We start from the raw sequence: 57,671 nt of genomic DNA on the forward strand, positions 1-57,671 counted from the left end.
GGAATTGAGCTATCATTTGCGCGCCTAAATGACACAAAAGATTACAACTAGATGGACTCTTGCTCCGAATTTGTTTAATTATAACGTGTTTTATTATAACAGTGACTCACGGATTTCGTTCATGGTTTCATCTTAGAACCATGAAAAATAAGATAGAGTACGATTATCGACTGAGCCGAGATTTGGATTTTCGAGCTTATCGGTCAATTTATTCAGCCTCACTTTTAAGTGAGCTTGTCAGAACTATAGGGAAATTTCATGCCTACTGAAAAACCAACAATCATCTATACCATTACAGACGAAGCTCCAGCGCTTGCAACCTACTCATTGCTGCCAATCATTCAATCTTTTACCGCTTCGTCAGGTATTAACGTTGAAACTCGTGATATTTCATTAGCAGGGCGTATTATCTCTAGCTTCCCTGAACATTTGAAAGAAGAACAACGTATCGGTGATGCACTGGCCGAGCTAGGTGAACTAGCGAAAACTCCAGAAGCTAACATCATCAAATTACCAAACATTTCTGCTTCTGTACCTCAGTTGAATGCAGCAATCAAAGAACTTCAAGCGAAAGGCTACGACCTACCTAACTACCCTGAAGAAGCAAATACGTACGAAGAAAAAGCGATCAAAGCGACTTACGACAAAATTAAAGGTAGTGCGGTAAACCCAGTATTACGTGAAGGTAACTCAGACCGTCGTGCGCCACTGTCTGTTAAGAACTACGCGAAGAAAAATCCACATTCAATGGGTGCTTGGGCTGCAGACTCTAAGTCTCACGTCTCTAGCATGGAAGACAAAGACTTTTTTGGTAGCGAGAAGTCTCTAACTATTGAAGGCGCAACAGAAGTTAGTATCGAGTTTACTGCTGCCAATGGTAACACTAAAACATTGAAGTCAGCATTCCCACTACTAGACAAAGAAATTGTTGATACTTCAGTAATGAACAAGGCTGCGTTAGTTGCTTTCTTCGAGAAAGAAATCGCGTCAGCTAAAGAGCAAGATGTTCTGCTTTCTCTACATATGAAAGCAACAATGATGAAAGTATCTGATCCGGTAATATTTGGTCATGCTGTTAAGGTTTACTACAAAGACGTGTTCGCTAAGTACGGAGAGCTTTTCGAAAAGCTTGGCGTTGATGTGAATAACGGTATCGGTGATGTTTACGCGAAGATCGCTTCTTTACCTCAAGCTCAGAAAGAAGAAATCGAAGCTGCACTTCAAGCTGTGTACGAGACTCAACCAGCACTTGCGATGGTAGATTCAGACCGAGGTATTACTAACCTGCACGTACCAAGTGATATCATTGTAGATGCGTCTATGCCTGCAATGTTACGCTCTTCTGGCCAAATGTGGGGCCCAGATGGTAAGCAAAAAGATACTAAAGCGATGATTCCTGACCGCAGCTATGCAAGCATTTACCAAGCTGTGATTGATTTCTGTAAAGAGAATGGCGCATTTGATCCAACTACAATGGGCAGTGTTCCAAACGTTGGTTTGATGGCTCAAAAAGCTGAAGAATACGGTTCACACGATAAAACTTTCATTCTAGATTCTGCAGGTAAAGTGCAAGTCGTTGACGCTTCTGGTGCAGTGTTACTAGAACAAGAAGTCGGCGAAGGCGATATCTTCCGTATGTGTCAGGTGAAGGACGCGCCAATCCAAGATTGGGTTAAATTAGCGGTAACTCGCGCACGCGCTTCTAATACACCTGCTGTGTTCTGGCTAGATAGCTCACGTGCACACGATGCCGAGCTGATTAAGAAAGTAGAAGCTTACCTTCCTGAGCACAATACAGACGGCCTAGAGCTTAAAATTCTTGCACCGTTAGAAGCAACTAAGTTCTCGCTTGCGCGAATCAAAGAAGGTAAAGATACTATCTCAGTAACCGGTAACGTATTGCGTGATTACCTAACTGACTTATTCCCAATTCTAGAGCTTGGTACTTCAGCGAAAATGCTTTCAATCGTACCTCTTATGAACGGTGGCGGTTTATTTGAAACTGGCGCTGGCGGTTCAGCTCCTAAACATGTTCAGCAAGTTGAAAAAGAAAACCACTTACGTTGGGATTCTTTAGGTGAGTTTTTGGCATTAGCAGCATCTCTAGAGCATCTAAGTGTTGTATCTGGTAATGCGAAGGCTAAAGTACTTGCGGATGCGCTAGATAAAGCAACGGGCGAATTCCTAGACAACAACAAGTCGCCATCACGTAAAGTCGGTGAGCTTGATAACCGTGGCAGCCACTTCTACCTAGCTGCCTACTGGGCAAAAGCACTTGCCGAGCAATCAGTTGACGCTGAATTAGCTGGTGAGTTTGCAGATATTGCTGCGAAACTGGCTGAAAATGAAGAAGCGATTGTTTCTGAATTGAATAATGCTCAAGGTGTAGCAGGTGAATTGGGTGGTTACTACGCTCCAGTAGATTCGTTAGCATCTGCACTGATGCGCCCTAGTGCGACACTTAACGCATTCATTGATGCGTAAGTAAACAAACGATAATAAAAAACCCGCCATCTGGCGGGTTTTTTTGTGTTCTTACTGAAACAAAATCAATTAACTTCGTTTCTTATTTAGCTGCAACGGCTTCTATGGGTACAACTGAGCTTGCATGAGAGCCTTTCGGGCCTTTTTCTACTTCATAGTCGACTTGCTGCCCGGCTTTTAAAGTTCGGTATCCATCCATTTGAATCGTTGAATAGTGCGCAAAGATGTCGCCGTCTTCCCCTTCTGGACAAATAAAGCCGAACCCTTTAGCGTTGTTAAACCATTTTACTGTACCTGTAGCCATGCTATACATCCCTCATGCATTTGTTTACTGATGTTGTGTTATTACGTGTTTAGTCGGTATTCAATGACCTACTTAAACTTCCTACCAATTGTGCGAATCTGCGAGATATTGCATAAATATCCACTAAGGAATCCCATACGTATTACTCATCCGTAAGTACGTAAAAATTGGCGAATAAAAAACCACTAAGCTCCAATGTAGCTAATGATTCAGTACAGTCAATAGGAAATAGGTATAAATTCCTACAAATTTGATAACAAATCACCTTTGAGAATGATAACTTCTGATTAACCTAATGATAACTTCGGCATTGTTTCATTATTCGAGCTAATAGTAATGCTGTCTTTTTAATCAAACACATATGTTAATCTTGTTAATAGAGATCTTTTATTTGCAGCTAGTCAAATGGTGCATTAGGCTCAATGTATAGGAATGTTTTTTAGTGTGTGTTTCGTAGTACACCATGTCGCTGCGATGTGATAGATTTAAGTGATAGAAACTCGATATTTTCCTTGAAAGCAACCTTAGCAAACTCACAATGAGCAATAATTTTGAATGGGCAGCTCCAGGCTCAGATTTACTGGAGAAAGAGAAGACGAAAGTCAAACCGCCGGCCATGTATAACGTCGTACTTAATAATGATGACTACACACCGATGGACTTTGTTATTGAAATCCTTGAGCGTTTTTTCTCTCTTGATATTGATAAGGCAACCCAAGTTATGCTCAAGGTGCATTATGAAGGAAAGGCAATTTGTGGCACATATAGTGCAGAGATTGCGGAAACAAAAGTAGCGCAGGTGACGATGTACTCAAAAGAAAACGAGCATCCGCTACTATGTACAATGGAGCAAGCTTAACGATTTGCTCGAACAACCATGTTGTTCCCTTAGGAGGTACTTATGCTAAATAAAGAATTAGAGTCGAGTTTAAATGGCGCATTTGCTCGTGCGAGAGATAAGCGACATGAGTTTATGACTGTCGAACACCTCCTACTCGCATTATTAGAAAATGATGCCGCGAAGGAAACCCTTCAAGCCTGTCAGGCCGATCTAGAAGCTCTGCGCCATGAGTTAGATATTTTTATCGACCAAACGACTCCTCTTATCCCAGAAAACGATGACACTCGTGAAACTCAGCCAACGCTAAGCTTCCAACGTGTTTTACAGCGTGCAGTGTTTCATGTGCAATCTTCCGGTCGCAGCGAAGTAACTGGTGCTAACGTTCTGGTCGCTATCTTTAGTGAGCAAGAATCACATGCTGCTTATCTTCTGAAAAAGAATGATATTAGCCGTTTAGACATTGTTAACTTTATTTCCCACGGAATTACGAAAGCGAGTAGCGATAGTGACGATTCGTCTTCTTCGGACTCGTTTGGTACTGAAAGTTCGGAAGAAATCAATTCAGAAGAACGTCTAGAGAGTTTTGCAACCAACCTTAATGATGTAGCGAAACAAGGTAATATTGACCCTCTAATCGGCCGTGATAAAGAACTTGAGCGCACTATTCAAGTGCTATGTCGCCGCCGTAAAAATAACCCATTATTAGTGGGTGAAGCTGGGGTTGGTAAAACCGCTATCGCGGAAGGTTTAGCTTGGAGAATTGTTGAGGGTCAAGTACCTGATGTAATTCAAGATAGCGTAATTTATTCGCTTGATATTGGTTCGCTGCTCGCGGGCACTAAGTACCGAGGCGATTTTGAAAAACGCTTCAAAGCGATCTTAAAGCAGCTTGAAAAAGAAGACGATGCAATTCTATTTATCGATGAGATTCATACCATCATCGGTGCGGGTGCAGCGTCCGGTGGTCAAGTGGATGCTGCTAATTTAATCAAGCCGCTATTGAGCAGTGGTAAACTACGTTGTATCGGTTCTACAACTTACCAAGAGTACAGCAGCATTTTTGAAAAAGAACGTGCGCTGTCTCGTCGTTTCCAAAAGATTGATATCGTAGAACCTTCATTAGATGACACGACCAAAATTCTTATTGGTTTGAAGCCAAAATATGAAGCGCACCATGAAGTTCGTTACACCAATAAAGCACTTCGTGCCGCAGTTGAGCTTTCTGCTAAGTACATCAATGAACGTCACTTACCAGACAAAGCTATTGATGTTATCGACGAGGCGGGGGCACGTAGCCGTTTAGCTCCTGCAAGTCGCCGTAAGAAAACTGTAGGTGTCGCTGATATTGAATCTATGGTTGCCAAAATGGCTCGTATTCCAGAGAAATCTGTATCTTCGTCTGATAAAGACATTCTTCAGAATCTTGACGATAAGATGAAGATGCTTGTATTTGGACAAGATCCTGCCATTGATGTATTAAGCGAAGCGATTAAGTTAACTCGTGCGGGGTTGGGTGCGGATAACAAGCCAGTAGGTTCGTTCTTATTTGCTGGCCCAACTGGGGTTGGTAAAACAGAAGTGACGGTTCAACTTTCTAAGTTACTTGGCATTGAACTGTTAAGGTTTGATATGTCTGAGTATGGTGAGAGACACTCAGTTAGCCGCCTAATCGGGGCACCTCCTGGTTACGTTGGATACGATCAAGGTGGTCTTCTAACCGATGCGGTGATTAAACACCCACATTCTGTTGTTCTCCTCGATGAGATTGAAAAAGCGCACCCAGATATCTTCAATCTGCTTCTACAAGTTATGGATAATGGTACGCTAACTGATAATAACGGTCGTAAAGCTGACTTCCGTAATGTGATTTTGGTAATGACTACCAACGCTGGTGTCGCGGAAACAGAGAAGAAATCGATCGGCCTGATCCAGCAAGATCATGCTCCAGATGCAATGGCTGAAATTAAGAAAGTATTCACGCCTGAATTTAGAAACCGCTTGGATAATATTATTTGGTTCAACAGCCTAGACCAAACAGTGATCCATCAAGTGGTTGATAAATTCATTGTCGAGTTGCAAGTACAGCTGGATGCTCGCGGTGTCTCCTTAGAAGTCTCAGAGGACGCTCGTCATTGGTTAGCAGACAAAGGTTACGATAAAGCGATGGGAGCTCGTCCAATGGGGCGTGTTATCCAAGACCAGCTTAAGAAACCTCTGGCTAATGAGCTGCTGTTTGGTAGCTTAGTTGATGGCGGTACGGTGAAAGTGACGTTGAAAAAAGAACAGCTTCAATTTGAGTACTTAGGCGCCAAAGAAGAAGTACTACATTAATTCAGTAAGTATGAATTAGACAAAAGCGAGCATCTCTGTGCTCGCTTTTTTGTATATAGAGTTTGGTCGTAATGAGATATTGAAGACAATAAAAAACGGAGCCATAAGCTCCGTTTTTTATTGCAATCGATAATTAGAAATTAACGAGCGCGGAAGACGATGCGACCTTTAGAAAGATCGTACGGTGTCATCTCAACAGTTACTTTGTCACCAGTAAGAATACGGATGTAGTTCTTACGCATTTTACCAGAGATGTGAGCTGTCACAACGTGACCATTTTCAAGCTCAACACGGAACATTGTGTTTGGTAGAGTATCAAGGACAGTGCCTTGCATCTCAATTACGTCTTCTTTAGCCATTTAATCCTCTTTCGAAACTTGGCGGTTTTTAACGGGCTGATTGTGCCGTTAAAAGCTAAATATGTAAAGTTGTCGCGTATTCTACCCTTGCCACCGCTGATTTACTAGCCTTTGATGACGTTGAAATCGCACTTTATAGTTCATAGCTGGGCATTCATCGATCTGATAGCCCAAATATAGCCAGTGTTTGTTGGTATTTTGGCTATATTGGATCTGAAGGAGCACAGCGAGTGTACCTAGTGATAAATCAATGTCTGGGGCAAAGAAGGTATAGAATGCGCTAGTACTGTGTTCCATAATATCTGTGACGGCGATAGCTATCAGCCTAGTATCTTCATATATATGTAGAAATTGAGTCGACAACCAATCGTTTGTTGAGAACTGTTCAAATTCTTTTTTCTTTGGCGGGTACATAGTCCCGTTACGATGGCGTTCTGAAATATACTCGCTATATAAATCGAACCAATTAGAGTCCATCTCACTTTTCATTTCCCACCGGAACGATTTCGCTTTGTTTAAGACTCGTTTCTGGCTTTTTGAGAGTTTAAAGTCAGCTATTGATACTCTAATAGCATGGCAGGCTCGGCATTGGTCACAGTGAGGTTTGTAAATTGTTTCACCACTTCGACGAAATCCATTAGCAAGAAGTACTTCGTAGTTATCTGGTGTGTGCATACTTGTATCCAAAGCAACAGCAACACGCTCCTGACGTTCAGGCAAATAGCTACATGAGTGGTTATCAGTTAGTCCGATTTTGATTTGGTGTAAATCTTGATTCATTTAGATCAAACCTTTAGCCATTGTGGTTCAAAACAACCTTCAGTGAGTGCTTTTTCTTTAAAGGATAGCAACGAATCGAAAAACTCTTCGCGTTCAAGCTCATGAGCACCCAAAGATTCAAGGTGTGGGTTCATTACCTGACAGTCGATGAGTTGACCTTGGTGGGAAGTGAAGTGCTCGCAAAAGTACCACAGAGCGATTTTAGAAGCGTTTGTCTGTAAGCTAAACATCGACTCACCACAAAAAATTTGCCCGCGTTTTATGCCATAGAGTCCGCCAACAAGCTCTTGATTTTGCCAAACTTCTACAGAGTGGCAATGGCCTTGTCCCGCTAATTCAATATAGGCTTGCTGCATTTCATCATTAAGCCACGTTTCTTCTGCTGGTCGTAGTGAAGAGCATAATTGGATAACCTTGGATGTAGCTTTATTGATACTAACTGAATAACCTGTCTTTCTTTGAAACTTTTTGAGACTTTTTGATGGTTTAAAGGTCTTAGGATCAAAGACAGCCCTTGGTGATGGACTCCACCAAAGGATAGGCTCGCCTGGGCCATACCAAGGGAAAATACCATGACTGTATGCGTTGAGTATTCGCTCTGAAGACAAATCCCCACCAAATGCGAGTAAACCATTAGGGTCGTCTAATGCGTCGAAAGGGGAGGGGAATTCGATACTGTTAGCGTCTAGCTCTGTAAGGTATATAGTCATAGTAAACCAGCCTAAAAAGGCATTTGGAGAATCATTATGAAGAAATTGTTGTGGATTTTACTTGTTTTGCCTTTGTTCGCAAATGCAGCTTACAACAGAAACCAAGCAAGGCAAGTGAATGAAGTCGTCTACGGGAAAGTGGACTCTGTCAGATACATTACTCAGCAAGAAATCGTTCAATCTCAGGCAAGTGGCTGGGAAACATTACTTGGCGCAGCGGTTGGTGGCTTAATTGGCAATCAATTCGGTGGCGGTACAGGTAAAGAAGTCGCGACCGCTGTTGGTGCGGTTGCTGGCGCAGGTGTTGCGAGGAACAGAGCCAATACCCAATATAAAGTTGAGTATAAACTGGTAGAAATTCTCATCGCGACCGATAACGGTAAGCTTATCGATGTTATTCAGGACGCCGATAAACACATGCTTTTTAATCGTGGGGATGAAGTAAGAATCCTATATTTTAATGATGGCGTACGCGTTGATTTGGCTTATTAGAATAATCGCCAGTTTAGTTGCTTAAATATTCACCTTTTATCGTCGTATTAGCTCTGGAGTTCGAGTTTGATTTTAGATAGTCTGCTAGTACGAAGAATTATTCATCGCTTTATCACTTAGTCTAAATAAACAGTAAAACTGAGCTAGCGATGCAAGGACTATTACATTTAATGGAAAGCCTAACGTTACAACCAATTCAAAAAGTGAGTGGGGAAGTTAACCTTCCTGGCTCTAAGAGTGTTTCAAACCGTGCATTACTACTGGCTGCGTTGTCTAAAGGCACTACGCGATTAACCAATCTGCTGGATAGTGATGATATCCGCCATATGCTAAATGCGTTAACTAAGCTGGGTGTAAACTACAAACTGTCTGACAATAAAACGGTTTGTGAAGTTGAAGGTTTAGGTGGAGCATTTAAATCTGATGAAGCGCTAGAACTCTTTTTAGGTAACGCAGGTACCGCGATGCGCCCATTAGCTGCTGCATTGTGCCTTGGCAAAGGTGAGTACGTACTTACTGGTGAACCAAGAATGAAGGAGCGCCCTATTGGGCACCTAGTTGATGCATTACGTACCGCAGGCGCAGACGTCGAATACTTAGAAAACGAAAACTACCCACCGTTAAAGATTAAAGGCACTGGGTTAAAGAGTGGTTCGGTTTCTATTGATGGTTCTATTTCAAGCCAATTTTTAACCGCGTTTTTAATGTCGGCTCCTCTTGCTGAAGGCGAAGTGAGTATTAAGATAGAAGGTGAGTTAGTTTCAAAACCTTATATCGATATTACACTGCACATCATGAAGCAGTTTGGTGTGGAAGTTGTTAACAAGGACTACCAAGAGTTTGTTATCCCGGCAGGGCAAAGCTACGTAGCGCCAGGTGACTTTTTGGTGGAAGGTGACGCCTCATCTGCTTCTTACTTTTTGGCTGCTGCTGCAATCAAAGGTGGCGAGATAAAGGTAACGGGTATCGGCAAAAATAGTATCCAAGGTGACATTCAATTTGCAGATGCTTTAGAAAAAATGGGCGCTGAAATTGAGTGGGGTGATGATTATGTGATTTCTCGTTGTGGTGAGCTGCAAGGTATTGATATGGATTACAATCATATCCCAGACGCTGCGATGACAATTGCGACCACTGCTCTGTTTGCTAAAGGCACGACGGCTATTCGTAACGTATATAACTGGCGTGTAAAAGAAACCGATCGCTTAGCTGCAATGGCGACCGAACTTCGCAAGGTTGGTGCTGATGTAGAAGAAGGTGAGGACTACATCATTGTAAATCCGGTTGAGAAATTAACGCATGCGAAGATTGATACATATGATGACCATCGTATGGCAATGTGTTTCTCATTGGTTGCGTTGAGTGATACGCCAGTAACGATCAATGATCCAGGGTGTACCTCTAAAACGTTCCCTGATTACTTTGATAAGCTAAAGATGCTGAGTCAATAATAGAAAAGCTTGCCTTCTGGCAAGCTTTTTACTTTAGCTGGGCACTACTTTGTGAGCGTAAACTCTTTTGAAAGATGGTGTGCTAAGTACTTGAACATGTTGAATACAGCTGTGGTGTTAGCCGTTGGAAGGCCGTTTGCGTCTAGGAAATATTCCCCTTTAAATACGAGCACCTCATCTTTTTCTGAAACGCTGTCTGCACGCATACCTTCAATGTAATCGTCGTGCTCTTGAATTATCTGATTTGCGATTAATAGCAGATCGAATTCAGTTATCGCCTTCTTAGCAGTCATTTGTTTTTCTCACTGAGGAACAATTGCCTGATAGTGTATGAATTCAAGCGTAAGTTTCAATGATATGACAACACATAGCGTTGTCATTTTTGAATATACAGAAATTATTTTGTGATTTATGGCAAAAATCATTGAATGAAGTTCGCGTTTGAATCTATGACACGCATAGTATAGGCGCAACTTAATTGGGTGTTGCTGGGTTTTCAGTTCTACACTTCAATAATTATTGGGCGGTGAGCTACTGCCTTTTACCATGTTCCTTGCATTGGTAAGTCGTCGATTTGTCGAGCAATCAGATCCAATTTTGAAAAAAGCGGTTGATCTTCTTGTAATCTCGCACAATAGTAAAAAAAGAAGCAATAAATTAGAACATCGTGCGCAAAAACCCAAATGATATTCAGTTGGAGTTTAAGCGTCGTGATTAAGGACGTTAGAGTCAATTATGGGTAAATCGCTCGTTATAGTGGAGTCGCCAGCCAAGGCCAAAACTATTAATAAATATCTTGGTAAAGACTTTGTCGTTAAGTCGAGTGTAGGTCACGTCCGTGACTTACCAACGGCAGGTCAAAGCACTGGTAAGAAAGCCGCAGCAGTTTCAACAAAAGGTATGAGCCCAGAAGAGAAGGCTCGTATCAAGAAAGAAAAAGACCGCAAAGCGCTTATTAAAAAGATGGGCATTAACCCATATCAGGATTGGGATGCAAATTATCAAATCCTTCCGGGTAAAGAAAAAGTAGTAGCGGAACTACAAAAACTGGCCAAAGACGCTGACCATGTTTATCTCGCAACCGATTTGGACCGCGAAGGAGAAGCTATCGCATGGCACCTTCGTGAGATCATCGGTGGCGATGAAGCGCGATACAAACGAGTTGTTTTTAACGAAATTACAAAAAACGCTATCCAGCAAGCATTTGAAACTCCAGGTGAGTTGAATATGGATGGGGTTAACGCTCAACAAGCACGCCGCTTCATGGACCGTGTTGTGGGTTTCATGGTGTCTCCATTACTTTGGAAAAAAGTAGCTCGTGGCTTGTCTGCTGGCCGTGTTCAGTCGGTGGCAGTAAAGCTGCTAGTTGAACGTGAGCGCGAAATCAATGCGTTTATCCCAGAAGAGTTTTGGGATATTCATGCCGATACTAAAACGACGGATAAGTCTGACTTTAGGTTACAAGTCGCTCAGAAAGACGGAGTCGCTTTCAAGCCAGAAAATGAAGCGCAAACTAATTCGGCTCTTTCTGTACTAGAGAAAGCTAAGTATGAAGTGTGTAAACGTGAAGACCGCCCAACGAAAAGTAAGCCGTCTGCACCGTATATTACTTCGACGCTTCAACAGGCTGCGAGTACTCGTTTAGGCTACGGCGTAAAGAAAACAATGATGTTAGCTCAGCGTCTTTATGAAGCAGGTTACATCACATATATGCGTACTGATTCGACGAACTTAAGTTCAGAAGCAGTCGACGCGGCTCGTGAATACATTAACAGTGAATTCGGAGGTAAATATTTACCTGAGAAACCACTGGTTTATGGCAGTAAAGAAGGCGCACAAGAGGCTCACGAAGCGATTCGTCCATCAAGTGTAGACGTACTATCTGATGACCTTAAAGGCGTAGATGCAGACGCACACAAGCTTTATTCGCTTATTTGGAATCAGTTTGTTGCTTGTCAGATGACTCCAGCGCAATACGATTCAACAACAATTAGTGTGAAAGCTGAAGAGTACACTCTAAAAGCTAAAGGTCGAATTCTGAAATTTGACGGTTGGACTCGCGTTCAACGTCCAATGGGCAAGAATGAAGATACTATTCTTCCTTCAGTGCAAATTGGCGACAAGTTAGATTTGGTTACACTCGATCCTAAGCAGCACTTCACTAAGCCGCCAGCACGTTTCACGGAAGCGGCGCTGGTTAAAGAATTAGAAAAGCGTGGTATTGGACGCCCATCTACTTACGCATCGATCATTTCAACGATTCAAGATCGTGGTTATGTGAAAGTGGAACAGCGTCGCTTCTATGCTGAGAAAATGGGTGAGATTGTTACTGACCGTCTAGATGGCAGCTTCAATGACCTAATGAACTATGATTTCACCGCTCGAATGGAACAAAAGTTGGACCAAATCGCGGAAGGTGAAACAAGCTGGAAAGGCGTTCTAGATAACTTCTTTACAGATTTTACAGGCGACTTAGAGAAAGCAGACTTAGATGAAGAGTCTGGTGGTATGAAGCCTAACCATATTGTTGAGACAGATATCGAGTGTCCGACATGTAGCCGTCCAATGGGTATTAGAACAGCTTCAACAGGTGTTTTCTTGGGTTGTTCAGGCTATGCATTGCCACCGAAAGAGCGCTGTAAAACCACGATTAACCTAGGTGATGAAGAAGGCATTATTAACGTTCTGGAAGAAGACGTTGAAACGGCTGCACTTCGCGCTAAAAAGCGCTGTCCAATCTGTGAAACAGCGATGGATGCTTACTTAATCGATGACAAACGTAAAATGCACGTTTGTGGTAATAACCCTAACTGTGAAGGCTATGTAGTTGAGCATGGTGAATTCAAAGTGAAAGGTTATGACGGCCCTGTTGTTGAGTGTGACAAATGTAATTCCGACATGGTTCTGAAAAACGGTCGTTTTGGTAAGTACATGGATTGTACGAGTGAAGACTGTAAGAATACTCGTAAGATTCTTAAGAACGGTGAAGTTGCGCCGCCAAAAGAAGACCCGGTACATTTCCCTGAATTGCCTTGTGAAAACTCGGATGCGTATTTTGTATTGCGAGACGGCGCTTCTGGTTTATTCATGGCAGCGAGTAACTTCCCTAAATCGCGCGAGACTCGTGCTCCGTTAGTGGAAGAGTTGGTTCGATTTAAAGATAGAATTTCTCCTAAGTTCCAGTACTTAACGACAGCTCCAGTTGCAGACCCAGACGGTAAGCCGACAGTCGTTCGTTTTAGCCGTAAGTCTAAAGAGAATTACGTACGTACTGAGAGTGATGGTAAGCCATCGGGTTGGACAGCTCTTTACATAGACGGTAAGTGGGAAATCACGGACAAACGTAAAAAGCCAAAAGAAAAATAAAAACGAAAAGCAGCCGATTGGCTGCTTTTTTTTGTCTATATATTCATGGCTGAAATGTTGAATGATGACTCAGTGGTTTCGTGTATTTAGGTGACGAAACTGAATTAAAATTACATTAATCTCTGTAAATGTAGTTTCATATGTGTCACATTGCTGTAACGACTTTTAAATATCCTAATTCAGTTTCAAAATCGCCTTTGTATAGGGTTGTGTTTAGTTGCTGTTAATATCTTGTAAGCTAAGGCTTTTGTTGTGTGAGCTAGCTTAAGAGTTAGAAAAGCAATTGATACCAATAACACGGAATGGCGTATTTAAAATTGAATTCGGTAGAGAAATCGATAAATTATAAGAAACAAAGTGCAAAGAATAGTGCACATATTACAACGTTTGGCTTAGTTTTGTTTCACCTATCAAAATGAATATCTGCTAAGTACCGAAAACCATAGTTGGTGTTTACGTCCCCTGAGGCCTCCTCGTTGTAAACATCAATAACTGACAAGCTATAAATATATGGAGAATAAAATGGCTGGTGTATTGGGAATGATTCTTGCTGGCGGTGAAGGTTCACGTTTACGTCCTTTAACCGAATCCCGTAGTAAACCTTCAGTTCCTTTCGGTGGTAGCTACCGTCTAATTGATTTCGCTTTAAATAACTTTGTTAATGCCGATCTAATGAAGATCTACGTGTTAACTCAGTTCAAATCACAATCGCTATTCCACCATATGAAAAAAGGTTGGAATATCAGCGGAATTACAGACCGTTTCATCGACCCGATTCCTGCGCAAATGCGTACAGGCAAACGTTGGTATGAAGGAACTGCAGATGCGATTTACCAAAACCTCCGCTTTATGGAACTGGAAGAGCCAGAGCAGGTGTGTATTTTTGGTTCTGACCACATCTACAAAATGGACATTAAGCAGATGCTTGACTTCCACAAAGAAAAAGAAGCATCGTTAACGGTTTCAGCACTTCGCATGCCATTGGCTGAAGCGTCTGAGTTTGGTGTTATCGAAGTAGATGCCGAAGGGCGCATGATTGGCTTTGAAGAAAAGCCAGCGAACCCTAAGCCTATTCCAGGTGATCCTGAGTCTGCATTGGTATCAATGGGCAACTACGTTTTTGAAGCGAAAAACCTGTTTGCTGAATTGATTGAAGATGCTGATAAAGAAGGTTCGTCACACGATTTCGGTAAAGATATTATTCCAAACATGTTCCCTCGCGGAGATGTGTTTGTTTATGATTTCAGCACTAACCGCATTACAGGTGAGCGAGAAGAAGTGTACTGGCGCGATGTTGGTACAATCGACGCTTACTGGCAAGCGCATATGGATTTACTAGAGAAAGATGCTCCTTTCTCACTGTATAATCGTAAATGGCCACTTCATACTTACTATCCACCACTGCCACCAGCTACTTTCTCTGACTCGGACAACGGGCGTGTACAAATTATCGATAGCTTAGTCTGTAACGGTAGCTTGGTTCGTGGCTCTCGTATTGAAAAGTGTGTACTAGGTTTCCGTAGTAATATCGCATCAGCTTGTGATATCAGCCAAAGCATCTTGCTAGGCGATGTTAAAGTAGGCGAAGGTTGTGTGTTACGTCGTGTAATTATCGACAAAGATGCAGATATAGCACCAGGTACACAAATCGGTGTTAACCTTCAGGAAGACAAAAAGCATTACCATGTTTCAGAAGATGGTGTAGTTGTTATTCCTAAAGGAGCCCGTGTTGGTTACTAAGACGTTTTCGGTACTATTTGTAGCGTCAGAAGTAGAAGGTTTGATTAAAAGTGGAGGCTTGGCTGATGTTGCCAAGGCTCTGCCTAAAGCTCTACAGAACTTAGAACAAGATGTTCGCGTTACAATTCCTGCCTACAGTAAAATCTCAAATATTGAGTCAGCAGAAGTTATTCTTTCAACAGAGCTTACTCACTGGCCTCATACTGCTTATCAAGTAAAAAAACTCTATGTAGATGACGTTGAAGTTTTCGCTATTGATTGTGCGAAGTATTTCGATCGTCCAGAAATGTATGCGGAAAATAACCAAGCCTATACCGACAATGGGGAACGTTTCTCGTTTTTCAGTGCCGCAAGTTTAGATATGTTACCTAAACTAGGTTTCAAACCAGATGTCGTGCATGCGAACGATTGGCATACGGGGTTTGTCCCTTATCTACTAAAAGCTCGCTATAGCCAAGATGAGTTTTATCAAGGCATGCGCAGTGTTATCTCCATCCATAATGCCGTGTTTAAAGGTGTGTTTAGTTACGACGAAGTACAAAACTTACCTGAAATGCACAGCCGTAATGTTCCTGAGGCTGCGGTAAGCGACACGCATGTCACTATGCTTAGAGCGGGCGTTATGTGCGCGGATAAGATCAATGCGGTTAGTCCAACTTATGCTGAAGAGTTAAAAACAGAGCTCGGTAGTCATGGAATGGCTGGAGAGTTCCAACATCGAACAGACGATCTTTTTGGTATTCTAAATGGCTGTGACTACAGTGCTTGGAACCCTGAGACTGATAGTGCATTGCCTAAGAACTACAAAGCGACTCAGCAAAGTATGGTTCGTGGCAAAAACGCTTGTAAACAAGCTTTGCAAAGTAAGGTAGGGCTCCCAAGTAGAGATTGTGCTGTATATGGTATGGTTTGTAGACTGACTAACCAGAAAGGTGTGCATTACTTGCTTCCAATTATCGAGCAGTTCTTGAAAAATGATCTGCAGGTAGTGGTAGTAGGCACAGGCGATCCTGTTCTAGCGAGCCAGTTAAAAGAAGTCGCGGCAATGCATTCAGACAAGTTCGCCTTTATCGAAGCATACAACAATGATCTAGCGCACTTGGTAGAAGCCGGATCTGATTTCTTTTTGATGCCTTCTGAATTTGAACCTTGTGGGTTGAATCAAATCTATAGTATGGCTTACGGCACGCTACCTATCGTACGTGCAGTTGGTGGACTAAAAGATAGCGTTAATAACTACGATGAAACCCCAGAGGTAGCGACAGGCTTTTCATTCATTGAACCAACACCTGAAGCCTTGTTGATCGTGTTACTGCGCTCTTTACTGCTTTACGCTCAATCCCCGGCTGAAATTAAACGTTTACAATTGTACGCAATGCAACAAGATTTCAGTTGGGATGATGCAGCGAAGGAATACTTGTCTATGTATCAAACTGCATTTTAAAACGTATTTCTTGGAAACATTTAAAAAAAGACGCTGATACGCGTCTTTTTTTGTGGTCAGATGTCAGTCAATTATCGAAATTGGAACTAGGAATTACTGAAGAAGTAATGTACAAAATACACCACTACTATTCATCAAAGATATTGTTTGATTGACAGAGTTATCACTTTATACGTAAGGAATTGTGATAGTCTTCATCTTCAATTTTTTAGTATCGATTATAAAAATATTATTATGACTGAAGCTTTGTTATTCCATAAAACATTTCAACACCCAACGAGCGATGAGTGGGTGGTATTTGTTCACGGAGCTGGTGGCAGTTCATCCATTTGGTTCAAACAGATCAAAGCGTACAAGCAACATTTTAATCTGTTGTTAATTGACCTTCGTGGTCATGGGAAATCGAATCAATTTCTCAAAGAACTAATTAGTAATCGATACACTTTCAAAACAGTCACTTTAGACATATTAAAAGTCCTGGATCATTTAAAAATTCGCTCAGCGCATTTTGTGGGGATGTCACTCGGCACGATCATTGTGAGAAACGTTGCTGAGCTTGCAGCCGAACGAGTTCGCTCTATGGTCCTGGGAGGCGCTGTAACACGTTTAAATACCCGTTCTCAAGTCTTGGTCCAATTGGGCAACTTAAGTAAGCACATAATTCCTTATATGTGGCTTTACAGTCTTTTTGCGTACATTGTAATGCCGCAACGTAGCCAAAAAGAGTCAAGACACCTTTTCATTCGAGAAGCGAAGAAGCTTTGTCAAAAGGAGTTTAAGCGTTGGTTCATTTTAACAGCGGATGTGAACCCGTTGATGCGCTACTTTAAAGACAGAGAACTGCCTATTCCAACGTTGTATTTGATGGGAGAAAGAGACTACATGTTTATCCAACCAGTGAAAGAGATGGTGGCGGTACATGAGTCGAGTGAGCTACATGAAATCCCTGATTGTGGCCACGTGTGTAATGTAGAGCAGCCTGAAGAGTTCAACAAGCGCTCTATTGATTTCATCAAAAAGCAAATCGAAGCTTAGCTGCTATCACAAAGGCGATGAAGCTCCGCATTGCCAACAAGCCCCAAATTGGGGCTCATTTTCTTCATTACAACTTTCACAAATCCAAGATGTAGTGTTACTTGCTAGACTTTGAGTTCGGTAATCACTGACGATAGCTTCTGCTACCAGTTTGTGCTCTGGGTTTGCGAGCCAAACATATGGGTCAGTATCGTCAGAGAAGGGGATTTCCCCTTTTAATCCAAACAGCCCTTCACCACGAACCTCACATTGAATATTTTCCGTTTGCAGTAAGCCACAAACGATATGAGCTTCGGCTGGATTCTTAGCGACAAATATTTTCATTATTCAGCGACCGGTTGTGAGCGAAACTTTGACATAAGCCATTTGGCAATGATTGGGAATAGACCTAACAAAGCAAATGAAACTAAAACTGATGGTGAAACAATACCAGACAACGAGTCGATTTCTGCTAATTGAGTCCCCGCATTCAAATATACCGCGGTTCCTGGAAGCATGCCTAGTTGGCTAGTTAGGTAGTAGCGAGAAACTTTGATAGGAGTAAGACCCATCAGCAAGTTAATTAGGAAAAATGGGAATACCGGGATTAGACGTAACGAAAATAGATAAAACGCTCCATCTTTTTCAACGCCTTTATTGATAGTCTCTAGTTTATCTCCGAACTTATTCTGTACCCAATCTTTTAACAAGAATCGGCTGCTCAAAAACGCTAGAGTCGCGCCAATGGTACTTGCAAACGACACTAAAGCTAAACTGGTCCAAAATCCGAATAACGCAGCGCCTAGCAGGGTAACTACAGCAGCCCCGGGTATCGAAAAGGCAGTGATAAGTACGTAGGCAACGAAGTAAGTCACAGCCGCGACTAAGAAATTATTCTCAATGGATTCATTGAGTAATGCTTGCTGTGCTTTCGCATTCTCGAGAGTGAGGTATTGTCCAAAGTTGATTCCTAGAAAAACAATCACTGCAACCAATACAATTCCCAAAATCATTTTTTTACTCATTTATACATCCTCTCGTTTCTGAATGAGTGTTTCTAATATAGTGAGACAGGTAAACAGTCATTTATATTTCAAGCTTATATAAAAAAAGCCACAATGAACATTGTGGCTTTGAATCTTTAATATTGAAACTAATTGATATGGGTTATCAGTTCTTCCCGTCGTTGCTGAGGGATCACTGACCAATGGGTACCATTTATCGCACCTTCCAGTGCCCATAAAAGTTCTAGACTTACCGATGAAGAGTGAGACTGTCGGATTGCATCATACGCTTTGGCTGCTCCAGTTTCATAAAGCTGTTCGACAGAGTCGATGCCCGCTTTCTTCAACATGCGTTCTGTTGCTAAGCGTAAGTTAGGTAGATCTTTTAATCGAGTTGGTTTCGCGGATGATTGCTCGGCTTTCTCTTCTTTGGCATAACCTAAAGAGGTTTTCGCCATTGATAAGATAGTCTCTTGATTTACAGATACATCATCAGTTAAGGCAAAGTATTTTGTTACAACTGGGAAGCCACGTTTTTTGTAAACATAAGGCTGATAGCCCTGTTGTTCAAATTCTTTCGATGTGTGTTTATCTGCGCGAATATGAAGGTGATCGTTTACCACAAGGGCAAACATAGTTTCATCAGCGAATAGGCCGAATCCGCCAAACATCGAACGTGATTTTATTTTTCCAAGCGACTCAAATAGTTTCATCGAGTCCTTTAGTATTGGTTTATCCATGTTATTTATCTCGGTGTATTTGAATTACGCCACCAAATAATCAGGTCCGAGAGATTAGCAAAATGATGATGAAACTTTGTCAGTTAGGAGTAAATCTTGCATTTTGCCATCGGTAACCCCGCTACCATACCAAAAGCTATTATTGCTAAAAGCTAATTAGGTTAGGCCGGAAGCTTTGCGTCTTACTCTTTCAAGTAATTTGCCCTGTGCGTGACATTTATAGGATAAGTGCTTTTGTTGAACAAAGCTCACACTATGTATGTGAAAGTGTGATATTGCTTCGATAAATTGATTGCGATAAATGCAACTGGATGCATTTTCGTAATACGACCGAAGCGCATAAAATTATACGCTTCGACTTATTAAACAATTAGTTAAGTTTCTTAACTGTATTTCTTTCTACAATCTCTGGGTGCATTTCGAAAACGCGCTTCTCGTGATCCTTGTCTTTAATTCTTTCTAATAGAATTTCAAAGGCGTTTTTGCCCACACGACGTTTAGGTTGGTGAATAGTCGTAAGAGGTGGTGAGAAGTACTCGGCAAGCTCGATGTTGTCGTAGCCAATAACCGAAATATCGTCTGGAATATTGAGGCCTTTTTGCTGTAGTCGGCTCATTAAGCCAAGTGCCATAGTGTCGTTGAAGCAGAACACAGCCGTTGGACGCTTATCCATAGCAACGATCTTATCCGCTGCAATAACAGCGGTATCACATTCGAAGTTACCTTCAATGATCCAATCTTCGTTAACTGCAATATTGGCTTCATTTAGTGCACGATGGTAACCGGCTATACGTTCTTTACAAGCTGCTTTGTCTAGGTGACCGCTTAAACATGCAATATCAGTGTGACCTTTATCCAGAAGATACTTAGTTGCTAAATAGCCGCCTTCTTCCGAGTTGTCGATAATCTTATCGGCTTGTGAGCTTTCTGGGCCCCAATCCATGACCACTTTAGGGATGTCTGAATGACGATCCAGCATTTCTCGTAGTTCTTCTGTTAAGTCAGAACACATTACCAAAATGCCATCTACGCGTTTCTCTGCAAGCATGCGGATGTAGTCACGTTGTTTCTCGTAGATACCGCCAGTATTACACAAAATTAGTGTGTAGCCTTGGCGATAGCAGTAACTCTCTACGCCATCGATAACTTCAGAGAAGAATAGGTTGGTCGATTGAGTTACCAGCATACCGATCGTTCGAGTGGTATTACATTTTAAGCTTCGTGCTACCGCGCTTGGTGCGTAATTTAATTCATCTACCGCTTTGTTTACTTTTTCTTGTGTCGCTTCAGCAACGAAACGGGTTTTGTTAATTACGTGAGAAACCGTTGTAGTTGATACGCCCGCTAGTCGAGCGACATCTTTAATTGTGGCCATGGTGTTATCCTGTTAGTAGCTACTTCTTCCCATAACTGGGGGCAGCAAAGTAGCCGTAAAGCTACCAGATTAAGAAACTTATCTTGGTAAGCCTCTTTCGGTATAAAGTGTTAAAAAACAAAAAACCGCTGAATTGAGCGGCCTGTATTAACACCAAAATGCATGTTGAATTTATTCAATCTTGGCATTTTGAGTCTGTTTCATATTTTATCGTTTGCGATCACAATTTTAGACTGACTCACCACTAGTCGCAATACAACTCACCCAGTTTTCTGGGTGAATTGTGACAATTATTTGCTATTTTTCTTTCCGAAAGGAAACAAATTATTACTCGCCAGTTAGGTAATCGCAGTCTAACTCGCAGAATGCCACTAGCAGAGACGCCACGCTTGAATAGAATCCGAAGGTATCGAACTCGCTGCACTTAGCTTGGAATTGGGGTAACCAAGATTGAAGTTGCTCGACGATAAATGTTTTTTGCTCGATAAACGCATCTTCCATATGACGTTCTTGTTCGAGCTCGTTTGAGCGGATAATCAGATTACCAAGAAAGTCTAATTCGATCGCTAGATGATCGGCTGGCTCTTTTAAATCTTCATTCACCCCAACGCCATGTTGCGCCATGATCTTTTCCATCTCTTGAGCAGGCTTGCCATTCAAAAGCTTTGATTCGCCGATGTACATAGACGCGTATGGTAGAGCCCCGTGCTTATCTGATTTTAAGAATAGATCGCAAAAATCTGCTGCGAGCTCAAGTTGTGCATCTTCTCGAGTTTGTAGGCGGTTTAGAGCATCGACTAATGAATCAACAGAAGGCTTAAGCGTATCGTTCTCACCAAGCCCAGATAAGAATGAGCGAATTTCAACTGAGTGGTAGTTATCTAATTCTTCTTGAGTCAGCTCTTTGGCGAACAAACTTGAAAGCCACCAGTATATTTCAGCACGTTTCTCATTGAATGCTTTAGTTTCTTGCATCTATTTGCTCCTAATTAGATCTAGGCAAAGTTAAGCGAAGTATTTCGCAGAGTTGCTATAACAGTATATTGAATTGCTTAGTCAGCTAAATAGCAAGGTTTAAGCTTGTCTTGCATCAAAAAAGGTTCAGGTTTCTGGTTTTTATCATAGCTGCTACTAGAATTGTTACTAGTTATGAATAGAATAGTCAGTGAAACTATTAAATAAGAAAAGTGGTGTAGATGAGCTATCACGTATTAGTCGTTGAAGACGATGTGGTAACCCGTAGTAAACTTGTAGGTTACTTCCAAAATGAAGGGTACGCTGTAAGTGAAGCGGAAAGCGGAGCTCAAATGAGAGACGTATTGGACAACAATAATGTCGATCTAGTGATGTTAGATATCAACCTTCCAGGAGAAGATGGGTTGATGCTGACCAGAGAGCTACGTAGCCAATCAGATATTGGCATTATTTTGGTTACTGGACGCACGGATAGCATTGATAAGATTGTTGGCCTAGAAATGGGAGCCGATGATTATGTCACCAAACCATTTGAACTTCGTGAATTGCTGGTTCGAGTTAAAAACCTGTTGTGGAGAATTTCCGCTGCACGCAATGTCTCTGAGCAAACCGTAGAAGAAAGCACAAACGAAAACATTGTACGTTTTGGCGAATGGACGTTTGATATTCCACGCCGTGCGTTAAGTAAGAACGGTGAACCAGTTAAGCTAACTAAGGCCGAGTACGAGCTGTTAGTCGCGTTATCGTCGTATCCTAATCAGGTACTTAGTCGTGAGCGTATTTTGAATATGATCAGCCATCGAGTGGATGCGCCTAATGATCGCACTATTGATGTATTGATTCGTCGCATGCGCGCTAAGATGGAGTTTGACCCAAAGAATCCACAAATTTTTGTGACGGTTCATGGCGAAGGTTACATGTTCGCTGGCGATTAATATTTGTTAGCAAAAATAAAAAAGCCGAGGTAATCCTCGGCTTTTTTGTGTCTGCATATTGGTGAGCTATTCAGCGGTGGTAGGCTCCGCGACATCTATCCAATCACGTAACTGCTGCCACATTAGCCCCATTGTTTCGTGCCAGTAGCGTTCGGTTTGTTCTAAATTGACCGCTTTAGGCATATAGCTAGGGAATGAACCATTCGGATTCTTATGAGCTAAGAAGTTAGTCGGAGCTGGGAGAGGAGTGACCCCAGCTGATTGGAACTCATTTAGTGCTCTTTCCATATGGCTAGCGGAAGTAACGAGTACAATTTTCTTGTTTTGAACGAAAGCTGCCGCTTGACGTGCTTCTTCCCACGTATCTTTTGCTGTTTCTAGCAAAATAATGTCGGGCTTAGAGACACCTAGTGCCAGTGCGACTTTTGCCATCATTCGAGCGTTACTGACTTGGGTATCCCCGCCATAGCCGGAAAGAATTAACTTAGCGCCAGGATACATACGCATAATGCGAATGCCTTCGCTTAAGCGCATTAGCCCTGTGCGGCTAAGCTCTGATGTTGGCGGGATCTGGTCATCAACCACATGGCCGCTGCCAAGCACCATTACAAAGTCGATGGTCTTATCGACTGGTAAGAAAACAGAATATTGTCTTTCCATTGGCATAAGGAGACGAGAAGAAACGGGCTGGAAAGAAATAAGGAAAATACCGCATAGTGAAGTCAAGATTACAAGACATCCTGTCTTCCTACGAGTAGTAAACATAACTAGGGCTAAGCCTAGAAAAGCGAGAATTAACATTGCTGGTAGCGGCATCAATAAAGATGACACTACTTTTTTCAGCTCAAACATATGCGAATAGTCCGAAAAAACACCACTTGGTAGTAAAAAGAGGGTTCTCCTCTTTATTCCTGAAATTCCTGTGACAGAATAGCAGGCACGATTGGATATATTAACTCAAGTAACCGTGACTGAAGACCGTAATTTCGACGATATTGCCCACAAATTTGCAAAAAATATTTACGGCTCTGACAAAGGAGAGATTCGTCAGATCATTGTATGGGAAGATTTAGAGCTCGCATTAAGTGAGGTTCCTTCCGAAACAAGGCCATTAAATATTCTGGATGCTGGCGGCGGGTTGGCGCAAATGTCGCAAAAGATAGCGGCTCTTGGTCATCACGTGGCGTTGTGTGACCTATCTTCGGAAATGCTGAGTTTAGCTGAGCAGGACATTGAAAAGAACGGGTTGCTTGAGCAGTATCGGCTGATCCACTCCCCAGTACAAAACATTGCAGAGCACCTCGATGATAAGGTCGATATGGTGATGTTTCATGCCGTCATGGAGTGGCTAGCGGATCCCAAAGAAGCATTAGATATACTGCTGGAGCAAGTCAAACCAGGTGGCGTTGCGTCCATTATGTTCTATAACCATCACGGGCTTGTATTGAAAAATGTGATTTGTGGCAATATCCCGCATGTATTGAATGGCATGCCACATAGAAAAAGATTTAAGCTGCAGCCACAGAAAGGGTTGAAGCCAGAAGATGTTTACCAGTGGATCGAATCTGCTGGTTTTGATATTCAGGGAAAATCAGGAATTCGTTCGTTTAGTGACTACATAGGCAATATGGAGTATATGGGTGATTATGAATTTGAAGATGTATTAGCCCTTGAAAAGCAATTGTGCCGACAAGAGCCATACCTATCTTTAGGTCGATATATTCATGTTTGGGCAAAGAAACATGGATAAGGTTTTAAAGAGTACGGTATTAAAACAGCAACAGGAACAACAATGAGTGAAATGACTCAAACTGCCGAAGAGCAGCCGATTGATGAGTTGGTGGGCTGGGTCAAGCAACACGATTTCGCTTTAAACCTTTCGCCAGAACGACTGGCGTTTTTAATTGCAGTCGCTGTACTAAGCAATGAAAGGTTTGATGAAGAACTAGGTGAAGGTGAACTGCATGATGCGTTTACTATTGTCACTCGTATGTTTGAAGAAACTGGAGATGCATCTGCATTCCGAGCTAACAACGCTATTAATGAACTGGTAAAACAAAAGCTCATTAGCCGTTTTACCAGTGAAATTACCGATGGCGCCAGCATCTACCGCTTGTCTCCGCTTGCTATTGGGATAACAGATTACTACTTACGTCACCGCCAATTTTCTAAGCTTAAGCTGTCTATTCAGCTCACTATGGTTGCCGATGAAATGGCAAAAGCGATAGAAGCCGCTCAGAAAGGTGGGACGCCAGGGCATTGGAAGAAAAACGTATACGGAGTTCTTAAGTATTCGGTAGGCGAAATCTTTGACCAGATTGATTTAAACCAAAGGGTCATGGATGAACAGCAGCAAACAGTGAAACAGCAGATTGCTGATCTTTTAAATAAAGACTGGCGTGAAGCGATCAATAACTGTGAAGCCTTGTTATCTGAAACTTCAGCGACGCTGAAAGAACTACAAGATACATTGCAGGCAGCCGGTGACGAACTGCAAACGCAAATTTTAGATATTCAAGAGATCGTTTATGGCGACACCGAACTAGATTTTGTCGGGGAAACTCTGTTTGGACTACAGATGAAACTCGACCGCATTACTAGTTGGGGCCAGCAAGCTATTGATCTTTGGATCGGCTATGACCGTCACGTACATAAGTTTATCCGTACTGCGATCGATATGGATAAAAATCGCGCATTTAGTCAAAGACTACGTCAGTCTGTTACGGACTATTTTGATGCGCCTTGGTACCTAACATACGCAGACGCAGAAAGGCTAACCGATCTACGTGACGAAGCCTTAGTACTTCGCGATGACGAAGTGACAGGCCAAGCTCCATTAGAAGTGGAGTATGAAGAGTTTGAACAGGTGAACGATCAACTTTCTGAACGCATCGCTGCGATGTTAAAAGTTCACAAAGAGCAGGGCTCACCAATTGATCTTGGGTTAGTACTACGCGATTACCTCGCTGAACACCCACGAACTCACCATTTTGATTTAGCCAGAATTGTTGTCGACCAAGCTGTGCGCTTAGGTTATTCAGCGTCTGACTATCAGGCAATTCAGCCCGATTGGCAGGCTATTAACGATTTTGGTGCAAAGGTACAAGCAAATGTCATTAACAAATACTGACGATTACATGCCAGAAAAACTGGTTAAAGCGATCGCAAACCCTCTGTTTCCAGCACTTGATAGCATGCTTCGTGCGGGTAAACACGTATCAAGTGAAGACCTGGATAACCACGCGTTACTGTCTGACTTTGAAACAGAATTAGCGCATTTCTATCAACGCTACAACACAGAGCTAGTGAAAGCGCCTGAAGGCTTCTTTTATTTGCGCCCTCGTTCTACATCGCTGATCAGCCGTAGTGTCCTTTCCGAACTCGATATGCTGGTCGGTAAGGTACTGTGTTTCCTATATTTGAGCCCAGAGCGCTTAGCGCATGAAGGCATCTTCACTAATCAAGAATTGTACGAAGAAATGCTTGCACTGGCAGATGAGAAGAAGTTAATGAAGTTAGCGACAAATCGTGCTTCTGGTTCTGATCTAGATAAAGAAAAGCTGTTTGAAAAAGTACGTACTTCGCTTCGTCGTCTACGTCGTATCGGCATGATCATTTCGATTGGTGAAACCGGTAAATTTAGAATCAGTGAAGCGGTATTCCGTTTTGGTGCGGATGTACGTGTTGGCGACGATATGAAAGAAGCTCAACTGCGTCTTATCCGTGATGGTGAAGCAGTGGTACACACCCCTGAGCCGAACCAAGGAAGTTTGTTAAGTTCGGACGCTAGTGATGAACTGACGGATGAAAGCCAACAAGATATTTTTAATGAAGCAGATATGCTAAACGAGCAGAAAACCGCGGAAGGTGAAGCATGATTGAAAGAGGTAAGTATCAATCGCTAACCATGATCAACTGGAACGGCTTTTTTGCACGTACATTTGATATTGATGGTTTGGTAACAACATTATCAGGCGGTAATGGTGCGGGTAAATCAACGACCATGGCAGCATTCATTACAGCTTTGATCCCAGATCAAAGCTTGCTCCATTTCCGCAATACAACAGAAGCAGGTAGCTCGCAGTCGTCTCGTGATAAAGGGCTTTACGGTAAGTTACAGCCAGGCGCGTGTTATGCAGCATTAGATGTCGTGAACTCGCGTAATCAACGTCTGTTATTTGCGGTTAAGTTACAGCAAGTTGCGGGTCGTGATAAGAAAGTAGACATTAAGCCGTTTGTTATTCAAGGGCTTCCAAGCCATGTGAAACCAACAGACGTATTAATCGAAAACGTATCTGACAATCATGCTCGCGTATGCCAACTAAACGATGTTAAGGCTGCCGTTGCACAATACGAAGGCGCGCATTTCAAAGCGTTCTCATCTATCGTTGAATACCATTCTCAAATGTTTGAATTTGGTGTTGTGCCGAAGAAACTACGTAACAGCAGCGATCGTTCTAAGTTTTATCGCCTGATAGAAGCTTCACTTTACGGCGGTATTTCAAGTGCGATCACTCGTTCATTACGTGACTACCTATTGCCTCAAAACGGTGGCGTGAAGAAAGCGTTCCAAGATATGGAATCGGCGTTACGCGAAAACCGCATGACGCTAGAAGCGATTAAAACCACGCAAGCTGACCGTGATTTATTCAAGCATCTGATCACAGAATCGACGAATTACGTAGCGGCAGATTATATGCGCCATGCGAACGACCGTCGTAACAAGTTAGATCAAACCATGCAGTTGCGTGGCGAGCTATTTGGTTCTCGTACAACATTGCTAGAGCAAAACAGCCTGCTGAATCGTGTTCAAGAAGAGCTAGAGATCTTAGTTGATCAAGAATTTGCTTTGGAGCAAGACTACCAAGCGGCTTCAGATCACTTGCAACTCGTTCAAACTGCATTGCGTCAGCAAGAAAAGATCGCTCGATACAGTGATGATCTAGAAGAGCTAAGTGAGCGTTTAGAAGAACAGATGATGGTTGTTGAAGAAGCGCAGGAACGCGTGCTTCTTGCTGAAGAGCAAGCAACAATCACGGAAGAAGAAGTAGATAGCCTGAAAACTCAGCTAGCGGATTATCAGCAAGCGCTAGATGTTCAGCAAACTCGCGCTTTACAGTACCAACAAGCGGTACAAGCGTTGGAAAAAACCAAGTCACTGCTAGAAGACCCTTCAATTACGCCTGAAGGCGCTATTTCGTTGGTATCAGAGCTTAAAGCACAAGAAGAAGCTAACACTCAAACGTTGCTCGCACTGAAGCATAAGTTAGACATGTCTTCTGCGGCATCCGCACAATTTGAAAAAGCGTTAGCGTTAGTTAAAAGTATTGTTGGCGAAATCGCTCGTGGAGATGCAGCGCAATACGCAAAGGACGCTTTGAATAAAGCTCGCGAAGCTAAGCATCTTGTTCAAAATGAGCAACAATGGCGTGCGCAACATCGTGATATGGAACGCGATAGTGCACAGCAGCGCCAAGCCCAGCAACTGGCGACTGAGTATCAAAAGCAGCACAACGTTGCACTTACAGATGAAGTGGCGTTTGAAGAAGAACGTGAACGCCACGCGATGCAACTCGAAACTCTAGAGTTTGCTCAAGAAGAGCTACGTGAAGCGAAAAGCGAGCAGCGCCGACAAGAGCAAGAGTTCACTCAACAGATCCAAAAACTAGAAGCAGTCGCTCCTGCATGGATCACCGCGAACGATGCGCTTGAACAATTAAGAGAGCAGAGCGGTGCCGAGCTAGAAGATAGCCAAGCGGTGATGACTCAAATGCAGCAAGTTCTGCAAGACGAGAAAACACAATCTATCGCTAAAGATAAATTGTCTCAACGTCGTGGTGAACTAGAGCAAGAAATTGAACGTTTAGCATCACCGGGTGGCTCAAACGATCCACGTTTGAAAGGCTTGGCGGATACATTGGGTGGTGTACTGCTTTCTGAAATTTACGACGACATCACGATAGATGATGCGCCTTATTTCAGTGCTATGTACGGCCCTGCGCGTCATGCGATTGTCGTGTCGGATCTTGATGGTATTAAAGAGAAGCTGGTGGACTTAGATGACTGCCCAGAAGATCTTTATATTCTAGAGGGTGACGTTGATGCGTTTGATGACAGTTCATTCAATGCTGATGAACTTGAAGGCGCGGTATGCGTTCAACTTAATGATCGTCAAATGCGTTATTCGCGCTTCCCTGAAATTCCATTGTTTGGCCGTGCTGCACGTGAACAGCGTTTAGAACGCCTGCGTGAAGAACGTGAAATTGTGGTTGAGCAGCACGCTAAGGCCGCATTTGATTCACAAAAACTTCAGCGTTTGTATCAAGCATTCAATAACTTTGTTGCTAAGCACTTACAAGTCGCGTTCGATGCCGATCCAGAACAAGCATTGGCAAACGTACGTGAAAAACGCAATAACATTGGTCGTACCATTTCAGAGTTGAACGCTAAAGAGCAACAGCAACGAAGCCAGTTAGCAGCAAGTAAGCAAGCTCTATCTACGCTAGATAAGCTAGCACCACTGATGCGCATTATTGAAGACGAAACGTTAACTGAACGTTTGTCTGAACTTGAATCGCAATTAGAGCGCTTGTCAGAGGCGAAATCTTTCCTTACTAATCATTCTAAATCGTTAGAAATGTTAGAAGGTATTGTCTCTGCATTAGATGCTGATCCAGAGCAATTTGAAGCTCTGGAAACAGAATACCAGCAAGCTGATTCTGCGTTACAAGCGTTGAAAACTAAAATGTTTGCGTTGTCGGATTTGATCGAACGACGTCATTACTTCGCTTACCAAGATTCAGTGGATCTACTTAATAAGAGCAGTGAGCTAAGCGAGCAGCTAAAAGGCAAACTCGTTCAGGCAGAGCAAGCTCGTTCTAAAGGCCGTGATGGCTTGAAGCAAGCTCGTGAGCAAATGAACCAATACAACCAAGTATTGGCAGCATTGAAGAGTTCACACCAAGCGAAGCTAGAAACGGTTCAAGAGTTTAAGCAAGAGTTGCAAGAGTTTGGGGTTAATGCGGACGAAGGCTCAGAAGAGCGAGCTGTACGCCGTCGTGATGAGCTGCAAGAGCGTTTGCATGCATCACGTAACCGCAAGAGCGAATACGAGCGCACAATCACTTCGACAGAACTTGAAATGAAAGGTCTGGCTAAACGCTTGAAGAAAGTTCAGAAGGAGTACATTGAACTTCGTACCTTCGTCGTGGCGGCTAAAGCGGGTTGGTGCTCTGTACTTCGTTTAGCGCGTGAAAATGATGTTGAACGTCGTTTACACAAACGTGAGCTCGCATACCTGTCGGCAGGTGAGCTTCGCTCGATGTCAGATAAATCACTAGGTGCGCTACGTTTAGCGGTAGCGGATAACGATGATTTACGTGATTCATTACGTCTATCGGAAGATAACGCGCATCCAGAGCGTAAAGTACTGTTTTATATTGCTGTGTATCAGCACCTTCGTGAGCGAATTCGTCAGGATATTATCCATACAGATGATCCTGTTGAAGCTATCGAAGAAATGGAAGTGGAGCTAGCTCGTCTAACGGAAGAGCTAACGCAGCGTGAAAACCGCTTAGCGATCAGCTCTGAATCGGTTGCGAGCATCATCAAGAAGACGATTCAGCGTGAGCAAAACCGTATTCGCATGCTTAACCAAGGCCTGTCGAATATTTACTTCGGTCAAGTGAAAGGCGTTCGTTTGAACGTGAAGATCCGTGAAAGCCATGAGATCTTGCTTTCTGGCCTAGCAACGCAACAAGAACAGCATAAAGATTTGTTTGAGACTTCACGCTTTACCTTCTCGGAAGCGATGGCGAAGTTGTTCCAACGTGTGAATCCACATATCGACATGGGACAGCGTTCCCCTCAGGTGTTGGGTGAAGAGCTACTAGATTACCGTAACTACCTAGAACTAAGTGTTGAAGTGAACCGTGGTTCAGATGGTTGGCTGCAGGCAGAATCAGGTGCGTTATCGACGGGTGAAGCGATCGGTACTGGTCAATCGATTCTACTAATGGTAATCCAAAGCTGGGAAGAAGAATCTCGCCGCTTACGTAGCAAAGATATCGTGCCATGTCGTCTACTCTTCCTTGATGAAGCCGCACGACTTGATGCGAAATCTATCTCAACTTTATTCGAGCTATGTGACCGCTTAGGAATGCAGCTGTTAATTGCAGCACCTGAGAACATCAGCCCAGAAAAAGGCACGACTTATAAGCTTGTCCGTAAAGTCTTTAAAGACCATGAGCATGTACATGTAGTGGGCTTACGTGGCTTTGCGCAAAATGATAAGCCTAAGTCTCTAGCACAAGAGTTAGCTGAAGAAGTTTAGTTACTTCATTACATTCATAGCGTTAGAAATAGAGCCCCTGTTTATCAGGGGCTCTTTGTTTTTGTGGCACAGCACAAATTAATCATTCAATTATTTATCAGTATTGCATTCTGTTTGTTGTGGAGGTATGTTTAGCGTGTATTAACAGAATGGTGTTTTAATAATGAAAACTCGTTTGGCAATATTTAGTGTGTTGGTGTTCGGCTTATTTGCCGGCACATTCATGCTTTATGGGAAAATGGAGCAACGCGCTAAGGAAGATTTTCATCAAGTACAAGTTAACTTGTTCCCGGCATCGGAATTAGCGGTAAAGGTGAACGGGCTTTTCTCTCAGTATGATCAGCAGATGAATAACGCTGTCATGTTATCTGAAGAGGAAAACGTAGAAATCGCTTCTGGTCTATTCCGTGAAATTCAAACCGCGCTTGCTGAACTTGAAACGAAAGTGAGCGATGAACAACTGAGCACCGTGACTCAGCTGACCGCGGCTTTAAACACTTACAACCAAACCACTCAAGCAATTGTATACGACTTTATCGAAGGTGAAGTTGATATGAATGTTCTTGGCAGTCGAGCGTCAAATAACGCCAAAACGTTCGAGCAGCTATCTAAGAAAGTTGAACAGTTAAAGGTCACTCAGGCCGACAATTTACGTCAACTTATCGCACAGTCAGAGCAATTCTCCGATAGGCAGTATTTCAGATTTGTTTGGTTCAACATTATTGGGCTATCAGTACTGATGCTATGCGCAGTATACGCGTTAATTAACGCTTCACGTATGACAAAAAATATCGTGGCGGTGACTGAATCTTTACGTAGCTTTGCTTCAGGTGAAGGTGATCTTTCAACTCGTATCGAATTTGATGGTAAAGGCGACTTAGCGAGCTTAGTTGAGCAATTCAATATGTTTGTCGCAAGGCTTGAAACCACCATGATTTCGACATCTAAAAACGTTTCAAACCTGGTTGGCATTGCAGAAAGGCTAACTTCATTTAGCGACGAAAACCGCCAAGTGATCATGAGCCAACAGCAAATCCTGTCTGACACTACCGGTGATATCTCTGAGCTGATTTTGGGTGTGAACACCATTTCAGCGAGCGCAACAGATGCATCAAAAGAAGCGTCGCTAGCGAACCAAAGTGCCACTTCAAGCCAAGAAAACATCGAGAACACTATTGCGTCAATCACAGCATTAGCCAACGAGGTTGAACACTCCGCGTTGGTGGTAGAAGAGTTGGTGTCGTTCTCGAATAAGGTTGGCGGCGCTGTAAACACCATAGGTGAAATCGCCGAGCAAACTAACTTACTTGCACTAAACGCAGCAATAGAAGCCGCAAGAGCGGGAGAGCAAGGCCGCGGGTTTGCTGTCGTTGCCGATGAAGTTCGCCAGTTAGCGTCGAGAACTCAAGAGTCCACCTCCGATATTCGCAGCATGCTAAGCGAACTTAACAAGATTTCTGAGAGTGCTTCTAAGGCGATGAATGCGGGTGTTGAAAAGGCGCATGTTGGGGTAAGTGAATCGACTCAGGTGGTGAGCGTTTTAGAGTCTATTACTTCCAAGGTTGAAGTAATGACAGATTTAAACGGCCAGATCGCAACCGCTGCTGAGCAGCAGCACATCAGTTCGAAAAGTATTGACGGAAACCTGATGCTCATTGAGCAGACGGCTACGCAAGCAACAGAAAGTGTACAAAACCTAGTCCAACTTTCTGAAGAAATAGAGCGTGTAACCAATGAGCTACATGGTTTAACTCGCCAATTTAACGTTGATTAATAACAAACATAAAAATGGATTTTGTATGAAGTATTCAAAACTTGCTATAGGGGTATTGGCATCACTGGCGGTTAACTCAGTGATTGCTCAGGAAGTGACAGTAAATGGCTTTGCCAGTGTAGGGGTAAGCCAAGCAAATAATGAATCCGGCTATGCGGGGGCTACTGATACTGCTGAATTTGAATCAGAGTCTAAGCTAGGCATTCAAGGCACGTTTCGTCCAAACGATAACGTTGAAGCTATGGTTCAACTTGTTGCAAGCGCGCAAGATACCGATGGCGATATGAATCGCGAAGATTGGGAGCCTGAAGTGACTTGGGCATATCTTGGCTATGAGTTTGACAACGGTGCGAAAGTTCGTGGTGGTAAGCTTCGTCTGCCTCTGTTTATGCTTTCAGACTACCTAGATGTTACTTATGCAATGCCTTGGGTTCGTGGGCCTGAAGAAGTTTACGGAAAGGTAATCATCAACTCATTCACTGGTGCTGATGCGTCTTACGATATCGAGTTAGATGAGTCGAATATCACCCTGCAAGGCTTCTATGGTAATAAAAAAGATATTGTTGTGAATGGTACCGACGTTGATAAGCTACTTGGCGGTTCAATTTCATGGACAGACGATATTCTTACTTTAAGAGCGGGCTATACTCAGGCTTCGATCGAAATGCCTGAACAAACTTTACCTCCGGCTTTTGGAGGCGGAACTATCCCAGCGACTAGCGACAAGGCTCAATTCGCAAGCTTAGGGCTACGTTATGAAAATCATAACTATCAACTATTAACTGAAATCACTAAAACTGATATTGACGGCGTATTTTCTGACAACATGGCAGGTTATGTGAGCTTGGGTTATCAGTTTGGTGATATAACACCTTACGTAATGTATGCCAAAGCAAAAACGACAGATAACGATGAACACTCTCCACAAGGGGCTTCTTACATCCAAGCTTCGGCGCCAATGGATAGAGATGCATACAGCGTTGGTATGCGTTGGGATATTCAACCGGGCTTAGCGCTTAAAGGCGACGTAACGTATGCGGAAAATAACCTGTCTGACGCAGATCGCGCAGCCACTCCGCTTGAGCTTAACGGCGAAGAAGATACTTTTGTTTATACCATTAAAGTCGACGCGACATTCTAAGGAGAGAATTATGAAAGGATTCGTTACTGCTGCATTCGGAATGTTGTTGTCATTAAATGCAGTTGCTGCCCCAGTGGTTATAGGTTCACCTTCATTGCCTGATGGTTTATCGGCATCTGACGTGAAGAAAATTTACTTAGGTAAGAAAAGTAAGTTCAATGGTGGTGATTTTTCATTGCTAGAGCTTCCGGCTTCCGATCCGCTTAAGGCTGACTTTCACAATGCCGCGACAAAAAAATCGCTTTCTCAATTAGAAGCGTATTGGTCGAAGAAGCTGTTCACAGGGAAGGGGACACCGCCACCGGAGGCCAGCCAAAGCGATGTAAAAGCACAAGTCGCCTCTGGAGCGAATGTCATTGGTTATGTTGATGAAAGCATGGTGGATGGAAGCGTTAAAGTGCTACTCAAGCTGTAAAATGATTATCGATAGATAATAAAAAAGCCCTGTACATACAGGGCTTTTTTCGTTACTCAATTAAGCTAGGCATCAACACCAAATTGCTTTGCAGCGTAAGCGACGCGTTCAGCAGGTTTTGGATATTCTGCTGGCATTCCCAAGCTTTCGATGTGGTGCAGTCTTGGTAACAATCCACAGCCGTTGGCGATCTGGATTGCAAGACCAGGACGAGCGTTAAGTTCTAACACCATAGGGCCTTCTTCTTGGTCAAGTACCATATCGGTACCCATGTAGCCAAGACCTGTCATTTCCCAAGCGCTTGAAGCAAGCGTTAGCAATTTTTCCCAATGAGGGACTTGAAGCAAAGCAAGCTCTTTATCGGTATCTGGGTGGTGAGTGATAGGTTGATCGAACTGTACCGCACGTACCGCTTTACCGGTAGCGATATCAATGCCTACTCCAACCGCACCTTGGTGTAAGTTTGCTTTACCATCTGAGGCTGAAGTCGATAAACGCATCATTGCCATCACGGGGTAGCCTTTGAATACGATAATACGTACATCAGGTACGCCTTCGTAACTAAAGCCATCAAAACAGCTATCGAACTTAATCAGGTTTTCTACTACTGCTACGTCGTTTTTACCACCTAACGAGAATAGGCCTGCAAGCGCGTTACTGATATGACGTTCTACATCTTCTTCATTGATTGTAGAGCCTGATGGTTTGGTATATACGCCATCTTTGTGTGAAACAACCACTAAGATGCCTTTACCACCACTGCCTTGAGCGGGCTTTATCACGAACCCAGGCCAGTTTTTTACCATCTTATGGATGCTTTTCACTTCAGCTTGGTGTCCAATCACACCGATAAGCTTAGGTACAGTAGCACCTGCTTGTTCAGCTATGATTTTAGTTTTTAGCTTGTCATCCACCAATGGGTACTTTGAACGATCATTATATCGACCAATGTAGCTGTGGTTACGCTTATTCATGCCCATGATGCCTTTATCACGTAGCTTGAACGGCGAGGTTAGCTTATCAAACATAACTTAATCCTCCGCTAATGGCTTAAAGCGACGAAGCTCAGTTAAGCGGTAACCTGTGTAATTACCTAGCAATAGGATAGTCGCTAGAATCACCAGTTGTAGACCGATAAAGTTAAACGTTAGGTGCTGAATGAACGGGTTAGTCATGCCTAAGTAAACAAGGATTGCCGTGAATAGAGAGCCACCACCTTGAAGCATTACTTCTTTAGCGCCTTCTTCTTCCCATAGAATAGACATACGTTCAATTGTCCAAGACAGGATGATCATTGGGAAGAAGGTAATGGATAGACCTTCAGTCAGACCGATCTTGAATGCTACAACCGTAAATACCGAGATAATCATAATTACTGTGATGATTACCGCGGATATCCGGGCGACGAGCAGTAAGTTGAGCTTGGAGAGGTAGCTACGGATGATTAGGCCTGTACCCACAATAAGTAGGAAACCTACGATACCAGTGACTAGCTGAGTCTGTACAAACGCTACAGCGATAAGAACAGGCATGAACGTACCGGAAGTCTTAAGACCAATGATGACACGTAGGAATACTACGATCAGCGCGCCAATTGGGATCAGCATGATGGTCTTAAACATAGCTTGCTCTTCTAACGGCAAACTATGGATAGACAAGTTAAGCAGTTGGTCAGCAGATACCTTACTATTGGTCGCTTCTGTTGGAGAAACTTCCTGCGCAATCATAGAGAAATGCACTTTACTGTTTTGACCACCGATCACATCAAGCAATGAAACGTTTGATTCGTCCCAAATCAGAAGGTTGGCTTGAGATTGCTGTTGGCTAGACTCTGGAGAGAAAAGTACCCATTGCTCAGAGTCCCAAACTTGAATCATGTTTTGAATGCTTTGACGACGACGACCATCTTCTAGCTCAATAACACCAACCAGTTTGTTTTGAATGTCGGCAAAAGAAAGAAGCTTATGTGCCGCGGTTACTTTGCTCATATTGTTAAGAAGCAAAGCCGCGTTTTGGCTGTCAGGATCGTTGAGCGTTTTGATTAGCTCACGTGTAAAAGTGAGGTTATCTGCTGAACGCTTGGTCGCTCGGTCAATGAGTGCGATAGCTGCGGCTTCTTCTGGGCCGTTGAATGTTGGTTTTTCAACGTCACCTTCAGGGGCTTTGGCTTCTACTTTAGCTTGGTCATCTACAAGAAATTGGGTTTTGTAGTAAATGGTTTGAGGACCGTCAGCATAACGAATAGACCACTCAGCACGGCGACCAGCATCAGTATTCACGTAAGAAATACCGTAACCTGGAGAAGAGGCTGACTCACCGATCAAAGTGTAATTGGTTTGAGTGTGTGGCGCGGCAAGCGAAACTTTCGCTTCTTTGCCTGTTGCATTGAATTCAACTCGGGCTTCAATATCCCATACTTGGCGAGTTTCACCCGGAGTCCAAGGCACACCGTAAGTGGTATGCCGAAAAATACTCAGCGTAATACCCGCTACGATTAATAGCGCAATAGAAATGTAAAAAGGAATTCGTGACGTCATAGCTTACCCTACTATTTTATTTATCTTCCGTTTGAACGTATTTCTTACTAACGTCCACTAGTGCGATATCTTTGATGAATTCTCGCCCTAGTAATACAGGGTGACTCATTTGAGAGCGATCTGCCAACGTAAATTGCGCTTTTTCATGGATTTTTCCGACCTTAACCCACAATTCTATCACTGCGCGTCTCTCAGTCTCGTCGCTGGTAGACTGGCGAATTTTCACGTAACGAACCACAGGTGCTTCAATCCATTTTTGATCTGCAGTGTCTTTTGAGTGATCCGCTAAATGGAATTTGACCCAGTTGCTGCCGTTTCTTTCGAACTCTTCGATATCAATTGCATTCAAAGAAGACGTAGTTGCACCTGTATCAACACGTGCGTCGAAGCTTTGATTGATGGAATCAATACTTACTTTTTCTACAGCGCCAAGGATAGTTGCACGCTCTTGTGGGATAGGTGCGGGTAGGGTAACCGCTTTCGCCACTGGCTCATCTTCGTTTTGGATTTCTTGCTTTTCAAATTCACTTAAATGAACATCCATTTGTTCACTTAGCGCAATCACTTCGGTTTCCAAGCTTTCAATATAATCGCTCTGATTACTAAGCTGAAGCTCTAGGTTTTTCACGTGATTGGCAATGTTTGTTTCTGAATCTTGAATGGCTTTAAGAGTTTGCTGGTGGTATTGAGCACCATTGTTGAGAGTACATCCGGAAAGTAGACCAATAACGATTATTGGAGCAAAGCGTTTGTACATAAAAAACCTTATTTGTGATGGATTACTACTGACTATCCAAGAGTTTAGCGTACAAAAAAGGATGCGTGAAGCATCCTTATGTAAACGTCTTGTCATACTGGAATATGATCGTTAAATTCATGTCAATTATGGTTTATTTGCCACCAAAACTGCACGTCGTGGAGCAGGATGACCTTCAACGGTTTTGCTTGGGTCATTTGGGTCTAAGTAGTCCGGTAAAGAGTTGTGTGTCATCCACTCAGTCGTTCTTTGCTCACCAATAGTCGTTACATTTTCATCGACAATTCGAACTTTCTCAAAGCCAACCTGTTCCAACCAACGTTTTAAAGCTCGGGCAGAAGGGAAGAAGTATACATTTCGCATTTGCGCATAACGGTCAACTGGGACCAGCACTGCATTTTCATCACCTTCTATCACCAAAGTTTCGAGCACGAGCTCACCACCCGAGACGAGTTGATCTTTAAGCTGAATGAGGTGATCCAGTGGTGAACGGCGGTGGTACAAGACACCCATGCTAAATACCGTGTCATAAGCTTCTAACTTTGGAAGTTGTTCGATACCTAATGGTAGAAGGTGCGCACGTTGATCATCGCCCATTAGTTTACGAATCGCTTCAAATTGAATTAGGAATAAGTGAGAAGGATCTATCCCTACACACAAGCGCGCGCCTTCGCCCAACATGCGCCACATGTGGTAGCCATTGCCACAGCCCACATCTAATACTGAACGGTTTTTCAGCGGGGTGATGTGCGGAAGCACACGGTCCCATTTCCAATCACTGCGCCATTCTGTATCAATATGAATACCGTGGACGGTATAAGGGCCTTTACGCCATGGGTGGAAAGTTTTAAGTAGGTTCTCTAACTTCTTCAGTTCACCGCTATGGAATGGAGTGTCGTTAGTCAGTGTGACTGAATTTTTAAGATCAACCTGATCTGGAGAACCTTGTGGGATCTTGTTTAACGCACGCAACCAGCGGTCGAAATCACCATGCTCTGCATTTTGCCAATCAGTCAGCTGCTGAGGAAGAATATTGAGCCAAGGCTGCAAGCGAGTATCTTGGGCAATTAATTGATAAAAATTAGCAAAATTGAACATGGAATATCTTAACTGTTAAGTGAAAAATTATTATAGAGCTTAGAGCTTAGAGCTTAGAGCTTAGAGCTTAGAGCTTATTTTACGGCGAACATGGAGCCAAAATTAAAGCACTGGAACCAAACTTCGCTACTAGAAAAGCCGATTTTGTTAAAGCGCTCTTTGTGCATTTGAATGGAGTCTGGTCGCATGACGTTTTCGATAGCGCTACGTTTCTGACTAACCTCTAATTCGCTGTAACCATTGGCTCGTTTAAAGTCGTGGTGCAAATCGATCAGCAGTTCATTTGCGTTTTCGTCATCGAACACGTATTTCTCTGACAAAATCAAAATACCGCCTGGGCGTAAGCCTGCATGGATTTTTTCTAGTAAAGCGTAGCGGTCGTCAGGAGAGAGGAACTGCAGCGTGAAATTGAGTACGACTACCGAAGCGTCTTTGATCTCAATTTCTCGGATATCCGCTTCAATGACTTCTACCGGAGTGTCAGAACGATAGGCGTTCACGTGTAACTTACATCGTTCTACCATCGCGGCGGAATTGTCTACAGCGAAGATGGTGCAACCTTCTTGTTGAATATGACGACGCATAGAAAGCGTTGCCGCGCCTAGTGAGCAGCCCAAATCATAAATATTAGAGTGCGGTTTTACGAAACGCTCAGCGAGCATCCCAATCGCGGAAATGATGTTGCTATAACCAGGAACTGAGCGCTGAATCATGTCTGGAAAAACTTCCGCAACGCGTTCATCAAAGGTGAAATCACCGATCTTATCGATTGGAGCGGAAAAGATAGTGTCTTTGTTGCCCATAATGTTCTCTCATGGCTGTAAGCAATTGGGTTGGTCAACACCAGACCCATAAAAGGGGGCGTATTTTACGTAATTATCGGGTCCATGTCACTAAATCATCTAAGCCAACGTAACCGATCTTTCAGAAGCCACGACTCACGGGTACTTGCGTGTTAGAACATAGAGATTTGGCTGTCACCATGGCCTGCGGGGAAATCCGCTAAAGCAGGAAGCGTAATTCTGTTGGCTAACTCTTTATAAAGGCGCGAAGCCAGCTGAGGTGCTTCAACATTATCTGGTGTGTGAATCATCACATATGGCTGTTTACCTTGTTCAATCCACAAAGGCAATTTAGCTAGCCAAGGTTCGAAAAAGGTTAAGTTCGCGTCTTGGTCCGGATGCCCGATAAAGCGAATCATAGGATTATTAGCTGTTGCAATTGCATGAACTGGGACTCTTGGTTTTTTCTGATGTGCGTCAATCACAGCTTCGGTTGTGGGCGGAGCAGAAAACACAGGCCGACTGTCCATAATGATTCGGTTGATATCGTTTTCAATCAACCAATGATTGAAACGCTTTTCGGCATCACTTTTGTCAAAGAAACCTAAATGTCGTACTTCTACTCCAAGCTTCATCTCTTTGGGAAATAATGCACAAAACTTTTTAAGGGTATCCAGTGATTGTGGCTCAAATTGGTGTGGAAGCTGGATTGTCCATTGGCCAATACGTGAATGCAGTGGCGACATTATATTAAGGAAATCATTGAGTTCAGCTTGGCAATGACGTAATTGCTGCTGGTGAGTAATGAACTTTGGCAACTTGAAGGTGAAGTGGAAGTTGTCATGAGTCGCGCTACGCCAATTTTGAACAGTATTAATGGACGGCGTAGCGTAGAAGGTAGTATTCCCTTCCACACAATGAAAAACCGATGCATATTTTTCAAGGCGCTCGGCAGGTTTGGTTCCCTTACCGTAAAATTGAGATTGCCACTCAGAATGTGACCACATAGTTAAGCCAAGGCGTAAAGGTAAACTGTGCATGAATCCCCTAAAGTTCATTCCAACTATCAAACGAAAAAGTACTGTACGAGACTTTTGCCGATTAAGGTACTTTCGAGATATAATTATCGCAATTTTTTCGGTTTTGCTGAATATTTGCACGTTTGATGCGCTAAAAAGCAGCAAAGCCAGATAAAACACAATAAATTCGAGTGCGGAAGGTCGATTTTAAGCGAGTTTCCGCGTATAAATATTCCTTTGCTCTGTAGGTTAGAATTTATCACCTACAGCTTGGAAATTAGTAAATTATTAAGAGATTGGGAAATTCATTATGCGTACCCATTACTGTGGTAACCTGAACAAGTCCCTGGCGGGACAAACTGTAGAATTGTGCGGCTGGGTTAACCGTCGCCGTGATTTAGGCGGTCTTATCTTTATTGATATGCGTGATCGTGAAGGCATTGTTCAGGTAGTTGTTGACCCAGATATGAAAGATATCTTTGAAGTCGCTAGCCAACTGCGTAATGAATTCTGCATTAAGTTTACTGGTGAAGTCCGTGTTCGTCCTGATAGCCAAGTAAATAAAGACATGGCAACGGGTGAAGTTGAGCTACTTGCAACTGGCCTTGAAATCATCAACCGCTCTGACGCGCTACCGTTAGATTTCAACCAGACGAACTCTGAAGAGCAGCGTCTAAAGTACCGTTACATCGATCTTCGTCGTCCAGAAATGAGCGATCGCATCAAGCTTCGTGCACGTGCTTCTAGCTTCGTTCGTCGTTTCCTAGATGAGAACCTGTTCCTAGACATCGAAACACCAGTACTAACTAAAGCGACACCAGAAGGCGCTCGTGATTACCTAGTACCAAGCCGTGTTCACAAAGGTAGCTTCTACGCACTTCCTCAATCTCCTCAGCTGTTCAAGCAACTGCTGATGATGTCTGGTTTTGACCGTTACTACCAAATCGTTAAATGTTTCCGCGATGAAGATTTACGTGCTGACCGTCAGCCTGAATTTACTCAAATCGATATCGAAACATCGTTCATGTCTTCTCAAGAAGTACGCGACATCACTGAGAAGCTAGTTCACGATATGTGGAAAGAGCTTCTAGATGTTGAACTGGGTCAGTTCCCAGTAATGCCTTTCTCTGAAGCGATTCGTCGTTTCGGTTCTGATAAGCCAGATCTTCGTAACCCACTAGAGCTTGTAGACGTTGCTGACCTAGTTAAAGACGTTGAGTTCAAAGTATTCTCTGGTCCAGCTAACGACGAAAAAGGTCGTGTAGCGGTTATCCGTGTACCAGGCGGCGCTAAGCTGACTCGTAAGCAAATCGATACTTACGGTGAGTACGTAGGTATTTACGGTGCGAAAGGTCTTGCATGGATGAAGGTTAACGACCGTGCAGCAGGCATGGAAGGTATCCAATCTCCAGTGGCTAAATTCCTAAGCGAAGACGTAATCAACGGTATTCTTGACCGTACACAAGCTGAATCTGGTGACATCATTTTGTTCGGCGCAGACAAAGCGGGCATCGTTGCTGAAGCAATGGGCGCACTTCGTCTTAAACTAGGTACAGACCTAGAACTAACAGATACCTCTGCATGGGCTCCACTGTGGGTTGTTGACTTCCCAATGTTTGAAGAAGACGGCGAAGGTAACCTACACGCAATGCATCACCCATTCACATCGCCACTAGGTGTGACTGCGGAAGAGCTAAAAGCGAACCCTGCAGCAGCAAACTCTGATGCTTACGACATGGTTATCAACGGCTACGAAGTGGGTGGTGGTTCTGTACGTATCCACAACGCAGACATGCAAACAGCGGTATTCGGTATCCTAGGTATCGAAGAGAAAGAGCAACAAGAGAAGTTCGGCTTCCTACTAGATGCTCTTCAATACGGTACTCCACCACACGCCGGTTTGGCATTCGGTCTTGATCGTCTAGCAATGCTACTTTGTGGTACTGAGAACATCCGTGACGTTATCGCATTCCCGAAAACAACAGCTGCAGCATGTCTACTGACAGACGCTCCAAGCCTAGCGAACCCAGCTTCACTAGAAGAGCTTGCAATTGCTGTTAAAGCGGCGAAGAAAGACGAAGAGTAATTAACGACCATCGTTAGTTATTTGAAATAGATAAAGCGCTAATTGATGATTTCAATTGGCGCTTTGTTATTTCTACGGTTAAATAAAATAAAGGTCGCGCAGTTTGTACTGAGCAAGTCATAACAAAGAGTTTTTCATGTCCATCATTTTAGGAATCGATCCCGGTTCTCGCATTACAGGCTACGGAGTGATTCGTCAGCAAGGTCGCCACTTACATTATTTAGGGAGTGGTTGTATTCGTACATCCGAAAAGGAACTGCCTGGGCGGCTCAAACAAATTTACGCCGGTGTGAGTGAAATTATTACTCAGTTCCAACCTGATGTGTTTGCGATTGAGCAAGTGTTCATGGCCAAGAATGCGGATTCGGCACTTAAGCTAGGTCAGGCTCGCGGTAGCGCAATTGTGGCCGCTGTAAACGCTGATCTTCCAGTTCATGAGTACGCAGCAAGGTTAATTAAGCAGGCAGTAACGGGCAATGGCGGTGCGGATAAGACTATGGTTCAAAATATGGTAATGAGCATGCTGAAGTTACCAGCGAAACCACAAGCTGATGCGGCCGATGCGTTAGGTGTCGCAATTACTCATGCTAATACCAATAAGACATTAGTAGCGCTTGCTGGCAAAGCAACCAGTGCTAAGAAAGGGCGCTATCGTTAGATCTTACCGATAAATTGATAAATGAAATGAGATCCTATAAGCAGATATAGAACAAGGTTATTGCGCGAGATTTAACAAATAAATAACATTGGTCGGAGGTCTTACAAGTTAATCAAGGATGATCTCAGATGAACCCAATTGCGTTGTGGCGCTCAATGTTTCTCCCTAAATCGAATCAGTGGGGAAGCAATGAAACTAGGCAAGCCGACATACTTTTACTTTTCACTTTTATTGCGCTTTGTGTCGGTCTTTATAGCCTAATCAAATGGACAAAGAATGGTGAAGAAACGTTAATCGCGACCTCCATTTTCCTGATCATCTTTGAACTTCTTTCTGCTCTGCTTCTTAGAATGACTCGCTCACCGTTACTCGCACTCAATTTTGGTTTCGTCGGAATGGCCGTCCATGCGCTTAATATCATTTATCAGAGTGGCGGCGTTGTTAGTTCTACTCAAGCTTATTGGGTACCACTCCTCATTGTTGCTTTCTTTTTGTCAGGGACTCGCGTCATTGCACTTACGTGGAGCAGTGTTGTGATTGCGGCGTCGATTGGCATGACTTACGCCCACCTTGATGGTTTTCAATTTCCTCAGCTTGTTTTATCTGCTTCGGCTGTGAAAGTCGAAACATGGTCTGGCGTTGTGATGCCGCTGGTGGTGATCTGTATTGCGCAGGCATTCACTGCCAAGCAAAAAGAAGTTGCGATACAAGTGGCGGAAAAAGCGACGTTGGCAAGTCGTGAAGTGGCTGACAAAGCGATGCACGGTGAAAAACAGTTGTCGGCAGTACTGGATCAAGCAAACTCCAATTCACAAAGCTTACAGGGGGTATCGGTCCACTTAGATAAGCAGTCCCATGATTTGCACTCTCAGGTTGAAGCGTTGAACATGAACTGTGAGTCACAGGCCAGCGCAGCTGAGCAAATGAGCCAGCAACTCCACCAAATGACGGAAGGTGTCGCAGAATCGAACTCTTTTGTTACCGAACTGAAAAATCGTAGCGAAGCCGTTGGTGAGCAGGCCAAAAAGAGCTCAGAATCGCTACTCGCTTCTACAAGGGCAATTGGCAAAATCATCGAAAGTAATCAAGAGATCGTTAAAGTGGCGGACTTGATTACGTCTGTTGCCGAACAAACTAACTTGCTGGCTTTGAATGCAGCGATTGAGGCCGCACGTGCGGGAGAGCAAGGCAGAGGTTTTGCGGTTGTTGCCGATCAGGTGAGAGAACTATCGGCGAAGAGTAGCCATTCAGCCATCGAGATTCGCAGTTTGTTAGATCGTAGCGAACAGGAAGTTGAACAGGGGCGTAAAATCATCGAAACCAGTGGCGTTGAGATGAACAACATAATTGAAGAAGTTCAGACAATATCTTCTGATGTGAATCACCTAACCGACATCATGGCGCTTCAAATGGGTTCCCTTAAAGAATTGGATCTAGCAAGTAGCGATGTCGCGCGTAGTGTCGTGGAGACCAAATCTGTATCAGGTCTCGTTGCCAACTATGGTTCAGAGCTAAGTGGTCAAGTGGAATCGGTCAAAGAACTGGTCGAGAGCTTGAATCACGTCGTTTCGCAAGCCAAGCAATCCTAACTTATTCCTTCCACAATCAACAAAGAACTGGATAAGCATCCAGTTCTTTTATATTCTGTCTCCCAAATAATATTCCACCAAGAGAGTGAATTGTGATTGGACGTCTTCGCGGTACATTAATTGAAAAACAGCCCCCAGAATTATTGATTGAAGTCAGTGGGGTTGGCTATGAAGTACAAATGCCAATGAGCTGTTTTTATGAGCTACCAAATGTCGGTGAAGAAGCCATTATCTATACTCACTTTGTTGTGCGTGAAGATGCTCAACTACTTTATGGTTTTAATACCGTTAAAGAGCGCGCGTTGTTCCGTGAAGTGATCAAAGCCAACGGCGTGGGCCCTAAACTTGGTTTAGGCATTCTATCGGGCATGACAGCCAGTCAGTTCGTTACTAGTGTTGAGCGCGAAGATGTGTCGACTCTTGTGAAATTACCAGGTGTAGGCAAGAAAACCGCAGAGCGATTGGTTGTTGAAATGAAAGACCGCCTGAAAGGTTGGGGGACAGGAGACTTATTCACGCCTGCGACTGATGCAGCACCAATTGATTCCGCACCAATAGCAGAAAACGCTGAAGAAGAAGCGGTATCTGCACTGCTGGCGCTAGGCTATAAGCCAACTCAAGCATCGAAAGTCGTTTCACAAGTAGCGAAAGCGGACATGACAAGCGAACAGCTGATCAGAGAAGCATTGAAGTCGATGGTATAATTGTCATCATTGTAAAAACCTTATGTAAGTTGAATTAAGTCCTTTTCCTTAATGGTAAAGGCTAGGAAAGAACAGATATATGATTGAAGCTGATCGACTGATAGCCCCAGATAACCCAGTATTCAAAGATGAAGATGTCATTGATCGTGCAATACGTCCAAAAAAATTAGCGGACTATCGTGGTCAAGACCATGTGCGAGACCAGATGGAAATCTTCATTAAAGCAGCTCAATTACGTAATGAAGCGCTCGACCATTTGCTGATCTTCGGCCCTCCTGGTTTAGGTAAAACGACGTTAGCGAATATTGTAGCCAATGAAATGGATGTGAATATTCGTACTACGTCAGGCCCGGTTTTAGAGAAAGCAGGCGACTTGGCTGCTTTGTTGACTAACCTAGAAGAAAACGATGTGCTTTTCATTGATGAGATTCACCGCTTAAGCCCAGTGGTAGAAGAGGTGCTTTACCCAGCGATGGAAGATTATCAGCTCGATATCATGATAGGTGAAGGCCCGGCGGCTCGTTCGATTAAAATTGATTTGCCTCCGTTTACTTTGATTGGTGCAACGACTCGTGCAGGTTCGCTCACTTCTCCGCTGCGCGATCGTTTCGGTATTACTCAAAGGCTTGAGTACTACAAAATCCCCGATCTACAGCATATCGTTCAGCGTAGTGCTGATTGTTTAAATCTGTCTATGGAGTCGGAAGGTGCACTAGAAGTGGCGCGTCGTGCCCGTGGTACCCCTCGTATAGCGAACCGTCTACTACGCCGTGTCCGAGACTTTGCTGAAGTGAAAGGTAATGGCCATATTTGTGCTGATGTCGCAGACAAGGCTCTCAATATGTTAGATGTTGATGCAGAAGGTTTCGATTACATGGATAGAAAGCTTCTTCTTGCGATTATGGAGAAGTTTGGCGGTGGCCCAGTGGGGTTAGATAACATGGCTGCTGCAATCGGTGAAGAAAAAGACACCATTGAAGATGTTCTTGAACCATACTTGATTCAACAAGGATATTTGCAACGTACCCCAAGAGGGAGAATTGCGACTGATAGAGCTTATCTTCACTTTGGAATTGATAAGTAATATTGATAAATGATCGTTAAATAGCCTAGTTATATGTAACTAGGCTTTTTTATATCGGCTTAATATCTCGATAATGATAATTATTTTCAACTTTCAAAACTGAAAACTTTGATTTTGTTTGTCGAAATTAGCTTTGAAATTGAAACAAAATCCTACAAGCCTTGTTAACTTTTTGTGGTGTGCAGTGATGGTTATGTTATGTACGTGACAACGAGTTGTCGCCTATATCAACGGGTGTTATAAGGGAAGTTAAAATAGGGGTGATTTTGCTCATAATTGTACAAAAATACTCCTAATTAGACGCGTGTAAATTGATACAAATCAACGCAGTAATTTCCTATAAATCTTTTGAAACATACTGATTTTACCAGTAATATTAGCTCCAGCTATATTAGCTCATGCTTAACAATAATCTAACTATAACGGTACATTTTTGCTACAAGATTTCGATTTAAGATAACAACTCGTTCTGTTGTGTAACAATCGACTTTGGCGGCAAAAATACACAATAGTGTCATTCAGCCGGCACAAAGGAGTTACCATGATTGATGTTGTTGATCTGTCGCGATTGCAATTTGCATTGACTGCGATGTATCACTTCTTGTTCGTTCCATTGACTTTAGGTATGGCGTTTCTTCTTGCCATCATGGAGTCTCTTTATGTAATGACCGATAAGCAAATCTACAAGGACATGACAAAGTTCTGGGGTAAGCTTTTTGGTATTAACTTCGCTCTTGGTGTGGCTACCGGCCTTACCATGGAATTCCAGTTTGGTACTAACTGGTCCTACTATTCTCACTACGTTGGCGACATTTTCGGGGCTCCTTTAGCCATCGAAGCGCTTGTAGCATTCTTCCTAGAATCCACCTTTGTAGGCCTTTTCTTCTTTGGCTGGGATAGATTATCTAAGCGTCAGCACTTATGTGTTACTTGGTTAGTAGCGTTAGGTTCTAACTTCTCTGCGCTTTGGATTCTTGTCGCGAACGGCTGGATGCAAAACCCAGTGGGTGCGGAATTCAATTTCGAAACCATGCGTATGGAAATGGTGAGCTTCGCAGAAGTTGTACTAAACCCTGTGGCTCAAGTTAAATTTGTACACACAGTAGCGTCTGGTTATACAACGGGTGCGATGTTTGTTCTTGGTATCAGTTCTTACTACATCCTGAAAGGTCGTGATCTGGCGTTCGCTCGTCGTTCATTTGCTATCGCAGCATCTTTCGGTATGGCGGCAATCTTATCTGTAATCGTACTAGGTGATGAGTCTGGTTATGAGTTAGGTGAAGTTCAGAAAGTGAAGCTAGCGGCTGTAGAAGCTGAGTGGCACACTGAAGAAGCGCCTGCGGCATTTACTGTGTTTGGTGTTCCAAACCAAGAAACGATGCACACGGATTATGCGATTAAGATCCCTTACGTAATGGGTATTATTGCAACGCGTTCGATTGATAAAGAAGTAACAGGTCTACGTGACCTACGTGATGACCACGTAGAGCGTATCCGCACAGGTATGTACGCGTACGAGCTTCTTGAAAAACTTCGTGCGGGCGACCGTTCAGAAGAAAACAAAGCGGCGTTCGATGAAGTGAAGGGCGATCTAGGTTATGGCCTGCTTCTTAAGCGTTACACTGAGAACGTGGTAGACGCGACTGAAGAACAAATTCAAGCTGCTGCTGACGACTCAATCCCGACGGTTTGGCCTCTATTCTGGTCGTTCCGTATCATGGTTGCGTGTGGTTTCATCATGCTATTCATCTTTGGTGCTGCGTTTGTACAAACCTGTCGTCAGAAGATCGAACAAAAACCATGGGTTCTTAAAGCCGCGCTATTTGCTATCCCATTACCGTGGATTGCAATCGAAGCGGGTTGGTTTGTCGCTGAGTTTGGCCGTCAACCATGGGCAGTTGGTGAAATTCTGCCAACGCATGTTGCAGCCTCTGCTCTAACGATTGAGCAACTGTGGACATCCCTATTCGCAATTATTGCACTGTACACAGTGTTCCTAATTGCAGAAGTTTACCTAATGTTGAAATTCGCACGTAAGGGTCCAAGTAGTCTGAAGACTGGCCGTTACCACTTTGAACAAGAAGCTAACTCTGTTGAAGACAAAGTTGGTCGTCAAGTCGAAGTATAAGTGAGGGAATAACGAATGTTTGATTACGAAATCTTACGACTGATTTGGTGGGTTCTGATTGGTGTGTTGCTGGTTGGATTCGCCGTGACCGATGGCTTTGACATGGGCGTGGGTGCTCTTGTTCCTGTGATTGGTAAAAACGATACAGAACGTCGAGTGATGATCAATACCATTGCTCCTCACTGGGACGGCAACCAAGTTTGGTTAATCACTGCTGGTGGTGCATTGTTCGCTGCATGGCCACTAGTGTATGCAACGTCGTTCTCTGGTTTTTACCTAGCGATGTACGTGGCTCTTGCTGCACTTTGGTTACGTCCACTTGGCTTAGATTACCGTTCAAAAATTGAGAACCCAAAATGGCGTAACGCTTGGGATGGCGCTATCTGCTTTAGCGGCGCGGTTCCACCGATCATTTTCGGTGTGGCATTTGGTAACCTGCTACAAGGCGTTCCATTTGAATTGAACGATCTGCTGATGTCTCAGTACAAAGGTTCATTCTTTGGTTTGCTGAACCCGTTTGCTCTACTTTGTGGTGTATTGGCGCTAGCTTTGTTTATCCTCCAAGGTTCAACTTGGCTACAGATGAAAACCACGGATGATGTTAAATCTCGTGCTCGCAACACTGCTCAGTTATCAGGTGTTGCCATTGCTGCGCTATTTGTAGTTGGTGGATTCTGGGTTCAAAACATCGACGGCTATGTTATTACAAGTGTTATCGACACGATGGCTGATTCGAACCCACTGAATAAAGAAGTGGTTCGTGAAGCGGGTGCGTGGATGACTAACTTTGAAACTTACCCAGCATTATGGGCTGCTCCAGCGCTAGGTGTCATTATGCCGCTATTAGCTGTTATTGCATCTCGTATTGATCGCGGTGGCTTCGCATTCTTGTTCTCAAGCTTGACTAACGCAGGTGTGATCTTAACGGCTGGTTTTGCAATGTTCCCATTCGTAATGCCTTCTAGCCTGATCCCTAGCCATAGTTTAACTATGTGGGACTCTACAGCGAGTGAGCTGAGCTTGAACCTAATGACAGCCGTTGCTTTCGTTATGGTTCCAGTAATCTTGGGCTACACGACTTGGACTTACTACAAAATGTTTGGTCGTCTAGATAAGAAACACATCGAAGATAACGACGTTTCAGCTTACTAAGCTAGAAGTTAAATAACTTAGGAGAAATTGTATGTGGTATTTCGCATGGATTTTGGGTGTACTTCTAGCATGTGCATTCGGCATCATTAATGCTCTTTGGTTAGAGCATTCAGAAATGATGGATAAAGACAGTGAGTAACCTCGCTGAGCAGGTGAGTAAGCTGCATGCTCCCATGGATAAAGCGTTAATACGCGCTTTATCTCTTGTCTTAGGCTTTATGCATGTCGGCCTAGTGATGTGGGATCCAGAAGCTTACTCAGTAAGTATCGGCGGCTTTAACGCGATTATTGCCCCTATGCTGATTTGGGCTGTGTGCTCAAGTATGGTTTATGGGATTGGCTTTAAACCAAGAGCTTGGTTTTGGCAGTTACTGTTTAGCCCTTATTGTTCACTTACAATCTTGCTGTACCTGACAATCGTTTACTTTATCTAAAGAAGAGATTGTTCGGTTTGTAATCTATTTGAGGCTATCTTATCCAGATAGCCTCAATTTTCTCCACTCAACTCAAAAAATCAGTTTCCCTCTTGTACCAATCTTATTGACATGAGTTATAGTGATATCTTTGTTGATTTATCATAATGGTATCTGAATTTGCAGGGACTCGCTGAACCTTTCAAATGGCCTGTGACCGTCTATTACGAAGACACTGATGCAGGTGGGGTGGTGTACCATTCCAACTATATTAAATTTCTTGAGCGCGCTAGAACTGAGCTATTACGTTCTGTCGGCATATCACAGAAAACTTTGTTAGAACAAAATATTGGTGTTGTTGTCCGACACATTGATATTGATTTTATTCAAGGTGCCAAGCTGGACGACCAGTTGCAGGTTGTAACAACTATTTCTGAACTCAAACGTGCATCCATTATATTCTGTCAGGAAATCGTAAATCCTGGCGGCAAAGCATTGTGTAAAGCAATGGTTAAGGTAGCATGTATCGATAGTCAAAAAATGAAACCCAAGGCTATGCCGCAATCCATTATTTCGGAGCTAATCAACAGTGACAGCTGATATTTCAATCTTAGACCTTATTCTTGATGCAAGTTTACTTGTAAAACTGGTAATGCTTACGCTTATGGGTATGTCAGTCTTGTCTTGGGCAATGATCATCAAGCGCAGCAAAGTACTTTCTCAAGCTGCAAAAGATACCGAAGTATTTGAAGATAAATTCTGGTCAGGTGTCGACCTCGCGCAACTTTATCAAGAAAGCAATAAGCGCAAAGATGATCTTTCAGGCACAGAAGAAATTTTTTACGCAGGCTTTACTGAGTTTGCGCGTCTACGTAAATCGAATGCTGCATCACCGGATTTCATTATGGAAGGTACGGGTCGTGCGATGCGAGTATCGGTTGCTCGTGAAGTGGACGAACTTGAAACTAACTTGCCATTCTTAGCAACCGTTGGTTCTATTAGCCCTTATATTGGCCTGTTTGGTACAGTTTGGGGCATCATGCACTCATTCATCGCGTTAGGCCAAGTAAAGCAAGCCACACTTGCTATGGTTGCTCCGGGTATCGCAGAAGCGTTGATCGCAACCGCGATGGGCTTGTTTGCTGCAATCCCAGCAGTAATGGCTTATAACCGCTTTAGCAGCAGTGTTGGTAAGCTTGAACACAACTACGCGACATTCTCAGAAGAGTTCCATAGCATCCTTCACCGTCAAGCAATGGCGGGCAGGGAATAATCGATGGCAGGATACCAACCCAAAAAACGGAAGATGACCGCTGAGATCAACGTTGTACCTTACATCGATGTGATGCTGGTGTTGTTGATCATCTTTATGGTGACTTCACCTTTCGTGACTCAAGGCGTTGATGTCGAGTTACCTGAAGCGTCGACTGCTAAATCAGCACAAGATCTAATGGGAGACGATAATTCAAGCTTTATCATTGTAGAAGTGGATAAAGAGGGAGAGCTTGGTTTAAGCGTCAATAACGATGAAGTACAAAGAGGGTTATCCCTTGAAGATATAATCGTTAGGGTTAAAGCTGAGCTAACCATTAATCCTAACTCGCCAGTAGCGGTGGGTGGTGATGCAGCTACGCCATATGCAGAAGTCGTGTTACTACTAGATGAGCTTAGCCGAGCAGGTGTACCTAAAGTCGGCTTATTAACGGATATAAGGGAATAGTTCCGTAGCACTCATGAAAGATACTAAAAAAAATAGAAAGAGTAACTATGGTAAGCCTCTCGTTATTTCGTTTGGTCTACATATTGTTTTAGCCGTTGCCCTATTATGGGGAGCGGATTTTACTATGTCTAAACCTGAGCCTAGTGGGCAAATGGTTCAAGCGGTGGTGATTGACCCCCAATTAGTACGCGACCAAGCGAACCAGATTCGTCAACAGCGTGAGGCAGCTAGTAAAAAAGAGCAAGAGCGTTTAGACAAGCTTCGTCGCGAAAGCGAGCGTTTGGAACGTAATCGTAAAGCAGAAGAAGAGAACATTCGTAAGCTCAAAGAACAAAAAGCAAAAGAAGCCAAAGCGGCACGAGAAGCTGAGAAACGGCGAGCTGAAAAGCAGAAACAATTAAAAGCCGAAGAAGCTCGTGTAAAGAAAGAACAGCAACGCGCGGCAAAAGCTGAGGCGGATCGAAAAGCGAAAGAAGCCGCTTTGAAGAAAGCAGAGCAAGAGCGTGTGGCGAAACAAGCTGCGATTGCAAAGGCTGAAAAGGAACGAATAGAGAAAGAAAAAGCGGCACAAGCAGCGGCAGAGAAAGCTCGTAAAGAGAAAGAAGCCGCTGAGCGTGCTGAAAAAGAGCGTATCGCAAAAGAGAAAGCCGCAAAAGAAGCCGCAGAAAAAGCGCGTAAAGCGAAAGAAGCTGCTGCTAGAGCGGAACGTGAGCGTAAAGAGCAAGAAGCTGCACTTAACGATATCTTTGCAGGGCTAGAAACAGAGGCTTCTCAAAATACTTCAGCTAGGCAGCAATTTGTTACCTCGGAAGCAGATCGTTATGGAGCGATTTATACGCAACTTATTCAGCAGAATTTGTTACTTGAAGATAGCTTTCGTGGCAAAGCTTGCAAAGTGAACTTAAAGCTAATACCGACGGGCTCTACGGCAATCTTGGGTAGTTTAAGTATCTTGGAAGGTGATTCTCGCTTATGTGCTGCAACTAAACGTGCAGTCGCTCAGGTGAAGTCTTACCCATTACCGAAAGACCCTGATGTCGTCAATTCGTTGAAGAATATCAACTTAACTGTATTACCAGAGTAAAAGGATTAACCAGTGTTAAAGAAACTATTACTGAGTTTTGTTTGTGTAATAGCGATGAGCAGCCAAGCAGCCAATGCTGCATTGGAGTTGGTGATTACAGATGGCATTAACTCAGCTCGCCCAATCGCGATTGTTCCATTTAAGTGGGAAGGCAACAAAGCATTACCACACGATGTGTCTGCGGTTATAGCGTCTGATTTACAAAGAAGTGGTAAGTTCAGCCCAATCGCTACCAATAAAATGCCTCAAACGCCATACAGCGAAGCAGAAGTTAATTTTGATGCATGGACAACGTTAGGCGTTGACTCACTTTTAACCGGTACCATCAGCGAGAACGCTGAAGGTCAGTATGTTATTAATTACCAGCTAATTGATATTGTGCGTGGCCAGCTTACTAACGGCCAAAGCAAAGCGTTAAGTGATGAAGGTCAGCTCGTTCTCTCTAAAGATCATGTTCTTTTCAACAAGCGTGCGACTGTACCTGGCCCACGTTTACGCGAATACGCTCACCGCATTTCGGATTTGGTTTATGAAGAGCTTACTGGCGAAAAAGGCGCATTCTTAACACGTATTGCCTATGTCGTGGTCAGTGATAAAGATAAATACCCATACCAGCTTCGTGTAGCTGATTACGATGGTTTTAATGAAAGATTGGTGCTGCGATCAAAGCAACCTTTGATGTCGCCAGCATGGTCACCAGATGGCAAGAAACTAGCGTATGTAAGTTTTCAAAATGGCCAAGCTGAAATATTCCTAATGAATATTTACAGTGGCGAGCGAGAAAAGTTGACGTCATACCCTCGTCACAATGGTGCGCCAAGATTCTCGCCAGATGGCAAGAAGCTAGCACTAGTGCTTTCGAAAACCGGTAGTTTGCAAGTTTATACACTAGACTTGGCGACTCGAAAATTGACCCAAGTAACACGCGGTAGAGCGAATAATACTGAACCATTCTGGCATCCAGATGGTAAGTCTCTCATCTTTACATCTGATCGTGGTGGTAAACCTCAGATTTATAGGGTAAATTTGACAAACAATTCGACAACTCGTCTTACTTGGCAAGGCAGCCAAAACTTAGGTGGTCAAATAACACCTGATGGTCGATTCCTAATTATGGTTAATCGCAGTAATTCAGGGTTTAATCTGGCTAAACAAGATTTGGAAACGGGGGCAGTTCAAGTGTTAACTAAAACACTTCTGGACGAGTCACCAAGTATTGCTCCAAATGGTGGTATGGTTATTTATAGCTCCATTTATAACAAGACAAATGTACTTTCGATGGTTTCCATTGATGGTCGATTTAAAGCTAGATTACCGGCAACAAATGGGCGCGTAAGAGCTCCTGCATGGTCTCCGTTTTTATAGCAACTAAGTTTGATAACGTAAGGAAAAATAAGATGCAACTTAATAAAGTTCTTAAAGGACTGCTTATTGCTCTACCAGTAATGGCAGTAACTGCATGTAGCTCAAGTGATGACGCAACTTCAGCAACATCTGGCACTGAAACTAACCAGTCTACTTCTGGTTCTGAAGGCTCTGTAGATACTACAGTAGTAACGCCAATCGACGCGAATGCACAACTTTCTGAGCAAGAGCTAAAAGAGCAAGCACTACGCGAAACTCAAACAATTTACTTCGCATTCGATAACTCTACTATCGCTGGCGATTACGAAGCTATGCTTTCTGCGCACGCTGCTTACCTAAGCAAGAACGTAGATATGAGCGTAACTATCGAAGGTCACGCTGATGAGCGCGGTACTCCTGAGTACAACATCGCACTAGGCGAGCGTCGTGCACAAGCTGTAGCTAAATACCTACAAGCTCTAGGTGTTCAAGCTGACCAAATCTCTATCGTAAGCTACGGTGAAGAGAAGCCACTTCTTCTAGGTCAATCTGAAGAAGTGTACGCTAAGAACCGTCGCGCAGTACTAGTTTACTAATCTCAGTAAACTATCTAATTGAGGAATTGCCTCATGTTCAGTAACACTAAGCGAGTAGTTACGCTTACGTTACTGGCAAGTGCAGCGAACCTAGCGTTCGCTGCACCAGCTCCAGTATCAGACATCAGTAACTCATCCGCTACTTCTACCTCACCTTCGACTACGTCATCATCTGTTTCCAATGAAACGGACATTCAACGTTTAGAACGCTTATTACAGAACCGAAATCGTGTGCAGCTACAAATGCAGCAGCAAATCGATGATATGGCTTTGGAAATTAGCGAGCTGCGTGGTCAGCTTGAAAGAAACAGCTACGATATGCAGCAGATGCTTGAGCGTCAGCGCGAGCTATTCATTGAGCTTGATCGTGTTCGTAACGAAGTTAAGAATTCTTCAACGGCTGTTGCGCCAGTTTCTGGTGAAAATGTGCCGAGCGAGCCAACTGGAACGTTTAGTTCTGATGTTGATGAGCAAACCGCATATCAAAATGCGGTGGATATGATCTTAAAGCAAAGGGATTACACGGGTGCTATTGTTGCATTCCAGAAATTCCAGAAAGACTATCCTGACTCGACTTTTACGCCAAACTCTCATTATTGGTTAGGCCAGCTTTATTTTGCTAAGAAACAAGATAAAGAAGCAGTGAAGAGCTTTGCTGCCGTTGTGGCTTATAAAGATTCCAATAAGCGAGCAGACGCATTAGTCAAACTTGGTGATATTGCGGCTAGGAATAATAACCCTGAGCAAGCTAAGAAATATTACCAACAAGTTGTTGCCGAGCACCCAAATAGTGCTTCAGCCAAAGTGGCGAAAACCCACTTATAAAGCTTGAATGAAGAAGGGCGCTGCTAGCGCCCTTTTTTTCGTCTCTATAATTGTGAAACCTTTTTGATCCTTAGCCCTGTTCAGGTGTAGAATGCTCGGATTATCAGAAGTTGCGTAGAGCAAGAGCAATGAGTCACATTCTAGACAAAATCGACACTGTATACCCATTCCCACCAAAACCTGTGCCACTAACTGAAGACCAGAAAGCTGCACACGTTGCGAAAATCAAGACACTACTAAAAGAAAAAGATGCAGTCTTGATTGCCCATTACTATACCGATCCTGAGATCCAAGCATTAGCTGAAGAAACTGGCGGCTTTGTTGGTGACTCATTAGAAATGGCTAAATTTGGTAACCGCCATGACGCGAGTACGCTAATCATCGCGGGTGTTCGTTTCATGGGTGAATCTGCAAAAATTCTTACGCCTCAGAAACGTATTCTGATGCCAACCCTTGAAGCTGAATGCTCTCTTGACCTTGGTTGTCCAGCTGACAAATTCACTGAGTTTTGTGATGCACACCCAGACCACACGGTCGTTGTGTATGCGAATACTTCTGCCGCTGTAAAAGCGCGTGCTGACTGGGTGGTAACCTCGAGTATTGCTCTTGAAATCGTAGAAAGCTTAGATGCTGATGGTAAACCAATCATTTGGGGGCCAGACCGCCACTTAGGTTCTTACATTGCCAACCAAACCGGTGCAGATATGCTGCTTTGGCAAGGTGAGTGCATCGTACACGACGAATTTTCAGCTGACGCTTTGAAGAAAATGAAGTCTGTGTACCCAGAAGCGGCAATTTTAGTGCACCCTGAATCTCCAGCGAGTGTTGTAGAATTAGCGGATGCTGTTGGCTCTACGAGTCAGCTGATTAAAAAAGCGAAAGAACTACCTCATAAGCAGATGATTGTTGCGACTGATAAAGGTATTTTCTTCAAAATGCAGCAATTGGTTCCTGAAAAAGAGCTAATCGAAGCGCCAACTGCTGGTGCTGGGGCAACTTGTCGTAGCTGTGCTCATTGTCCTTGGATGGCAATGAACGGCCTTCAGGCAATTGAAACCGCACTAGAGCATGGCGGTGAAGATCACGAAATCTTTGTTTCTGAAGAGCTTCGCGTTAAATCACTTATTCCGCTAAATCGCATGTTGGATTTTGCTGAACAGCTAAATGTTCAGGTGAAAGGAAACGCGTAGGCGTTTTAGATACTAGATAATAAAAGCCAGCTTAGTTGCTGGCTTTTTTGTATCTACTGACAATAGATAGTTGTTAATTATTGATGTATAAGGTTTTATACCGCATTATTATTTTCATCTATATGGTAAGGGAACATCAATATGATGATTTGGTTGCAATTAAAGCGCTGGGTGCATGCGAACATTTTTGAGCTTAACGGCAAAAATCTTCTGTTTACCTTTATCGCATACGTTGCATTGTCTTGGTTGTTGTTAAGGTTTGCGAATGAAACGGATCTTACGGCTTCATTTACTACTTTTATTTATTATTTGGTCGTGACGGCATCGACGGTCGGTTATGGTGATATGTCACCGACGACAGAATTAGGCCGCTGGATCGTCATTTTATTTATTATTCCAGGTGGACTAAGTTTGTTTGCTGCCTTACTGGGCAAAGCGGCAAGCGAAGGCGTTTATTACTGGCGCGCTGGGTTGTTAGGGAAAAGGAGAGTACGTGTGGACAATCACATTTTGATGCTTGGGTGGAATGAGCAAAGAACCATACATTTGATTCGAATGCTTCAACATGAAGAAACAGGTAAACGACCAATCGTGCTGTGTACTCGCTCAGACATCGAAAATCCACTGCCAGGTGAAATTAGCTTTGTTCGTGTTAATAGCTACACCGATGGCAAAGAAATGGATAAAACTGAAATTGATAGCGCAAGTTGCATTTTGATTGATAGCCCTGAAGATGACGTCACGCTGTCTGCTGCGCTGTATTGTGCCAACCGCAATCCCGATGCCCATCTGCTGGTTTATTTCCAAGATGAGGCGCTTAGTGACTTACTGCATAAACATTGCCCTAACTCTGAGTGTATTCCAGCCGTTGGCGCTGAAATGCTCGCTAAGGCAGCGG

At 43.4% G+C, this 57,671-nt stretch carries 52 protein-coding genes and 1 riboswitch (1 of these 53 running past the window's edge); of the genes, 35 read left to right on the forward strand and 17 right to left on the reverse strand.

Annotated elements, in window-relative coordinates; genetic code table 11:
- Positions 1 to 258 precede the first annotated feature (258 nt).
- Positions 259 to 2,484 (forward strand): NADP-dependent isocitrate dehydrogenase, encoded by a 2,226-nt coding sequence (locus ELZ11_RS12900; RefSeq protein ID WP_137357823.1) that lies wholly within the window; start codon positions 259 to 261, stop codon positions 2,482 to 2,484.
- Between the two features lie 82 nt (positions 2,485 to 2,566).
- Here the strand turns inward: ELZ11_RS12900 and cspD are convergent, their stop codons facing one another.
- Positions 2,567 to 2,788, reverse strand: coding sequence for a cold shock domain-containing protein CspD (gene cspD / locus ELZ11_RS12905; RefSeq protein ID WP_167494680.1), 222 nt, complete (start codon positions 2,786 to 2,788; stop codon positions 2,567 to 2,569).
- A 538-nt stretch (positions 2,789 to 3,326) separates the two neighbouring features.
- On the opposite strand from cspD, the gene clpS reads away from it, so the two are divergent.
- Both clpS and clpA read left to right on the forward strand, forming a co-directional pair.
- Positions 3,327 to 3,647, forward strand: a complete 321-nt coding sequence (gene clpS / locus ELZ11_RS12910) for an ATP-dependent Clp protease adapter ClpS (protein ID WP_137357825.1) — start codon at positions 3,327 to 3,329, stop codon at positions 3,645 to 3,647.
- Positions 3,648 to 3,689: 42 nt separating this feature from the next.
- Positions 3,690 to 5,960: an ATP-dependent Clp protease ATP-binding subunit ClpA gene (clpA, locus tag ELZ11_RS12915; protein WP_137357826.1), complete on the forward strand. Its 2,271-nt coding sequence runs from the start codon at positions 3,690 to 3,692 to the stop codon at positions 5,958 to 5,960.
- Positions 5,961 to 6,100: 140 nt separating this feature from the next.
- Here clpA and infA read toward each other — a convergent pair whose 3' ends face one another.
- From infA to aat, 3 genes are all read right to left on the reverse strand, one after another.
- A complete protein-coding gene (infA, locus tag ELZ11_RS12920; protein WP_001040192.1) occupies positions 6,101 to 6,319 on the reverse strand; it encodes a translation initiation factor IF-1 in 219 nt (72 codons plus the stop codon).
- A gap of 81 nt (positions 6,320 to 6,400) precedes the next feature.
- Positions 6,401 to 7,099 carry an arginyltransferase gene (locus ELZ11_RS12925; RefSeq protein ID WP_137357827.1) on the reverse strand — a complete coding sequence of 233 codons (699 nt, stop codon included), beginning with the start codon at positions 7,097 to 7,099 and terminating at the stop codon, positions 6,401 to 6,403.
- Between the two features lie 5 nt (positions 7,100 to 7,104).
- Positions 7,105 to 7,809, reverse strand: coding sequence for a leucyl/phenylalanyl-tRNA--protein transferase (gene aat / locus ELZ11_RS12930; RefSeq protein ID WP_137357828.1), 705 nt, complete (start codon positions 7,807 to 7,809; stop codon positions 7,105 to 7,107).
- A 36-nt stretch (positions 7,810 to 7,845) separates the two neighbouring features.
- On the opposite strand from aat, the gene ELZ11_RS12935 reads away from it, so the two are divergent.
- Positions 7,846 to 8,301: an outer membrane lipoprotein gene (locus tag ELZ11_RS12935; RefSeq protein ID WP_137357829.1), complete on the forward strand. Its 456-nt coding sequence runs from the start codon at positions 7,846 to 7,848 to the stop codon at positions 8,299 to 8,301.
- Between the two features lie 170 nt (positions 8,302 to 8,471).
- Positions 8,472 to 9,752, forward strand: a complete 1,281-nt coding sequence (gene aroA, locus ELZ11_RS12940) for a 3-phosphoshikimate 1-carboxyvinyltransferase (RefSeq protein WP_137357959.1) — start codon at positions 8,472 to 8,474, stop codon at positions 9,750 to 9,752.
- Positions 9,753 to 9,796: 44 nt separating this feature from the next.
- On the opposite strand, the gene ELZ11_RS12945 is transcribed toward aroA, so the two are convergent.
- Entirely contained in the window at positions 9,797 to 10,045 is a 249-nt protein-coding gene (locus ELZ11_RS12945) for a YciN family protein (RefSeq protein WP_137357830.1), read from the reverse strand.
- A gap of 442 nt (positions 10,046 to 10,487) precedes the next feature.
- Here ELZ11_RS12945 and topA point away from each other — a divergent pair, with 442 nt between their 5' ends.
- The 4 genes from topA (at position 10,488) to ELZ11_RS12965 (ending at position 17,337) form a co-directional block, all read left to right on the forward strand.
- Positions 10,488 to 13,118: a type I DNA topoisomerase gene (gene topA / locus ELZ11_RS12950; protein WP_137357831.1), complete on the forward strand. Its 2,631-nt coding sequence runs from the start codon at positions 10,488 to 10,490 to the stop codon at positions 13,116 to 13,118.
- A 510-nt stretch (positions 13,119 to 13,628) separates the two neighbouring features.
- Entirely contained in the window at positions 13,629 to 14,858 is a 1,230-nt protein-coding gene (gene glgC / locus ELZ11_RS12955) for a glucose-1-phosphate adenylyltransferase (RefSeq protein ID WP_137357832.1), read from the forward strand.
- Positions 14,848 to 16,302 (forward strand): glycogen synthase GlgA, encoded by a 1,455-nt coding sequence (gene glgA, locus ELZ11_RS12960; protein ID WP_137357833.1) that lies wholly within the window; start codon positions 14,848 to 14,850, stop codon positions 16,300 to 16,302. The genes glgC and glgA overlap by 11 nt, the downstream gene beginning before the upstream one ends.
- Before the next feature lie 234 nt (positions 16,303 to 16,536).
- Entirely contained in the window at positions 16,537 to 17,337 is an 801-nt protein-coding gene (locus tag ELZ11_RS12965; RefSeq protein ID WP_137357834.1) for an alpha/beta fold hydrolase, read from the forward strand.
- Positions 17,338 to 17,343: 6 nt separating this feature from the next.
- Here ELZ11_RS12965 and ELZ11_RS12970 read toward each other — a convergent pair whose 3' ends face one another.
- From ELZ11_RS12970 to torD, 5 genes are all read right to left on the reverse strand, one after another.
- Positions 17,344 to 17,661, reverse strand: coding sequence for a putative signal transducing protein (locus tag ELZ11_RS12970; RefSeq protein ID WP_137357835.1), 318 nt, complete (start codon positions 17,659 to 17,661; stop codon positions 17,344 to 17,346).
- Positions 17,661 to 18,341 (reverse strand): TVP38/TMEM64 family protein, encoded by a 681-nt coding sequence (locus ELZ11_RS12975; RefSeq protein ID WP_137357836.1) that lies wholly within the window; start codon positions 18,339 to 18,341, stop codon positions 17,661 to 17,663. The genes ELZ11_RS12970 and ELZ11_RS12975 overlap by 1 nt, the downstream gene beginning before the upstream one ends.
- A 128-nt stretch (positions 18,342 to 18,469) precedes the next feature.
- The gene (locus ELZ11_RS12980; RefSeq protein WP_137357837.1) at positions 18,470 to 19,060 is read right to left on the reverse strand and encodes a TfoX/Sxy family DNA transformation protein; all 591 of its coding nucleotides are present in this window, start codon (positions 19,058 to 19,060) and stop codon (positions 18,470 to 18,472) included.
- A 108-nt stretch (positions 19,061 to 19,168) separates the two neighbouring features.
- Positions 19,169 to 19,274, reverse strand: a riboswitch (cyclic di-GMP riboswitch).
- Between the two features lie 156 nt (positions 19,275 to 19,430).
- Entirely contained in the window at positions 19,431 to 20,435 is a 1,005-nt protein-coding gene (gene purR / locus ELZ11_RS12985) for an HTH-type transcriptional repressor PurR (protein WP_137357838.1), read from the reverse strand.
- Between the two features lie 327 nt (positions 20,436 to 20,762).
- Positions 20,763 to 21,410, reverse strand: a complete 648-nt coding sequence (gene torD / locus ELZ11_RS12990; RefSeq protein WP_137357839.1) for a molecular chaperone TorD — start codon at positions 21,408 to 21,410, stop codon at positions 20,763 to 20,765.
- Between the two features lie 221 nt (positions 21,411 to 21,631).
- Between torD and torR the strand changes: the two genes are divergently transcribed.
- Positions 21,632 to 22,345 (forward strand): two-component system response regulator TorR, encoded by a 714-nt coding sequence (gene torR / locus ELZ11_RS12995; protein ID WP_137357840.1) that lies wholly within the window; start codon positions 21,632 to 21,634, stop codon positions 22,343 to 22,345.
- A 66-nt stretch (positions 22,346 to 22,411) separates the two neighbouring features.
- On the opposite strand, the gene elyC is transcribed toward torR, so the two are convergent.
- Positions 22,412 to 23,197, reverse strand: a complete 786-nt coding sequence (elyC, locus tag ELZ11_RS13000; protein WP_137357841.1) for an envelope biogenesis factor ElyC — start codon at positions 23,195 to 23,197, stop codon at positions 22,412 to 22,414.
- 115 nt (positions 23,198 to 23,312) lie between these two features.
- Between elyC and cmoM the strand changes: the two genes are divergently transcribed.
- The 7 genes from cmoM (at position 23,313) to ELZ11_RS13035 (ending at position 34,007) form a co-directional block, all read left to right on the forward strand.
- Positions 23,313 to 24,095 (forward strand): tRNA uridine 5-oxyacetic acid(34) methyltransferase CmoM, encoded by a 783-nt coding sequence (cmoM, locus tag ELZ11_RS13005; RefSeq protein ID WP_137357960.1) that lies wholly within the window; start codon positions 23,313 to 23,315, stop codon positions 24,093 to 24,095.
- A gap of 42 nt (positions 24,096 to 24,137) precedes the next feature.
- Positions 24,138 to 25,475, forward strand: coding sequence for a chromosome partition protein MukF (mukF, locus tag ELZ11_RS13010; protein ID WP_137357842.1), 1,338 nt, complete (start codon positions 24,138 to 24,140; stop codon positions 25,473 to 25,475).
- Positions 25,456 to 26,223, forward strand: a complete 768-nt coding sequence (gene mukE, locus ELZ11_RS13015; protein WP_137357843.1) for a chromosome partition protein MukE — start codon at positions 25,456 to 25,458, stop codon at positions 26,221 to 26,223. The genes mukF and mukE overlap by 20 nt, the downstream gene beginning before the upstream one ends.
- The gene (gene mukB, locus ELZ11_RS13020) at positions 26,220 to 30,677 is read left to right on the forward strand and encodes a chromosome partition protein MukB (protein ID WP_137357844.1); all 4,458 of its coding nucleotides are present in this window, start codon (positions 26,220 to 26,222) and stop codon (positions 30,675 to 30,677) included. The genes mukE and mukB overlap by 4 nt, the downstream gene beginning before the upstream one ends.
- Positions 30,678 to 30,840: 163 nt before the next feature.
- Positions 30,841 to 32,451: a methyl-accepting chemotaxis protein gene (locus tag ELZ11_RS13025; protein WP_137357845.1), complete on the forward strand. Its 1,611-nt coding sequence runs from the start codon at positions 30,841 to 30,843 to the stop codon at positions 32,449 to 32,451.
- Positions 32,452 to 32,476: 25 nt separating this feature from the next.
- A complete protein-coding gene (locus ELZ11_RS13030) occupies positions 32,477 to 33,592 on the forward strand; it encodes a porin (RefSeq protein WP_137357846.1) in 1,116 nt (371 codons plus the stop codon).
- 10 nt (positions 33,593 to 33,602) lie between these two features.
- Positions 33,603 to 34,007, forward strand: a complete 405-nt coding sequence (locus ELZ11_RS13035) for a hypothetical protein (protein ID WP_137357847.1) — start codon at positions 33,603 to 33,605, stop codon at positions 34,005 to 34,007.
- 65 nt (positions 34,008 to 34,072) lie between these two features.
- On the opposite strand, the gene ELZ11_RS13040 is transcribed toward ELZ11_RS13035, so the two are convergent.
- The 6 genes from ELZ11_RS13040 to ELZ11_RS13065 form a co-directional block, all read right to left on the reverse strand.
- Positions 34,073 to 35,035, reverse strand: a complete 963-nt coding sequence (locus ELZ11_RS13040; RefSeq protein WP_137357848.1) for an alpha-L-glutamate ligase-like protein — start codon at positions 35,033 to 35,035, stop codon at positions 34,073 to 34,075.
- Positions 35,036 to 35,038: 3 nt separating this feature from the next.
- Positions 35,039 to 36,544 carry an inactive transglutaminase family protein gene (locus ELZ11_RS13045; RefSeq protein ID WP_137357849.1) on the reverse strand — a complete coding sequence of 502 codons (1,506 nt, stop codon included), beginning with the start codon at positions 36,542 to 36,544 and terminating at the stop codon, positions 35,039 to 35,041.
- 16 nt (positions 36,545 to 36,560) lie between these two features.
- Positions 36,561 to 37,301: an ATP-dependent zinc protease family protein gene (locus tag ELZ11_RS13050; protein WP_137357850.1), complete on the reverse strand. Its 741-nt coding sequence runs from the start codon at positions 37,299 to 37,301 to the stop codon at positions 36,561 to 36,563.
- A gap of 126 nt (positions 37,302 to 37,427) precedes the next feature.
- Complete coding sequence (gene cmoB, locus ELZ11_RS13055) at positions 37,428 to 38,399, reverse strand: tRNA 5-methoxyuridine(34)/uridine 5-oxyacetic acid(34) synthase CmoB (RefSeq protein WP_137357851.1); 972 nt, start codon at positions 38,397 to 38,399, stop codon at positions 37,428 to 37,430.
- A 74-nt stretch (positions 38,400 to 38,473) separates the two neighbouring features.
- The gene (gene cmoA / locus ELZ11_RS13060) at positions 38,474 to 39,202 is read right to left on the reverse strand and encodes a carboxy-S-adenosyl-L-methionine synthase CmoA (RefSeq protein WP_137357852.1); all 729 of its coding nucleotides are present in this window, start codon (positions 39,200 to 39,202) and stop codon (positions 38,474 to 38,476) included.
- A 152-nt stretch (positions 39,203 to 39,354) separates the two neighbouring features.
- On the reverse strand, positions 39,355 to 40,221 hold the full coding sequence (locus tag ELZ11_RS13065) for a DUF72 domain-containing protein (RefSeq protein ID WP_137357853.1): 867 nt from the start codon (positions 40,219 to 40,221) through the stop codon (positions 39,355 to 39,357).
- A 289-nt stretch (positions 40,222 to 40,510) separates the two neighbouring features.
- Between ELZ11_RS13065 and aspS the strand changes: the two genes are divergently transcribed.
- The 18 genes from aspS to ELZ11_RS13155 all read left to right on the forward strand — a co-directional run.
- Complete coding sequence (gene aspS, locus ELZ11_RS13070; protein WP_137357854.1) at positions 40,511 to 42,286, forward strand: aspartate--tRNA ligase; 1,776 nt, start codon at positions 40,511 to 40,513, stop codon at positions 42,284 to 42,286.
- A 136-nt stretch (positions 42,287 to 42,422) separates the two neighbouring features.
- Positions 42,423 to 42,944: a crossover junction endodeoxyribonuclease RuvC gene (ruvC, locus tag ELZ11_RS13075; RefSeq protein WP_137357855.1), complete on the forward strand. Its 522-nt coding sequence runs from the start codon at positions 42,423 to 42,425 to the stop codon at positions 42,942 to 42,944.
- Positions 42,945 to 43,072: 128 nt separating this feature from the next.
- On the forward strand, positions 43,073 to 44,533 hold the full coding sequence (locus ELZ11_RS13080) for a methyl-accepting chemotaxis protein (RefSeq protein ID WP_137357856.1): 1,461 nt from the start codon (positions 43,073 to 43,075) through the stop codon (positions 44,531 to 44,533).
- Between the two features lie 92 nt (positions 44,534 to 44,625).
- Positions 44,626 to 45,237 carry a Holliday junction branch migration protein RuvA gene (ruvA, locus tag ELZ11_RS13085; RefSeq protein ID WP_137357857.1) on the forward strand — a complete coding sequence of 204 codons (612 nt, stop codon included), beginning with the start codon at positions 44,626 to 44,628 and terminating at the stop codon, positions 45,235 to 45,237.
- 79 nt (positions 45,238 to 45,316) lie between these two features.
- Positions 45,317 to 46,321, forward strand: a complete 1,005-nt coding sequence (ruvB, locus tag ELZ11_RS13090) for a Holliday junction branch migration DNA helicase RuvB (protein ID WP_137357858.1) — start codon at positions 45,317 to 45,319, stop codon at positions 46,319 to 46,321.
- Positions 46,322 to 46,862: 541 nt separating this feature from the next.
- Positions 46,863 to 48,449, forward strand: a complete 1,587-nt coding sequence (gene cydA / locus ELZ11_RS13095; RefSeq protein WP_137357859.1) for a cytochrome ubiquinol oxidase subunit I — start codon at positions 46,863 to 46,865, stop codon at positions 48,447 to 48,449.
- Positions 48,450 to 48,464: 15 nt separating this feature from the next.
- Entirely contained in the window at positions 48,465 to 49,601 is a 1,137-nt protein-coding gene (cydB, locus tag ELZ11_RS13100; protein ID WP_137357860.1) for a cytochrome d ubiquinol oxidase subunit II, read from the forward strand.
- A gap of 31 nt (positions 49,602 to 49,632) precedes the next feature.
- Complete coding sequence (cydX, locus tag ELZ11_RS13105; RefSeq protein ID WP_000270284.1) at positions 49,633 to 49,740, forward strand: cytochrome bd-I oxidase subunit CydX; 108 nt, start codon at positions 49,633 to 49,635, stop codon at positions 49,738 to 49,740.
- Positions 49,733 to 50,035, forward strand: coding sequence for a cyd operon protein YbgE (ybgE, locus tag ELZ11_RS13110; RefSeq protein ID WP_137357861.1), 303 nt, complete (start codon positions 49,733 to 49,735; stop codon positions 50,033 to 50,035). Before cydX ends, ybgE begins: the two co-directional genes overlap by 8 nt.
- A gap of 159 nt (positions 50,036 to 50,194) precedes the next feature.
- Positions 50,195 to 50,614, forward strand: coding sequence for a tol-pal system-associated acyl-CoA thioesterase (gene ybgC / locus ELZ11_RS13115; protein WP_137357862.1), 420 nt, complete (start codon positions 50,195 to 50,197; stop codon positions 50,612 to 50,614).
- Positions 50,604 to 51,287: a protein TolQ gene (gene tolQ, locus ELZ11_RS13120; protein WP_137357863.1), complete on the forward strand. Its 684-nt coding sequence runs from the start codon at positions 50,604 to 50,606 to the stop codon at positions 51,285 to 51,287. Before ybgC ends, tolQ begins: the two co-directional genes overlap by 11 nt.
- A 3-nt stretch (positions 51,288 to 51,290) precedes the next feature.
- Positions 51,291 to 51,734 (forward strand): protein TolR, encoded by a 444-nt coding sequence (gene tolR, locus ELZ11_RS13125; protein ID WP_137357864.1) that lies wholly within the window; start codon positions 51,291 to 51,293, stop codon positions 51,732 to 51,734.
- Positions 51,735 to 51,747: 13 nt separating this feature from the next.
- On the forward strand, positions 51,748 to 52,818 hold the full coding sequence (gene tolA, locus ELZ11_RS13130; RefSeq protein ID WP_137357865.1) for a cell envelope integrity protein TolA: 1,071 nt from the start codon (positions 51,748 to 51,750) through the stop codon (positions 52,816 to 52,818).
- A gap of 12 nt (positions 52,819 to 52,830) precedes the next feature.
- Complete coding sequence (gene tolB, locus ELZ11_RS13135; protein ID WP_137357866.1) at positions 52,831 to 54,183, forward strand: Tol-Pal system beta propeller repeat protein TolB; 1,353 nt, start codon at positions 52,831 to 52,833, stop codon at positions 54,181 to 54,183.
- A 32-nt stretch (positions 54,184 to 54,215) separates the two neighbouring features.
- Entirely contained in the window at positions 54,216 to 54,758 is a 543-nt protein-coding gene (gene pal / locus ELZ11_RS13140; protein WP_137357867.1) for a peptidoglycan-associated lipoprotein Pal, read from the forward strand.
- Positions 54,759 to 54,791: 33 nt separating this feature from the next.
- Positions 54,792 to 55,583 carry a tol-pal system protein YbgF gene (ybgF, locus tag ELZ11_RS13145; protein WP_137357868.1) on the forward strand — a complete coding sequence of 264 codons (792 nt, stop codon included), beginning with the start codon at positions 54,792 to 54,794 and terminating at the stop codon, positions 55,581 to 55,583.
- A gap of 128 nt (positions 55,584 to 55,711) precedes the next feature.
- A complete protein-coding gene (gene nadA / locus ELZ11_RS13150) occupies positions 55,712 to 56,773 on the forward strand; it encodes a quinolinate synthase NadA (protein ID WP_137357869.1) in 1,062 nt (353 codons plus the stop codon).
- Positions 56,774 to 56,914: 141 nt separating this feature from the next.
- Positions 56,915 to 57,671: the 5' portion of a potassium channel family protein gene (locus ELZ11_RS13155; RefSeq protein WP_137357870.1), read on the forward strand. 278 nt of this gene lie beyond the right edge of the window; only the first 757 of its 1,035 coding nucleotides appear in the window; it begins with the start codon at positions 56,915 to 56,917; its stop codon lies off the right edge, out of view.

This window comes from Vibrio profundi (assembly GCF_005281835.1).
GTDB lineage: Bacteria > Pseudomonadota > Gammaproteobacteria > Enterobacterales > Vibrionaceae > Vibrio > Vibrio profundi.

Bases quoted from the DNA above. Each gene is read 5' to 3' on its own strand.
- mukB (WP_137357844.1), top strand. From the start codon at position 26,220: ATGATTGAAAGAGGTAAGTATCAATCGCTAACCATGATCAACTGGAAC.
- cmoB (WP_137357851.1), bottom strand. From the start codon at position 38,399: ATGTTCAATTTTGCTAATTTTTATCAATTAATTGCCCAAGATACTCGC.
- tolA (WP_137357865.1), top strand. From the start codon at position 51,748: ATGAAAGATACTAAAAAAAATAGAAAGAGTAACTATGGTAAGCCTCTC.
- infA (WP_001040192.1), bottom strand. From the start codon at position 6,319: ATGGCTAAAGAAGACGTAATTGAGATGCAAGGCACTGTCCTTGATACT.
- ELZ11_RS13050 (WP_137357850.1), bottom strand. From the start codon at position 37,301: ATGTACAAACGCTTTGCTCCAATAATCGTTATTGGTCTACTTTCCGGA.
- ELZ11_RS13080 (WP_137357856.1), top strand. From the start codon at position 43,073: ATGAACCCAATTGCGTTGTGGCGCTCAATGTTTCTCCCTAAATCGAAT.
- ELZ11_RS13045 (WP_137357849.1), bottom strand. From the start codon at position 36,544: ATGACGTCACGAATTCCTTTTTACATTTCTATTGCGCTATTAATCGTA.
- torR (WP_137357840.1), top strand. From the start codon at position 21,632: ATGAGCTATCACGTATTAGTCGTTGAAGACGATGTGGTAACCCGTAGT.
- torD (WP_137357839.1), bottom strand. From the start codon at position 21,410: ATGCAAGAAACTAAAGCATTCAATGAGAAACGTGCTGAAATATACTGG.
- ELZ11_RS13035 (WP_137357847.1), top strand. From the start codon at position 33,603: ATGAAAGGATTCGTTACTGCTGCATTCGGAATGTTGTTGTCATTAAAT.
- ELZ11_RS12975 (WP_137357836.1), bottom strand. From the start codon at position 18,341: ATGAGTAAAAAAATGATTTTGGGAATTGTATTGGTTGCAGTGATTGTT.
- elyC (WP_137357841.1), bottom strand. From the start codon at position 23,197: ATGTTTGAGCTGAAAAAAGTAGTGTCATCTTTATTGATGCCGCTACCA.
- ruvB (WP_137357858.1), top strand. From the start codon at position 45,317: ATGATTGAAGCTGATCGACTGATAGCCCCAGATAACCCAGTATTCAAA.
- ybgF (WP_137357868.1), top strand. From the start codon at position 54,792: ATGTTCAGTAACACTAAGCGAGTAGTTACGCTTACGTTACTGGCAAGT.
- ELZ11_RS12945 (WP_137357830.1), bottom strand. From the start codon at position 10,045: ATGACTGCTAAGAAGGCGATAACTGAATTCGATCTGCTATTAATCGCA.
- nadA (WP_137357869.1), top strand. From the start codon at position 55,712: ATGAGTCACATTCTAGACAAAATCGACACTGTATACCCATTCCCACCA.
- glgC (WP_137357832.1), top strand. From the start codon at position 13,629: ATGGAGAATAAAATGGCTGGTGTATTGGGAATGATTCTTGCTGGCGGT.
- pal (WP_137357867.1), top strand. From the start codon at position 54,216: ATGCAACTTAATAAAGTTCTTAAAGGACTGCTTATTGCTCTACCAGTA.
- ELZ11_RS13025 (WP_137357845.1), top strand. From the start codon at position 30,841: ATGAAAACTCGTTTGGCAATATTTAGTGTGTTGGTGTTCGGCTTATTT.
- ELZ11_RS12970 (WP_137357835.1), bottom strand. From the start codon at position 17,661: ATGAAAATATTTGTCGCTAAGAATCCAGCCGAAGCTCATATCGTTTGT.
- mukE (WP_137357843.1), top strand. From the start codon at position 25,456: ATGTCATTAACAAATACTGACGATTACATGCCAGAAAAACTGGTTAAA.
- cydX (WP_000270284.1), top strand. From the start codon at position 49,633: ATGTGGTATTTCGCATGGATTTTGGGTGTACTTCTAGCATGTGCATTC.
- cspD (WP_167494680.1), bottom strand. From the start codon at position 2,788: ATGGCTACAGGTACAGTAAAATGGTTTAACAACGCTAAAGGGTTCGGC.
- ELZ11_RS12980 (WP_137357837.1), bottom strand. From the start codon at position 19,060: ATGGATAAACCAATACTAAAGGACTCGATGAAACTATTTGAGTCGCTT.
- ELZ11_RS12925 (WP_137357827.1), bottom strand. From the start codon at position 7,099: ATGAATCAAGATTTACACCAAATCAAAATCGGACTAACTGATAACCAC.
- aroA (WP_137357959.1), top strand. From the start codon at position 8,472: ATGGAAAGCCTAACGTTACAACCAATTCAAAAAGTGAGTGGGGAAGTT.
- cmoA (WP_137357852.1), bottom strand. From the start codon at position 39,202: ATGGGCAACAAAGACACTATCTTTTCCGCTCCAATCGATAAGATCGGT.
- mukF (WP_137357842.1), top strand. From the start codon at position 24,138: ATGAGTGAAATGACTCAAACTGCCGAAGAGCAGCCGATTGATGAGTTG.
- ELZ11_RS13030 (WP_137357846.1), top strand. From the start codon at position 32,477: ATGAAGTATTCAAAACTTGCTATAGGGGTATTGGCATCACTGGCGGTT.
- purR (WP_137357838.1), bottom strand. From the start codon at position 20,435: ATGGCCACAATTAAAGATGTCGCTCGACTAGCGGGCGTATCAACTACA.
- ELZ11_RS13040 (WP_137357848.1), bottom strand. From the start codon at position 35,035: ATGTTTGATAAGCTAACCTCGCCGTTCAAGCTACGTGATAAAGGCATC.
- ELZ11_RS12965 (WP_137357834.1), top strand. From the start codon at position 16,537: ATGACTGAAGCTTTGTTATTCCATAAAACATTTCAACACCCAACGAGC.
- aat (WP_137357828.1), bottom strand. From the start codon at position 7,809: ATGACTATATACCTTACAGAGCTAGACGCTAACAGTATCGAATTCCCC.
- ELZ11_RS12935 (WP_137357829.1), top strand. From the start codon at position 7,846: ATGAAGAAATTGTTGTGGATTTTACTTGTTTTGCCTTTGTTCGCAAAT.
- topA (WP_137357831.1), top strand. From the start codon at position 10,488: ATGGGTAAATCGCTCGTTATAGTGGAGTCGCCAGCCAAGGCCAAAACT.
- tolR (WP_137357864.1), top strand. From the start codon at position 51,291: ATGGCAGGATACCAACCCAAAAAACGGAAGATGACCGCTGAGATCAAC.
- cydB (WP_137357860.1), top strand. From the start codon at position 48,465: ATGTTTGATTACGAAATCTTACGACTGATTTGGTGGGTTCTGATTGGT.
- aspS (WP_137357854.1), top strand. From the start codon at position 40,511: ATGCGTACCCATTACTGTGGTAACCTGAACAAGTCCCTGGCGGGACAA.
- cydA (WP_137357859.1), top strand. From the start codon at position 46,863: ATGATTGATGTTGTTGATCTGTCGCGATTGCAATTTGCATTGACTGCG.
- ELZ11_RS13065 (WP_137357853.1), bottom strand. From the start codon at position 40,221: ATGCACAGTTTACCTTTACGCCTTGGCTTAACTATGTGGTCACATTCT.
- ruvC (WP_137357855.1), top strand. From the start codon at position 42,423: ATGTCCATCATTTTAGGAATCGATCCCGGTTCTCGCATTACAGGCTAC.
- clpS (WP_137357825.1), top strand. From the start codon at position 3,327: ATGAGCAATAATTTTGAATGGGCAGCTCCAGGCTCAGATTTACTGGAG.
- clpA (WP_137357826.1), top strand. From the start codon at position 3,690: ATGCTAAATAAAGAATTAGAGTCGAGTTTAAATGGCGCATTTGCTCGT.
- ELZ11_RS12900 (WP_137357823.1), top strand. From the start codon at position 259: ATGCCTACTGAAAAACCAACAATCATCTATACCATTACAGACGAAGCT.